A 57,671-nucleotide genomic window follows, 5' to 3' on the forward strand; every position below is an offset into this window, starting at 1 on the left:
ACTTTTCTAAGCGCTGGATTACCCTCGCACCTATCGCCACGGTCGTGGGTTTAGCATTCAAGATGCATGATCCTGAAGGTTTGCTTGGCAATCCTGATAAGACCGATTACGGTATCACTTGTGCGCTTGTGCCTGCCAGCCATGAAGGCGTTATCATAGGACCACGCCATAATCCAATTGGCTCGCCATTTATGAATGGTACAGTCGATGGTAAAGACGTCTTTATTCCACTAGACTACATCATCGGCGGCGTCGAAAATGCGGGTCGTGGTTGGCGTATGCTGATGGAGTGCTTGGGCGTTGGTCGCGGCATCTCTTTACCAGCTTTATCAACCTCAGCCAGTGAAATGACGTATCTGTCTGTCGGTGCTTTTGCCAAAGTACGCGAACAGTTTAAAATCTCTGTTGGCAAGTTTGAAGGCGTCCAAGACGCTACCAGCCGCATGGCAAGTAACACTTATATGCTAGAGGCATTTCGTCACCTCGTCACCTGCGGTCTGAACCAAGGCGGCACACCATCAGTGATGACGGCAATGGCAAAATACTATGCGACTGAAACCATGCGCAGTGTGGTTAACGACGGTATGGATGTGGTTGGTGGTCGCGCGGTACAGATGGGTCCACGTAACTTTTTGGCCACCCCTTATCAGGCAATTCCAGTATCTATCACGGTTGAAGGCGCAAATATCTTGACGCGCTCACTCATGATATTTGGTCAAGGCGCAATGCGTTGCCATCCTTATCTCTTTGATGAGCTGCAATTGTTGCAAAGCGAAGATAAAGAAGGCGCACTCAAACAGTTCGACACACTGTTTTTTAAACATTTGGGTTATACCTTTAATCGCGGCGCAAAGGCATTTGTCGCAGGTTATGTCGGTGGCAGTAATTATGCACCAAGCTTTGCGGACAGCTTTACTCGCCCCTACTACAAACACATCAACCGCCTGAGCGCAAGTTTTGCCTTAACGGCTGATATGGCGTTAGGGTTGCTCGCTGGTGACTTAAAACGCAAAGAGATGCTGTCTGGACGCTTAGCTGATATTCATAGCCATTTATTCATTAGTACTGCTATTTTGCAGTTTTATGAGCATGGTACTAAATCAGCGTCCGAACGCTTGCATGCTGAGGTTGCCTTACAAAATAGCTTATATACCATTCAAGAAGCTTTTGAAGCCTTTTTTGCAAACTTCCCTAATCGCATGGCGGCCAGTTTGGTCAGTTTTGTGACTTTTCCTAGCGGCTCTATCTTTACGCCGCCAAGCGATGAGCTCAAACGCAAGTTGGGCGATGCTTTTATGGATGACTTTGAAGCCAACCCGTTCCGTGATTATCTCAAAACCATGGTCTATTATAATACTGAAGCCGATGATGTCACTGGACGTATGGAACACGCTTATCAAACGCTACTGAGCATCGAGCCATTATGGCAGAGGTTTAAAAAGGCTGAACACAAGGACAGTTTTGAAGGGCTTACTTTTGAGGATCATGTGGTATATGCCAGCCAAAACGGCGATATTACCGAAGAAGAAGCTGAAGTGCTTATTCAGTACAACGCCATACGCTTTGACTCATTATTGACCGATGTATTCGATAAACATTTATTGCATGCTCAAGAGCGCACCAATCCACACAGCCTTGATAATGCCGTACAGCAATTAACGGACTATGCACAATTGAAAAATGACGCGCAAGCTAGAAATGGCATTGCGACAAACATGACAGCTGAAAATGATGTCGACTCTAATAATTTGGCTACGCCCGTCAGTACAGACAAACCAACTGGCGATGCCAACCCCAATCATGGTTATGAGAGTGACGGTGATGTAGAAATGGTCAAAGAGCAAGATACTATTGAGGAGGTACGTGCACAGACCAACTTTGATGAGTCTGAGCCTAAGATCGAAGCACTAGATCATCGCCACCGTGATGCAGAGTCACACTTAAGTGAACGTATGAGTAACAACCATCGTCTGAATCAACATAATGCTGACGACCTAGAGCCTTCTGAAATATCTGAAGATGCAGAAAATGTGAAGGATAATATAGATAAACCTGCCGCTACTGATTCTAAATGGCAGGATGGTCTACGCCGTGATGAAAGTGACAAAGTCTAAAGTCAAAAGCTTTGATAATTCTCGAACAAGCTTTGAAATAATAGGCTTTGAAATAACAAGACACAAAAGAATCAGGCTTAAAATATTTAAAAAACAATAGGTGTTAAGGCTGCTATAGTCGATTCAATTTAAAAGTAGTACAAGGCAACCGAGTGTAGATGTATATTTAATACTTCAAGCGAGGTTAACGCAGTAATACTTTTATAGTGGAATGACTATAAAAGCCTTGCACGATACATTCTGATCATTCACTTAGAAAAGACTGCCCCATTTGAGCAGTCTTTTTTTAGTTATGAATCGCCATTTTTAACCATTAAGGCGTGTTTGATGATTCAACCATGGCACTGACAGAGACTGTTTTTTAGGCAGTTCAACGTTAAAAATAGTCAGTTTAGTCATTCTAAGCCTCTACTTTTAACAATGAAATGGCAAAAAACAGCCCTATCGCCCTCTATTAATATTGGAAATAATACTAAATTCTCCCAGATCCATATAAAAAATATGTTATAAAACTAATTAAGGCATGAGCATTACCGTCATTTTATGCTTTGTCTAGAACAGTTTTGGCGATCAGCCGTATCTATTTTTGAATGTTCAACACGCCTTAATATTGGTCAATATGCCTTGTCATTTACCTACTTTACTCGCGAAAAATTCGGCGTAGATAACTTAACTATTGATTTATATTACCTTAGTCATAAAAAAACGTTGCAGTATCCTTAACAATTATTTTATATTGTGCCCCGAAAACGTGACACTAAGTGGAAGTTGAAAGAATTTAATAGACGTAGCAAGAGCGGTGATAATAATGGCAACAATCACATTGATGTGAGCAGCCTATCTATCCGTTACTGGGGCACGTACACAAAGGATATAAGTTATGTGGAAAAATATGGGACTGACGGGCAAGATTATTGTTGCCATGGTACTCGGTATCGTACTGGGTTTATTTATAAACTACTCAGGGCTGAATGCCGAAGGTGGTTTTGTTAGTACGTATACCCCACTCTCAACTTGAAATAAGCAAATCAAACTGAAGAGGCGGATTACCAAGTTTTTTGTTGAGTACAAAGCACAGATTGTGTGAAAGAATCTTACGAATCAATCGATGAGACAAATGCCATAAATCTCTTGCTCGTACCCTTTGTATATTAAATCGTTCTGATAGCTGACCAATGACTGTTTCAACGATACGGCGGGCTTTCATCAGCCGTCTTACCACAGGTTTGGGCCTATCCTCTTTCATGTTAGCTCTGAGTGGCGTTTGTAAATCCACGCCTTGAGCGTCGTAGTACGATGTCAGACTAGGGCTGATATACCCTTTATCAGCGCCAAGTAGCCCATGAATATGAGTGGTGATTTCTGGGGCAACGGCTCTTTCATCAACATTGGCAGGAGCAAAGGTAAAGCCTTTAATCATGCCCGATAAGTTAACAAGCAAATGTCCTTCAAAGCCATAGTACCTCTCTTGCTTAGCCGCACAGTAGCTAAAAGCCGCTAAGTCTTGATAGTTTTTATGCCGATAAGCGCGTCCATAATGACAGACGGGTATCGGAAAACCATCCATAAAATGGATGTTGTCACGGCCCTCGAGTTCACTGACTTTATCTTGTATCTGCTGTTTGACTTGCCACAGATTGGCGCAGTGCTTTGAAGTTAGGGTATGAGCCGATGGCTGGAAACCAGTCTTGCCAATGCTGGGTAAAGTATTGCCAAATTTGTTTGTCTTGATCTAGGTGTAAAAATTCACCGACCATCTCCATGCAAATGATCTCAGGATCACTCAACTTTGGTGCGTAACCTGCACTTCGCAAGGGTTTGGTGACGACTATTTTGTAATATTGCTCTACCATTAAATAGATATTGATGATAAATTCGTCTATGGGCATCTCATGACTCCATTGTATTCTTGGTCGAAAACAATAGATTAGTGAGGTGCTCTTCTTTTTTCAATCACTTTCGAAGTTGAGAGTGGGGTTACGTATATTACGAACGGTTTCCTCGCTATCGTTGGCAAGCTATTTGTTAACTCGTTAAAAATGTTGGTAGTCCCCTTAGTACTGATTTCACTGATTTGCGGCGTTTGCGGCATTGGTGACATTCGTTTGCTTGGTCGTATTGGTACCAAAACGTTCATTATTTATATGATCACCACCGCACTCGCTATCGCAACAGCAATTGGGCTTGGCGTGCTATTTGGTATCGGTAAAGGCATGAATATCGAAACCGAAGCGGCATTTGAAGCAGCTTCAGCGCCGCCGCTGCTTGATGTGTTCTCTAATATTATCCCATCAAACCCCATCAGCGCGATGGCAAATGGTGATATGTTATCGATTATTTTCTTTGCTATTTTGATCGGTGTTAGTATCTTGATGGTGGGTAAACCTGCCAAAGGCTTAGTGCAGAGCTTAGAATTAATCAATGAAGTCATCTTAAAAATGGTGACCATCATTATGAATCTTGCACCTTATGGTGTATTTGCGCTATTGACCAAAGCAATGGCAGAGCTGGGTTTAGACTTGATTTGGTCACTGCTCGGTTATGTGGCGGTATTGGTCGGCTCATTGGCATTCCATTTCTTTGTCACTATGATGATTGTACTCAAAGTCTCTTCAGGCTTATCCATCAAAACCTTTTTGGCAAAAATGCGTGAAGTTCAGATTTTTGCTTTTAGTACCTCAAGCTCGAACGCGACGATTCCTATTACCTTGCGTACGGTCACCAAGCGCATGGGCGTTAATAACTCAGTCGCCTCATTTACGGTGCCTTTTGGTGCGACCATCAACATGGATGGTACCGCCATTATGCAAGGTACTGCGACCATTTTCATTGCCAATATTTATGGTATTGACTTGGGCGTGACTGAGTATCTAACTGTCATTCTAATGTCCGTTTTGGCTTCCGTCGGTACCGCTGGTGTACCGGGTGTTGGTCTGATTATGCTATCAATGGTATTTGCCCAAGTCGGTCTACCTATCGAAGGCATCGGTCTTATCTTAGGTGTGGATCGTATCCTTGATATGTTACGTACCGCAGTGAACGTCGGTGGCGATGCCGCTGACGGCTATTGTGGCAAAATCAGAAGGTAAAATGGATTTGGCTATTTATAACGATCCTAACGCTGGTGCAAAAGACGTGTTTGATGGTCACATTGATGAAGACAATGAGCGTGAATTCTCTGAAGTCTTTAGTGATGGGATCATGGGCAGTGAATACGATGATATCGATCGTCGTCGCTAGGCACTTATATTGAATAAATTTTGATGATTTATTCACGATCCATAAAAAACCTCAGTCATATTGGCTGAGGTTTTTTTCTTTGCTAAATACATTTAGGGCGTGTTGAACAACAATCAACCAAAAACGTATTTGGTTACCATCGCCAAGCATACCATTACAATCATCGGACGAATCAGCTTACTACCGCCCTTGACCACCATATGAGAGCCAAAATACGCGCCTATCGTTTGTCCCACCATCATGGCAAGCCCTACTTTCCACAACACATTACCGCCCAAAATAAAGAATATTAACGAACCAATATTGGTCGATAAATTCAATACCTTTGCCGCGCCTGTTGCTTCGATGATTTGCCGACCGCGCAACGCCACGTTGCCGAGCGCAAAAAACATCCCTGTGCCTGGTCCAATATAACCATCATAAAAACCAATTAGCGGTGCAACCACTTTTTGCCATTTACCTTCTGAGATACGCGGCGCAGCTTCTACTTCGCCAAGTCGAGGCGCAAACAAGGTATAAATCCCGATAGCCGCAATCAAAAACGGAATCAGTGTCTCAAGCAGATCTGGCGGCGACATCTGTACAGCGATAGTGCCAAGAACAGAACCGATAAAAGCGCCAACAATAGCTACTTTGATACGTTGCGGTTTGACCACCCCTTTTCTAATCATCATAATAGAGGCTGCTAGCGCACCTGAAGCGGCTTGTAGCTTATTGGTACCGAGCGTTAGCACTGGTGGGATATTGGCGAGTAACATGGCGGGGATGGTCAATAAACCGCCACCACCAGCGATAGCATCAATAAAGCCTGCCAACGCTGCCACAGCGGTAAGCATTAATATAACCTCTAACGAAAGCGATAAGTCCATGACGCTGACCTGTAAATTTTATGATGGAAAATGAGGAAGTCCTAAAAACTGGCTTTAAGAACAGGAAATAAAATATTAGTAGCAATGTTGCTATCAACTTTGCTATTCATTAGCTGATAGTACTGCTGATATGTATTAAAGCTGTGACAGAACATCACAAAATGCCAATCATTATAAAGATAAAACGCTAAAAAAAGCCAAAAACGTAAAAAAGTCTGCTAGATTTGTCTAACGGCTTAATAAGCATCTAAAATAAGCAGCGATTGATTAAAAGTATGTAACGACTTATAAGGCTTTTGTCTGCTCTATCGACTTTATAATATCGCTATTATTAATGTGACAGGCGGCACTTATAACTTTTGGTTGACGTATTTTGTTGTCTATATCAATAAGAGTATGAGAAACTGTTGCTGTCTATTATGTCTTTATGAGTCGTGTCATAGATATTTGAGGTTATTGGATTAATTTGTAATTCGTGTTTAGCAAATGAGGATGATATGGCAATACGCAGGATTAAAGCATTTTTTGAATTTGAGGCAGCGGGCGGTATCGTCCTAGCATTGGCTGCCATTGCTGCAATGATTATTGCCAACTCTCCTCTCAATGTGTGGTACGAGGGCTTTATTCACGCACCCGTTGCCATTCAAATCGGTGAGTTCGCTATCGCTAAAGACGCTCATCACTGGATCAATGACGGTTTAATGGCGATTTTCTTTTTTTTAGTGGGACTTGAGCTAAAGCGTGAAGTGTTGATCGGTGAGCTGTCTAATGTTAAGCAAATCATCTTGCCAGCTGGTGCGGCGCTCGGTGGCATGATTATGCCAGCGATTGTCTATCTACTTTTTAACTATAACGAGCCTGAGTTTTGGAAAGGATGGGCGATTCCAGCCGCGACTGATATTGCTTTTGCCCTAGGTATTTTGAGCTTATTAGGCAACCGCGTCCCCAACTCTTTAAAAGTATTTTTAGTATCGATTGCTATTTTTGATGATATTGGCGCCATTTTAATCATCGCTTTATTTTATACCAGTGATTTGTCATTAGAGTCATTGGCAGTGGCAGGTCTATGTCTACCTTTCTTATACCTTCTTAATCGTCGCAACGTCACCAGCATCACGCCTTATCTGCTGATCGGTGTGATCATGTGGATTGCGGTACTCAAATCCGGCATCCATGCCACCTTGGCTGGCGTGGTCTTAGCACTATTTATTCCTATGTTTGACCGTACTGATCCTGAGCACTCACCACTAGAAGAGCTAGAGCACGATTTACATAACACCGTTGCCTTCGGTATCTTGCCATTATTCGCATTTGCCAACTCAGGCATATCCCTCAAAGGTGCAGGCTTCGCTGAGCTGTTCCATTCAGTACCGCTTGGTATTGCGGCCGGTCTATTCATCGGTAAGCAACTGGGCGTGATGATCATGTGCTGGTTAATCTTTAAGCTTGGTATCTCAACCATGCCAAGAGGCATGAACTATAAGCAGATTTACGGTGCAGCCTTACTCTGTGGTGTTGGTTTTACCATGAGTCTGTTCATCGGCGGTCTGGCATTTGCTGGTGAAACAGCCTTATTTGATGAGCGCTTAGGTATTATTATGGGCTCAATCGTCTCTGGTATCGCAGGTTATCTCATGCTCAAAGTCAGCTTAAAAGACAATGTAAGCGGCACCTCAGTCGATCTGACTCGCCCTCATTAATAAGAAAATAAGTCATTTAAAGGCGATTTAGCTTATCAGTGGCTTATTATTTTATAGTTCACGTACTTTGACATCCGAGCATGGCGCATTAAAAGTATTTTGCATTAAATATATCAGCACTTGCATCTATAGCCATAGAAGAGATAATCATGCGACAGTTTGTACTGCGGCCTTCGTTAAGCTTAGCGCTCCTTGGTAGCATTGTTTTACTATCAAGCTGTGCCACGCTCTCTAAGCAGGAGTGCATCGTTGGTGACTGGCAGGCTATTGGCTACAACGATGGCGTGGCAGGTTACCAATCAGACCGCCTCGCTTCACATGCCAAAGCCTGTGCCAAGGCCAGTGTTGCCCCCAACTATCTGGCATGGGAGCGCGGTCGCCAGCTGGGGCTTAAGCAATACTGCACGACCAGTAATGCTTACAATGTCGGTCGGCGCGGACGTCAGCTCAATAATGTCTGCCCCTTAACCTTGGCGAATACACTGCAAACTGCTAATCAAAAAGGCTTAGACTATTACGCCTTAGACAGTCAGTTAGACAAAGACAAGCGCCTCATAGAAACCTACCAAGAAGAATTTGATAAGCTAGAAAGTGGGGCGATGTTAAACTTTGCTAATGAAAAAGAAGCACGCGCGCGCTTACTGTCATTAGCCGACGAGCTGCGTAAAGCCAAACGCCGTATGAACACCACGCAAAGACAATTAGAAGCTCTAAACCAGTCAAATAGCTATTAATACTATTGGCCTTGTGAAATGATCTAATAGGAAAATATTTGGTAAGAAAGCATTTGGTAAAGAGGCATTTAATAAATATGGATTCAATCAACATAACTGATAAACAGACGGCTGCTACTTTGAATCACCAACAACCCTCAATAAAACCTTATCAGCGTCACGGACGGACGACCGCGATTGATGACCATAGTGACTTGCAAGTCTTAAAGCGCATCAAGCGTTATTTATTGCCAAAAGACTTCGTTATCTCGCAAGATTTATTAAATGAAATAGTCGCAGGCTACGATATTGGCGATTCACTGGCAGATACGTTGGCCGCTGACGGCATTCGTTTTGCAAAGCCCCTACAGCAATTTATTATCAGCGACAGTAGCAATAACTTCGACGCTGATCTCGCAAACAACTCTGCATTTAACGCCTTGGCTGAGCAATTTAGCTACCATCCCACTTGGTTCGATCCCAAGCTTGCCCAAATCGGTGCAGTTGCCTATCGACGCTATCCGCTGATGCTGATTTGGCTACTACGTAATGTCGCCCTGATGGCAGGCTACAGCATTCCTGCCCTCTCCCTGCCGCTCATTCAGACAGGCGCATTGATGCACGATGCCCTGCCCCGCCTGATGCGTACTTACGCTTATATCCTAGCCGTCTCTGAACATCCACAACTAAACCCTACCTCTTATAATAACCGCCAACCGCTTAGGCAAGTATTGGCGATTGGCTCAGAAGGTTGGCGGCAATCAATCAAGGTGCGGCAAATTCATACCCTAGTACGGCAAAACTTGCTCAAAGGTAAAGGCAATGCTGCTAAAGGCGTCATACCAAATGCCGACCAACATCACAACCCAGATGGCAGCTGGAATACTGATTATTGGGGTCTTCCTATCAATCAAACCGATATGATTGCTACTCATTTGCAGTTTTCATTGTTGATTATGCGTGGGTTACGGCTGCTTGGCGCACGCATTAGCACTGAAGAAGCGGCAGGTATTCTGCATCTATGGAATCTTGCCAGTTATTGGATGGGGGTTGACTTAGATCGCCTGCCAAAAGATGAAACCGCCTGCTGGGAATGGCTTTATACCTATTTATCAATTCAGCAACTTGATTTTAAAATGGGGCAACCATTAGCCAAAGCCTTGCATGATTTGCCGCGTCAGCTGATGGGCGAAGACAATCGACGGGGGCGTTTCGTTGAGATGGTCAATGCTAGCGTGACTCGTACTTTGGTCGGCGATGATATCGGCGATGGGCTGGATTTGCCAAAATCAAAAATCCGCTTTGGTGTCTTATCATCGGTGCCGATTCTCTTTGCCCTTGATACGGCACGCCAACACAATCAAAGTGTGGCTGAAAAATTAGAAGCCTTCCGCGCCAAACGCCAAGATAATATGAACTGGTGGCTTAAAAAAAACGACGATTATTATAAGTAAGCAATTATAAATAAAGCATAGTAGCTAAAATAAAACGAATAACGTTTAGACGTTAGCCGTTAGCCGCCTTACGGATTAATTACGCGTATTTTGGATACGATAATACCACTCAAGCTGCCGATCAAAGCCTGTTTCTAGCAGACTGGCAATGACTCGTCCTGTCAGACCCCAAACCGTTTCACCATCCACTTGCCAGCTAGGCGTGAGAATAGTCGCGATCTTATCTTGCATTGCATATTCTACCGCATACTCGACAGTAGGCTGAGTCAGCAAGGTTTCAAAATCTGCCCAAAAAATGCGCGAGATTTCGCCAAGCTCAGGTACTAATAATAAATCGGGCGCAATCAGCGCCACAATAGGACGCACACTCATACCACTTTTAGAGGTTTGAATGGGCAATTGACCAATTAGCTGGACTTTATTAGGTGGTAGTGCCGTCTCTTCACAGGCTTCACGCAAAGCGGTGACGACATTATTACCGTCGCCTGCGTCATGTTTACCACCAACGCAAGAGACCTCGCCAGCATGGCTGTTCATGTGCGCAGCGCGGCGTGTCAGTAGCAGCTTTGGATGGCGTTCATGGGTAATGGCAACCAATACCGAGGCATCGGCAATGGGTGTTTGATACAAGCTATCTAGAATGCGAGTGCTACGAGAAGTGCTAGCATCATACAGCGCAGGACTGGTAACGGCATTTAAGGTCTCATGCTGCACCCGTTCCGCCAGCGTTCTAATAGTGGGATAACGAATAAAGTCCGGCACAGCGACTGAAAACTCATCAAAACGTAGCGACTGCGGGGGAAGTAACATGATTATTGCCCTATATTTTTATTAGAATTAAGCATCGGATGGTGGAGCTTATCTCTCGCAATGTGTACAAAGCTTGCGCCAGTGTTATTGCTACGCATATCGCATCTACATGCTGGCCTCCATTCATTCATCGTCATGCTTGGCGACGTAAAGTGGCATTTTTTAATACCCCCTACTCTGATAGATGCGCTCGCTTTGCTGGTTGCCCTTCCTTAGAACAACACCAGTCGCGGCAGCCATTACTCTCGTTATAGGTAAAGCTATCATTCAATAGTTAGCGTGAGTCTAGCCTAGCGCAATCTTATCGTGACTGCATATACTTTATGTGACTGTCCTGCTCTGCCTGCTGATACATTCATTAATAGCAACCGTAGCCGTAAGCAGTTGCGCAAACCTGTGTGCTTGTTATTATCACTGCCAGTGTGATGAGAATTTGTGTTATCTTAGGATTAACAGCTATGATCACATAACATCTGATAAGCTAAAGTCATACTATTTTATAAAATAAGAATCATAATTCTTCAAAGAACGACAATCCTTTTTATCATTTCTATTTATCATATATATTTATCATTAAATAAGGCAGTTGATATGCGCTATTGTTTACAATGCGGTCATGAAGCGGAACGCAAAATACCAGCCACGGATAATATCCCACGCTTGGTATGCCCCAATTGCCACTATATTCACTATGAAAATCCAAAAGTGATTTGTGGCTCACTCGTTGTGCATAAGCATCGGGTACTGCTATGTCGCCGCGCAATTGAGCCACAGTATGGCTTATGGACATTGCCAGCTGGCTTTATGGAAAATGGCGAAACCATGGCAGAAGGGGCCGCTCGTGAAAGCTTTGAAGAAGCAGAAGCGGTTGTCATCAATCCGCATTTATATTGCTTATATGATATTCCTGATATCGGGCAAATCTATAGCATCTATATCACTGAGCTAAAAGACGGTGCTTATGGCATCGGCTCTGAAAGTCTTGATTGTGCGTTATTTACTGAAGAAGATATTCCATGGGACAAACTTGCCTTTGAAGCGGTACGTCGCACTTTAAAAAGTTACTTTGCTGACCGCAAGCAATACGATAACCATGAAAATTTCCCTATTCACCAGGATATCATCGGTAAAGACCAAGCGATCAAGCGCTACTAGCCCTAAGCATATAAAAAATAACCTTATAAAAAATTGACTGCTTTACAAAAGTGGTTGGTAAAAACCATTGATAAGTCTTATGCTAAGTTTTGAATATAGCCACTTATCAATGGTTTTTTATTGTCTGAAGTTAATCGTTTAAGCCGACTTGCGAGAATATTATGCTGACTTTATTGCAACGCTCTTTACCTCTATTACCGCTGACCATCGCCATGACCCTAACCAGTATAAGTATCACCAGCCATGCGGAAGATGCACGGTTAACCGCCAAACAATCCGACCCACAAACGCTTGGCTGGATGCAAGGTTTTCCGCCGCCTGCCGATAAACTGATTACTCAACCTTCCTCTAATTTTTTTAGTTTTCCCAAGCTGCGTTGGACGGTCTGTCATATCCGTGAATTGATGCCCACCACTGACGTCAGTCGCGGTATCGGCGCGCCTTCCAAGCTGAGCTATGCGCTAGATAAAAATATCGATGCCATCACCTTTATGCCTACTAACAGTAAGCGCCCGATGACTTGGAAGCAATCACTGGATGCCAATTATACTGACGGCATTATGGTCATGCATCATGGCAAGGTAGTATACGAGCGCCAAAACGGCTGCCTCAATGAGCTGGGCAATCATGCGGCGATGTCGATGACCAAATCAATGACTGGGCTGTTAGCAGAAATCCTCGTGACCGAAGGTAAGCTTGACGATAAAGCTTTGGTGGCGTCTATCATTCCAGAGCTCAAAAACAGTGGCTTTGGTGATGCAACCGTACGCCAAGTCATGGACATGACCACAGCGCTCGATTATAGCGAAGACTATGCTGATCCTAATGCCGATATCTGGAAGTATTCAGAAGCGGCAAGCCCACTACCAAAGCCAAAAGATTATAAAGGACCCAATGGTTACTTTGAGTACCTGCAAACAGTTAAGAAGAACGGCGAACATGGGGAAGCATTCAACTATCGAACCATTAATAGCGACGCGCTAGGTTGGATTATTTCGCGTACGACTGGTAAAGCGGTGAATGAATTACTCTCGGAACGCATCTGGCAAAAAATCGGTGCTGAACAAAGCGCCTATATGACGGTCGATGCTAAAGGTACGCCGTTTGCTGGCGGCGGTCTTAGTGCAGGTTTGCATGATATGGCACGCATTGGTAGCTTGATGCTCAATAAAGGCGAGATTAATGGTGAGCGCTTATTCCCAGCTGCGGTCGTTGATAATATCGAAGCGGGTGGCGATAAAGAAGCTTTTGCGAATGCCGATTATAAGCAGCTGACTAACGGCAGCTACACAAGCATGTGGTGGTTATTTAATAACCCCACGCCCATCTATGCGGCACGCGGCGTCCACGGTCAAACTGTCTATGTGGATCCAGCAGCTGATATGGTCATCGTGCGTTTTGCGTCATACCCAGATGCCAGTAACGGCAAAATAGATCCGACTTCTTTACCTGCCTATAAAGCAGTCGCCAATTACTTAATCAAAAAGTAAGCCTTTAAAAAACCAGTCTCTAAGAAATAGCGCTTTAAAAGACTCACCCAAAATAAAAACCGCCGCTTTCAATATAAATACTGAAAGCGACGGTTTTTTTATAATAATTAAATCAGCAGACTTGAAGAAGATTAACTTTTAATTTTACAAACGTTAAAGCCTAACTCTTGCATTACCGCTTCCTTATCATAAGGCGCGAGTACTGCCCGTACGTGCTTTTGACCCTGCAGATACTGCTTGGCAACGCGCTGTAAGTCAGCCACGGTCACAGCCAATATTGACGCGCGCATTTTACGCTGCCACTCGACGCCGCGATGATGCAAATCTGCAAAGCAGGCTTTAACCGCCTCCCCTGCTGGAGAGCCTGGCTTATCCATTCCTGAGATAATACCTAAGATGGCCTCTTCTAACTGCTCGTCTGTTTGCGGCTCATTCAATAGCCATTCGATACTAGCATCAAAATGCCCAAAGGTCTCAGCACACTGCGGATCACGGTAGCTAAAGAACTTAAAGGCACAGGCATTGGCATCGTAGCCCGCACCGCCGCCATAAGCACCGCCGCGCTCACGAATAGCGCTATGCAGATAACCATTGCGTAGATAAGGCGCTAATACCATCAAGGCTGCTGTATCAGGATGATCAGCCGCTGGTACGGTATAAGCGCTGGCATTATGATAGACGTTGGTTGGCACTAGCCACGCTAAGTCTTCAACATCGAGCGCCACATCACTTTCTAGCGCTTCGACCGCGTCTTTCTCACCATTTAACGCCGTATCAAGTTGCAATTCAGCAAACTCGCTTGGGATATTGTCTTCAATACTCGCATCAGCATTTTTTAACTGCGCTGCAATCTTTGGCGCTTGACTGTCTTTCCAGCTATCAACGATTAAATTGCTTAAGCGTTCAGTTTGCTCCGCTTCACAGATGATGACGGCATGCTTAGGTAAACTGATTAAACGTTGATGTAAATCCATCAAACTGGTTGCCAATTTATCCCACTGTGCATCATCGGTACTGGCATGGGTTAAGAAGTCTTTTAGCGCGTTCAATGCTGGCAGACCACTGCGCACGTACTCTAATTGCGCTTGACGACTCATACCACGGCTGGCGGTTTGCATGGCATAGGAATGCCCTGAACCAGCAAGGTTTGATTGCCAGCCTGCTTGACGCTGCTGCAAGATTTCTTTGATACGATCATGCTCACTAAAGATACTGTGTTCCATGACTTCTTTGAGCAAATCAATTGCTTCAGGTTTACGATTCAGCGCGCGCGTTGCCACGACGAAATAGCTGCTAATCGCTTGGCTGTCATCGACATTGGTACGTTGGCTGATACGCGCCGTCACCCCTGATGAATGCGCCGCTTGCTTGGCCTGCATTTCATGGGCACTTAGAGAATCTGTACCTAGCTCTGACAATAAGCTTAAATAGATAGGCAACAGCGGATGATTAATGACTTCATTAACGGGTAGCTCGCTTGTATCCTCATTACCAATCGCATCAGTCAACGGTACAATTATTTGATAATAATATAAGCCGTTAGTGCCCGCTTCATATTCAAATAGCGTACTTTCTTTGCCGCTCAAATTAATCTGCTTTTGCAACCCTTGCTTAAAGCTAATATCGGTCGGTACGTCTTCTAAACCCACTTTTGGTAATAAGCTTAAATCATCAGGCGCGGCTTGGCGCGCTGCCAAATCTAACGCTTGTTGTTTTAAGATAGCTTTATCATCAGCGGTCAAATCCATTTCGATGGTATCAAGACGAGTCTGCTTAGCTGCTGCCAAACGGGCGGTTTTTTCACTATCAGGCGTCAGAGTGACACGGACACGGTGCTGATTATCAAGCAAATGCTGCTTGATTAAATTCGGTAACCATTGCGCATCTTTTACTTGCTCACGTAGCCACTGCAAATGCTCATCAACTTCCCAGACATCGATAGGATTACCATCATGAATGGCAGTGCTAAAGCCTTCTAGCATTAAGTTTAGACCATAGGGCATGCTATCGCCGCCGATATGGCGCTGATCAATCTCGATTTGATGCAGAATCGTCTCAATCGTTTCATCATCAATCGGTTGGCTCGCGACCTCTTTAAGCAAATCAATAATGCCCTGTTCTACCGCTTCGGCGTGTTCAGGGTTAGAACCGCGTAGACCGGTATAAAAGACCATTTCATAATGACTGTCATCCAGCCCTAGTAGCGGACTTGGCGCTTTGCCGAGTGGATGGCTGTCCAAATAAGCACGCAGCGGCGAACCAGCATGCTCAACTAATACGCCTTCTAATAGACGCAACGCCAAACGCTGCTTTGGATCGGTAATCGACGGTAATAACCACGCCACCACATGATGCGTTTGGTCAGGACCTGCTTCGTCAGCCGTATAAGTATCAACCGCACTAATCGGTGCAGACAAACGCTGCTCTGGACGTGAGACGTGTTTTTTACCTGCTTCAAACTGAATCAAGGCATCTTCATGGATTTTGGCTTGGGTTTCAGCGACTGGAATATTACCAAAGCTCATAATCACGCTGTTTGACGGATGATAATGGCTCTGATGAAATTCAACCAGCTCAGTATGGGTCAAGTCAGGAATATCGGCAGGATCTCCGCCCGAATTATAGTGATACGTCGTCGTTGGGAATAAATGATGGGCGACCGTATGATACAACTGGTCAATCTCGCCACTCATTGCGCCTTTCATTTCATTAAAAACGATACCCTTAAATTGCGGCTTGTCATTTTCGTCTAACTCAACACGAATACCTTCTTGGGCAAAATCCAGCGGATGAATATTCGGAAAAAATGAGGCATCCAGATAAACGGCTAGCAAATTAAAGTAGTCGTTTTTATTTTGCGTCGCATACGGATACGCCGTCCAATCGGCAGCGGTCATCGCATTCATAAACGTGTTTAATGAGCGTTTAATCATTGAGAAAAACGGGTCACGAACAGGGAACTTCTCAGAGCCACATAAAGCCACGTGCTCTAAAATATGGGCCTCACCTTTTGAATCCATTGGCTGAGTGCGAAAACCAACCAAAAAGGCATTTTCGTCACTCGGATGTGCCAAATGGTAATGCATCGCGCCTGTTTTGACGTGTTGGCTTATCAATACGTCCATCGACAATGCATCGATATGGCGGTGCTCAATCAGCTCAAAGGCAGGATGCAAAGTTAGATCAGTAGTAGATAATGTGTCGGTCATAATTTTCCTTATGGATTGCTCTAATTTTATTTAGAATAATATGCGATTAATGACTAAATATAGCCAGTGGCGATAAAATAGAATCAGAGTAAACAATAGATAAATAGTGTATTTAGTACTTATCGTAGGGTGTTTTTTATATGATATTTATATAAAAATATTGTGCGTATTATTGTGATTAACTTATGAGTAATATTCAAATTTAATGGCATGTACCCGTGCATCATTTTAAATGACAGCAATGCACCGGTATAAATTAAAAAGAATTTGCCTAACGGAATTAGATGGGGTTCGCACCTTCATAAGTCAAGATACTGTAGTAATAAAGATGACCAATATGGCAGAATGTCGGATTTTCACAAAGCGAACTCAAAGCTTACTTAACAGCGGCCATCAGTAGTGCTATAGTTAAAATCATCTGTCACAAGGAGCCGCTCATGAGTTACGAACATATTTTATTGGTCACCGACTTAATGTCCGATGCTGATGTGGTCGCCCAAAAGGCCAAACGTATCGTCGAGAATCGTCCTAATGCCAAGTTATCGGTATTACATATCGTCAAAGATACCATGGTTGGCTTTGGCTATGAATTGGTGCCAGCCTCCAGCTTATATGACGAAATTGACGATGAACGCTGTCAAGAAGCGCGTGCCAAACTGGCACAGTTTTTGGAGCGTAATGATCTACATGCGGTGAATTCTGAAGTGACCACTGCCATCTCTAATAGCGAAGGTATCGTCAACTATTGTCACAAGCATGATGTTGATTTACTAGTCATCGGTCGTCATGAACGCCATGGTATCGCCGCTTGGCTCAGTGGCGCGACGGCAGATAATATCTTGCCTAACGTCCCATGCGATAGCTTGGTCGTAAGACTGGATAAACCCGTTAATAAGTAGTTTAAGAAAAGACTTAATGTCGTATCTAAATTATTTAAACCTATCAAAAATAGCGCATTGTATAACTTTGCGCTTTTTTATTATTCATTGAAATAGTAGACATTCTCGCTAATACCTCTATATTTCTAATACCTCTATATTTATCACTAAAATTAATCTTCTGTCAAAATATCAATAAAGCTTTGCCAAATCGGGCTTTGATGGCGGGCTTTATGCCACACTAGCCACCAAGTTCGTGACAAATCGATGCCCGCGACTTTCACCTGTACCAGCGCTCCTGCTGTCAGCTCTGCCTGAATGACATGCTGTGATAAACAGCCAAGACCAATATCTGCACTCACCATATGCTTAATAGCTTCCGACTGCTGAATCGCCATCACAATTTCCGCATCAGGCAAATGCTTGAGCAGCTGCTCGTCGATAATTTGCCGTGTACCTGACCCTGCCTCTCGTACCAATAGCGGCAGCTTTGCCAGTTGTGCAATGCTAAGCTCGTAGCAATTATCCGCATCGTTATACGCTGCCATGTCTGTCAACCATTTGCTATCGCGCTTGGTAAATATCATCAAGGTATCTGTCCGCCACGCACGCTGCTCAATCACCTTCATGTCTGTCGGGCGCGGCATACCCTCTACGAGCGCAATATCAATATTTAACTGCTCAACTTCGCTGACCACTTCTTGAGTATTGGCGATATACATATCGATATGGGCATCGGGTAGCGTCGCATATAGCTTGGCAAGCAGCGGCGGCAGTACATAATTGCCGATTGTGGTACTGGCACCGATATGAATCTGCCCTGCTTGATGCTTATGATAATGCTCTAGAGTTAAGGCCTGCCCCAAGATAGCTTGCGCTTGTATATAAATAGGATGGGCGTTGGGGTGCTGATTGAGCCTACGTCCGACCCGCTCAAACAGTGGCATTTGCAGCCTTGCTTCTAATTCTGTCAGCGCACTACTGACGGCCGACTGTGATAAATGCAGCGCTTCACTGGCACGGCTGGTACTACCGGTTTGATAAATACTGACAAACACTGATAATTGCTTGAGGGTAATCTTTGGTAATACCTGCATGGCTTTTTTCATAATGTCTCTGACACCCCATCTTATTGATACAATCTAAAAACCACCTGTTACTTTAAAAGCCCTTTATTATCTAAAAACCCATCTTTTTAGCCCGAAGACTTTTATTAACCTAAAAAATCGATAGTTTTTATCTAATTAATCTGTTTTTATTATAGATTGGTCTGTCTTATAATGTCTATTCATAAGCTTATGCTTATTTCGATTATAGATAATACATAATAGGACAGTCAGTCATGTACGCCTTGACCCAATCAGTAAATAACTATTTCCCGCGCAGCCGCCATTTAGCAGGGCTTATTGTCGTGCTGATTGGTAGCTTATTTTGTTTGTGGCTCAATACTAGTGTCAACACATGGACAAATGGACGTATCGTTGGCTTGTCTTCTCTCACTTTAGCCATTCTCCTTGGTATGGTATTGGGCAATACGGTCTATCCTAACCTTGCTGAGCGCTTAAGTGTCGGCGTGGCATTTGCCAAAGGTCAAATATTGCGCCTCGCCATCATGTTTTATGGCTTTAAGCTGACCCTAACGCAAGTATCAAGTGTCGGACTGTCTGCGGTGATGAGTGATGCGTTGGTATTGACATCGACCTTTTTACTCACCTATTGGATAGGTACCCGATGGTTAAAAGTCGATAAACAAACGACGCTATTGATTGGGTCAGGCGCAAGCATTTGCGGTGCCGCCGCGGTTATTGCCGCCGAGCCTGTGGTCAAAGCGGAAGCACACAAAGTCACTATTGCCGTGGCGACAGTGGTGGTGTTTGGTACGGTTGCGATGCTGCTCTATCCGTTTTTATACCATCTTGGTTGGTTGCAACCTTGGCTAAATGCTCAGCAGTACGGGATTTATACGGGTTCCACCATTCATGAAGTGGCGCAAGTCGTCGTCGCTGGTAACGCAGTCAGTCCCAAAGTGGGTGACACAGCGGTTGTCACCAAGATGATACGCGTCATGATGCTTGCCCCTTTTTTACTTATTTTATCGTTTGCCTTAACCAAAGGTAGCAGCGACAATGGCAAAAAACCATCGTTTATAAATCGCGTCCAACAAGTCAAAGTGCCTTGGTTTGCCTTTATATTTATTGCCATCGTTTTACTACACACTTGGGTGCCGATGACCGCAAGCTTTGAGCGTAGTATGGTGATACTAGACGATGTTCTGCTCACCATGGCAATGTTTGCGCTTGGTCTAACCACGCATTTGGGCGCTATTAAACAAGCTGGCGTTAAACCCCTTATCTTGGGGGCGATTATGTTCGCTTGGCTGCTCATTGGCGGTGGATTGATTAATATTGGCATAAGCTTACTTGGCTAGAATAAACTACCAAACATCCTTGCCGTTCGTTATCATTCTTGCCATGAGTTATATAGATTAAAAAAGCCGATGACTATGCTAGTTATCGGCTTTCTTGGTTTATCGTCTGATTTAAAAGCTACTCAACATAAAGCGCACGTTACGTTATAGATATTAAACTTTTAATTGCAAATAGCTTATCTTAAATCGTAGACGAAAAAAAACGAACCCGAAGGTTCGCTTTTTTTTCATCTTGCTCTAAGTGTCTATAAAGACAAATTAGATAGCAACGATGTTATGGGCTTGTGGGCCTTTTTGACCTTGAGTTACAGTGAACTCAACTTCTTGGCCTTCAGCTAAAGTTTTGAAGCCTGAACCAGTGATTTCGCTGTAATGAGCAAAAACGTCTGCGCCAGTTTCTGGAGCGATAAAACCAAAGCCTTTAGCTTCGTTGAACCACTTAACTGTACCTTTTTGAACGTCTGACATAATATAATCCTACTTTTAAATTTATTAATGGCCTAGTGACCGATAACGCTTGCAAATAGCTACTGAACGATAAATATTAAAACGAAGGATTATAACTAATACTACGAGGTAATGATTTGGTGCAGAACTGCTCTTAAGCTTGGACGTATTATAGGGGGAACATCCTGATTTCGCAAGTCTTATCTTAGCTTTCATGTAACTAAAGCCCATTTCTTACGATTTTTGACCTGAAAATCAACGCATTTTAGGCATTTGGCAAACGGAATAAATAGACCGCTACCCCAGTACAGACCACGGCTACCAGCCATGCCATCCATATCATATCGGCGGGGATATTAAAAAATAACATCGTTGTTGAAATAGTCATCATTATTGTCGCTAACCACTTAGCATAGAGTGGCACCGCATGATTATTTTCCCAATCGCGGACAAATTTCCCAAAGTATTTATGATTGATCAGCCAAAAATGAAAGCGCCGCGAACTACGTGCCCAGCAACCTGCCGCCAGTAATATAAAAGGCGCAGTCGGCATGACTGGCAGTAACACGCCGATAATCCCTAATACAAAAAATAGCCAACCCAGTATGACAAACGTCCAACGCACCGTTGGGCTGTTATGCTGATTGGTTTTGGGTCGATAATAAAAAGCTTTTTTGTGTTGGCTCATAAAAATACTGTCATTGAATGATATGTAGAGGCTAATATTTAATAAAGATTAGACAGCTAGATTGTTAAACCAGATAATCATTTATAGAACTGCCTACCTATATAGGTAGCTAAGCATGCAATATCACTTAAAACGGTACAAGGCTATTTTTACGAGGTTTTTGCTATCAATAGGTATGTTTGGTTAGTGGTTGGGTAAGTGAGCTCACAACCTTTGACTGATTTTTTAGCAATAAAAAACCGCTCATAGCTAGACTATAAACGGTTCTATCGTTGAAGATACTATCCTAATTTACTTCGCTATCAATCCTATCTCGCGTGCCTCTTTTAGCCAGCTTGGGAACTCTTCTAGCATATTTTCATACAAGGCTTCTTCGCTGATATCGTCCAAGTCATCTAATTCAAAAAAGTCGCAATTATCAATCACGCGCCCTGTCATATCATCTAGTTTTTTCAAGATGCCATAACCACGACCACCTAAGCCCACGAACTGCCAGAATATCGGTAGTTTCGCCGCTTCCGTCATGACTCTGGTGATACCGCGATTATCATTCACCCCGCCATCACTGATAAATAGCACGTATACAGGCACATCTAAGCCATCTTTTTGATAAAAGTCCGTCACGGCTTTCATAACTTCTGCTTCGTTATTCACACGCGGGCCAAGTGCCCATTTCCGCCAGCCACCGTGAGCGTTGTCAATAAAGCCTTCATAGTTACTCAACCCAATCTCACCCAAATAATGCGGATCTCGGGCAAACGCCCAGCAGTCTAGCGCTTGGTCGTCATCAAAGCTCACTGCTAATGGCAATAGACGATTGACCACTTCTTGCACACGGCCTTGTTTATATTGTCGATTCATTGAGCCTGAAGCATCTAACACCAATGCCACTTTTGCCGTTAATTGCTGCAATTGGCGTTTCTCAAGCGATATCGTGGCTTTTTTGGCCAGATTGACCAGTTTTGGGGCTTTGTCTAGCATGACCTTCTCTAACGACGGTTTTGCTTGAACTGGCGTTGCAGTGACATCTGCTGCTGTCGAGCTGCCCTCTTCTACATCGCCACCGAAATGCTGTACGATGGCGGCAAGTCCACCATTGAAGCCTTGCGCGACGTTGGATACCCGCCACACACCACCCTTACGATAAAGCTGCATCAGCATACTGGCTTGCTGCTGGGCAAAGTCTGCTGCTTGATATTCTGCTTGCGCCTTTTGCGATTGTTGCCAAATGCCAATCTCTAACGATTGAATTTGATTGAGCGGCGTGTCGGCTGATAACACAAAAAATAAGCTGTCTATATTCGTAGCCAGTTTGGATAGATTAACTTCAAACTCGGCTTGGATGCCTTTATTTGTCGTTGGCTGCGACTCGTAATAAGTGAGCTTAATTTGCCCACAAGGTGAGGTTGGCTGATTATAAAACACCATGTAATCATCGTTGATCAGTTTGCCCGCTGCGTCTAAGACAAAGCAGCTGATGTCCATCTCTATCGGGCTTTGGCGAGTGAATTTAAGCGTGATGGGTGCGGTATCGTCAATAGCGAGGTTGCTTAAAGGCGAGCGTTGTCCGACGGTGAGATGGTTCATGGTGTTCCTCTTATTCATACAAAAGCTCTTCAGAAGCCTAAATTTTATCGTTATTTTTAATAGTCAGCTTGCTCAGCTCCTAAAGCTCTCAAACCCTGACTAATATACTCTTTGGTAGCAGAAGGCATTTTATCTTTGATAATTCTTCTCAACTCTTCATCTGATTCGTTTTTCACATGTTTTAGATGGAGAGTCCATATATCTCGAGTGGTTCTCTTTCCATATGCTTCTCTCCCTAGATACATGATAGAAACTAACTCTAATAGCTCTTTGCGATTCAACTCTTCTAGAAAGCTAAAATCTGCAGATAAATGATCTATAGCAAATTTAAACAAACTCCCTGAGCCTATAACTCCCCATTCGTTATCGTCACTCTTCTCATCAGCAGGCCATTTCTCTAATAATAATAGTATCCTTGGTACATCTAATGAATTCAAATATATATAAAATTCTGGGTCATTTTCCCAACTACTATCATTTTCTAGAAACTGTGGCGGTTCAGGTTTAATATTTACTTCTGAATAAGGTTTTGGATAGTAACTTTGAAACCTTTTGAATCCCATTTTCGAATGTCTAGCATCATAGGCGGGTCCATATGAATTATATAAAGAGGGTCTAGAGACGAAAAGAAAACTGCCTTCGTATACCCTAGTAACACTTTTAGTATCATTAGGAATATATCTACCTTTCCAAATATCATCTTTATGCAACTCAGCAGAGGTTAAGTCACCGTTTGCAAACTCTGCGTAGTTCACTATTTCGTTATCTTTCTCATATAATCCTGAGTCAATAGGCTTTGCAATTGGTTGCGTTTCGAGAAAAAAATAACTTTCTGATGGTTTGTACTGATAATTAATGTAATGTAATGCTTTTGGTAGGCAATCATAATAAGAACTACCACTCATTAACAACCTAACTTCTCCGTTCTCTTTAACCTCAGCTCTAGTTAAATCTAATCCACCTATTCTAGGTAAGAAGCAATGATTAGCCGTTTCATCGTTCCGAACAATTTTATTTAATATAGTAACAATAGCATCTATATCGCTGAACTCTAAGTAATGAGCATTGTATGGGTTTATTTCCTTTTGAAGATTTATCCATTTTGAAGATATAAGAACCGCAAAGTCTTTAGTCGCTTCAATCCACTTTATTAGTTTTTCTTCAAACTCTTCAATACTCGGTCTTAGCTTAGGGTCATATTCTGTAGCTTGCTCAAGTAAGTCGTGCAAACTCCTCAGCTCTAACTTTTCACCTTCTAGAGCTATCTCCAACATACTTTTAGCTGCAATAGCATACTGCCCATCAAACCCATTTTCATCCCTATTTAGTAGCATCCATAGCGTCACACCTAAGGAATAGACATCTGCTGGCCTAAAATCAGCATCAATATCTTCAACATATCTTAACTCAGGAGCAATGGTTGCAAAATTACCAAGTTTACTTCCAACTTTAGTAATACGCCTATCTTCAGAGCATAAAGAGGTTACTAAACCAAAATCAGCTAAAACGAGGTTTCCATCTAGGTTTAATATGTTGTCAGGCTTAATATCTCTATGAGCCATACCTTCATTATGGATATACTTTACAGCAGAAACAATATTTCGATATTCATCACATATTTCCGTCGCACTTCTATCGCTTAGCAGGCTAGAAGCAGAGCTACAAATAGGCATTGTGAACCAGCGAGTAGTTCCAGATGTACTATAGTCATAAATACGAACAATTGACTTATGATCAAAACTTGACTGTATAGTGACCTCTCTATCAAATCTTGTTTTTTTAGTAGAACTTGCACATTTAACAAACTTAATAGCTATTTTTTCAGATTTTGAGTCTTCTTTTGAAGCTGACCAAACTACGCCGTTACCCCCTTCTCCTATTTTCTCTTCTAAAATCCAGTCGATATCATTTATCTTCATTACATTGCCAGTTTCTACATCTTCAAAATTCATTATTGAGGCTCTTATATAATTAGATATCCATTAGTACATTTAGAATTCATCGTTTATGTTACCTATTTTTCAATACTTCTACTGATTAGAACAAAGTATCTAGATCATCTGGAACAGCTTTATTTCTATCCTCTTTATAGTTCTCAATATCTGTATCAATCCTTTCCTTCCAAGACCTGCCTCGCTTAATATCTTCTACTTTTTATTCCAACCAAGAACATAATATGTGTTCCAACTTTCCTCAGCAACTTGTGTTTTGACCACATTCAATAGCACCCACTCGCACTCAAGATATTCGTTAGCTTCCACACTATCGCTTGTCTCATGCAGTCTTATAAATTTTTTGTAGTATGACTCATCCATAGTAAAGCTCCTTTTGAATTACATCTGACTAATAGTACAACTATACAGATAATCGTAGACTTATTTTTAGAAAAATAAAAAACCACCATACAATGGTGGTTTATCTATTATGCTTGCTTTTTGCGCGAGGGACGAGCGCCGAGCTAAACTGTTAAAGAATACCGCCTCATGCATCGCATATTTGCCCCTTATTAAAGGACTCCGATGCTGAGGCTATGCTTTTTAAGCTTTTTCTGCTCACAACGCTTTCAACTGCTCCATCTGCGCTGTCATCGCCGTCAACTGCCCTTCTAGCTCAGCCAGTTTCGCTTTCTCAGCATCGACCACTTCCGCAGGTGCTTTACTGACAAAGCCTTCATTGCCTAGCTTACGGGCGATACCTTCGGATTGACCTTTCAACTTATCATATGACTTACCCAAACGTGCCAGCTCAGCCGTTGGGTCGATTAGACCTTTCATCGGTACGAGTACGCGCAGCTGACCAACCATGCTTGATGATGATAATGGCACTTCATCACCTTCTTTAACGATCTCTAAGCTCTCGACTTTGGCAAGCGCTTTGAACTGGTTCTTGATACGTGACAGACGCGCTTCTTCGTCGCTAGAGACGTTTTGTAGTAGCACTGGCAGACGTACCGCATTGCCCAGTTTCATCTCACCACGGATATTACGGACGCTCGCGATGAGCTCTTGTAGCCACGCCATATCCGCCTCAACCTGCTCACTGATTTGTGCCTCATCCGTTTTTGGATAGTCAGCGACCACGATGCTGTCAGTGTTTTTACGACCCAATAGCGGCGCCACTGTCTGCCAGATTTGCTCGGTTAGATACGGCATGATTGGATGGCTAAAGCGTAGCGCCGTCTCTAGCACATGCAGCAACACATAGCGGATTTGCGCTTTGCGCTCGTCCGACACCGAGTCATCATTTAGGCTGGCTTTGGCAAGCTCCACGTACCAATCACAGTACTCGTTCCAGATAAATTCATAGATATCTTGGCTGACCATATCGAGACGATACTGAGCGAAATGCTGATGGATATCGGCAACGGTAGAGTTCAGACGACTCATGATCCATTTTTCTGGTAATTCCCATACGTCAGGGTTTGCCGCTTGGTCGATAGGCTTGGCATTGCCTTCGCTATCGACGCAGTTCATGAGTACAAAACGGCTGGCGTTCCAGATTTTATTACAGAAGTTACGATAGCCTTCGACACGCTTTAGATCAAAGTTGATATCGCGACCCGTACTGGCAAGGGATGTAAAGGTAAAGCGCAGTGCGTCTGTACCAAAGGCTGGGATACCTTCTGGGAACTCTTTACGCGTTTGCTTCTCAATCTTCGCCGCGTCTTTTGGATTCATCATATTGCTGGTGCGTTTTTCTACCAGCGCTTCTAGATCGATACCATCGATTAGGTCAATCGGATCTAAGACGTTACCTTTTGATTTAGACATTTTTTGACCATTGCCATCACGGACCAGACCATGCACATAGACGGTCTTAAACGGTACTTGCGGCGTGCCGTCTTCGTTTTTCACAAAGTGCATGGTCATCATGATCATGCGGGCTACCCAAAAGAAGATAATATCAAAACCTGTCACCAACACGCTGGTTGGATGGAAAGTATCCATCACGCGTGGATCAGCGTTGACGTCTGCCCAGTCAAGCGTACTAAACGTCCATAGACCCGAGCTGAACCAAGTATCAAGTACGTCATCATCTTGGCGCAAGATCACATCATTGCTGAGACTGTATTTACTACGCACTTCTGCTTCGTCACGGGCGACATAGACTTCACCAGTCGCATCGTCATACCATGCAGGGATACGATGTCCCCACCACAACTGACGACTGATGCACCAGTCTTGCAGATCGGTCATCCACGACATATACATGTTTTTGTACTGCGCAGGGACGAACTCAATGCTGCCGTCTTCTACCGCGTCAATCGCAGGCTTAGCAAGCTCTTTAACAGCGACATACCACTGATCGGTCAACCACGGCTCAACGATCGTACCGCCACGCTCAGCACGCGGAGCTTTTAGTGCATAGTCTTCGATGTCTTCTAGCCAGCCCTGCTCGCCTGCTTGCGCCACGAGGAACTTACGAGCGGCAAAACGCTCAAGTCCAGCATACTCGCTAGGTGTGGTTTCTAATTCTGGCTCACGCGTTTGCAAGTCAGGATAAACTTCCATCGCTGGCAAAATATTGGCGCGCTCATCGAGGATGTTAATCAATGGCAAGCTATGACGACGACCCAATTCATAATCGTTAAAATCATGCGCTGGGGTGATTTTTACGCAGCCTGTGCCAAAGTCTTTTTCGACATAATCATCAGCGACGATAGGCACGACGCGACCCGTGATTGGTAAAGTAATGGTTTTGCCGACTAAGTGTGCATAACGCTCATCGCTAGGGTTGACTGCGACAGCGGTATCACCAAGCAATGTCTCAGGACGTGTAGTAGCAACGACCAGATAGTTTTTACCCTCTTGAGTCGTTAGGTCTTTATCGGTGAAATGATAGCGGAAATGCCATAAGCTACCTTTTTCGTCATGGTTTTCAACTTCTAAATCAGACAGTGCGGTTTGGAACTTTGGATCCCAGTTAACCAAACGCTTACCACGATAGATAAGGCCATCATCGAAAAGACGAACGAACACTTCTTTTACCGCGTTAGACAGACCATCATCCATGGTAAAGCGCTCACGCGACCAATCAACCGAGCTACCCAAACGGCGAATCTGGCTGGTGATATTGCCGCCTGACTCTTCTTTCCATTCCCAGACTTTATCGATGAAATCTGCGCGCGTCATATCACGGCGCTTGATACCTTGCGCTTCCAGACGACGTTCAACGACCATCTGGGTTGCGATACCCGCATGATCTGTACCTGGTTGCCACAGTGTATTGTCGCCATCCATACGGTGATAACGGGTGAGCGCATCCATAATAGCGTTGTTAAAACCATGACCCATGTGTAGCGAGCCCGTGACGTTTGGCGGTGGCAGCGCTATAGAAAACGACTCGTCTTTATCAAAAGTCGGCTGAAAATAGCCGCTTTCTTCCCAGCCTTGATACATACCTGCTTCAACTTCCGCAGGATTATAGGCGCTCTCTAATTGGCTTAAGGCCGCTTGAATAGATGTAGTGAGGTTTTGGTTACTCATAATGGCATTATCTTTTATTGATTGAATGTGATTAAAGCGAATATAAAAATTAGGAAAATCATGAATAGAGTGATTTTAACGCAGATAGGCAGATTTTGTTAGATGCTAAGGCAATTTATCAGACTTGCAGAGTGGCATTGCCCCATTAATAAGCGCAAAAGCCCATAAAGGCCCTCAATCGAATGAGAATCCCACAAAATAAGTGCTAGTGATGTTATAAAATATGGGTCATGCTATGAGATATATTTTATAACATCACTAGCATATAAATGGCGTCTTTATCCTAAAATCATGATCTTATAAACAGCGAGCCGACCGTGTCCAAAGATACCGAGCACACCTATCACAATAGCAGCCACTCTCAAGCTGATGAATCTGACGCTAATGAAAGAGACGATAAGCGCTTGATTGATGATAGCGTTTATCAACCATCTGTTACTGAAGATAAAGACGTTAGCAAGACTGCGATTCCAGATGATACCGAGGCGACAGAAAGCTTAGAAGACGAAGATTTCTCTGAAGATATGAGCGAAGCAGATAAGGAAACCATCAAGAAAGTCGCCAATGATGACAACTTGAGTCAAGCAAAAAGCTATGCCAGTATCCTAGTCGAGCAAGTCATGGATGCCAAAGAAACCTTTGAGCGTTCGCTTGGCTCGCTATTTACCAGTGCCTTTACCGCTGGGCTTGAGATTGGCATTAGCTTCTTTATGATTCTGTCGGCTTTTGCGCTTTTGAGAGACGTACTACCAAGCCATTACGCCCTAGTGCTCGCGTCCCTCCTTTATCCGATTGGCTTTATCATCGTGGTCATTGGTCAATCGCTATTGTTTACTGAGCAGACCTCGCTGTTAAGTCTACCTGTGCTTAACAAGATTGAACCGTTGCATAAATTGCTACGCCTTTGGAGCATTGTCATCGCTGGCAACATCGTTGGCGGCTGTCTGTTTGCCGCATTGATGATAGGTTTGGGTTTAAATATGCAGTTGTTTAGCGTGAGCGACATCGACACTTATGCCGAACACATTTTAGGATTTAGGTGGTGGGTCATATTTGGTAGCGCCATCTTAGCAGGTTGGATGATGGGCGTCACCGCTTGGCTTGTGACCTCAGCACGCGACACCCTTAGCCGTATCGTGCTGGTTACGCTCATCACGGGTAGTATTGGGTTTTTGGGTTTGCATCACAGTATCGTGGGCAATATCGAGGTATTTTCAGCATTACTGTATGGCAATACTGTCAGCTTGTGGCGCTACTTGGTATTTTTAGTCGTGGTATTGGTGGGCAATACCGTCGGCGGCGTGGTGTTTGTGGCGGTACTCAAAAACCGTACCTTCTTATTTCAAATTGAAAAAGTGAAAGAACAAACGGCTAGTGAACAAGCGGAATCTAAAACCAGTATAAATACCCGCCGACCTTGATTGGTATTGGTTAATGCTAAATGCTATAAATAGATAATTCATCTATTCCCCATAACAAGGTTCAATATTTAAACCTGTTATGGGATTTCAGCATCTACAGCATACGCGCTGCCAACACGCTATTTTCTATTTCAGCTTTTCTTAGCTTATCGTGTTGAGCGCTAAATATGCGCACCAAAATTCCCGCGCTTAAAAACATCACCAAGGTATAAATGGCTGGCATCATCGACATGTCGTAGTTAGATAATAGTGTCAATGCCATAAATATCGACAAGGTACTGTTTTGTAGACCGACTTCTAGCGTCACCGAGGTTCTTTGCGCCCAGTTGAGACCGAACCATTTACTACTATAATAACCGAGCGCCATGGTTGAGAGATTTAATAATACCGATACGGGACCCGTAGCGATAAAGGCGTCGACAATGATATCGCGTTGCACATAGCCCAAAAATAGCACTAAAAACGTTAAAAATATCACCCCAAATCGAGACACATAAACTTGTGAGCGATCGGCAACGGTTGGTGCATAGCGTTTAATCAGCATACCGACACTAATAGGCACTATCGTCAGCACCACCAAAGTCAGCATCGTTTTTACTACTGGTAACTCAAACTCACTACCGCTGCCCATAAAATAAATCAATGAAAAGCTCAGCACAATGGGAATGGTAAAGACGGTAATCACGCTCGCAATCGCGGTCATCGTCACCGACAGCGCCACATCGCCTTTGGCTAAATAGGTAAATAAGTTTGAGGTAGTGCCACCCGGACACAGTACGAGGAGCATAACCCCGACGGCATACTCTGGGCGTAATGGCATGATATTGGCTAACGCAAAGCCAATGATAGGTAACAGTATCAACTGATTGGTCAAGCCAATGCCGACTGCTTTTGGATATTTTAAAACCCGTTTAAAATCGTTGGTGACGAGGGTCAGACCCATGCCCATCATGATTAAAAACAGACAAATAGGAATGATAACTGAATTGACTAACGTGACTATGGCAAGACCTTCCATAACTACATCCTTGTAGATAAGAGCTGTTTATAGGTTCATTTTATAGATGAATTTCATAGACCGAGTATGCTGATTAAATGACGCCTGATTAGCAATCCTTGCTAAAGCGTACCCTCATAATCAATAGCCGTTAAACACCGACAATCAATTAAAAAACAGCAAAAAATAAGACACGATAAAAGCAAGTATATAGGGGTAAAGTCGCCCTGATTTGCTTTATTCAACGACTCATCAGTCAAATATGGTGTTTGGGTTTACAGAACGATGAAATATCATTGAACAGCAACCTTCAATCACCACCACCTGAATCACCGCTACTTGAGTCGCTGCTGCCTGAATCACTACCATCGCTATCGTCAAGATTATCCTGATCCCAAGAAGAATCCAAAGAAACTGGCGAATTGTCGCTACTTCCGAACCAACTGGCAACTTTTATGACGATATAAAGGATTATAAATCCAGCGATAATCTGTAGAAGAAGCATGGTTTATTCTTTATAAATAACAGGTGAGGTAAGTAAGAAACGGTATAGATGAGGGACAATCAAAACGAATGACCAGCATTCAATCGTAGATATTGATTACATTAATTCTGAGTGATTCATTGCGCTTTAGAGTTACTCACGGCTGTTCACTGCAGTGCCATAAGCGATGGCTTCAACCATGCTGCCCAATTGATTGATATTGCTAACTTCTAGACGTAAGCCGTAGATATGCTTATAACCTTTGGCTTGTGCTTCGGTACGCATACGTACGAGAGCCTCGCGGCGGGCACGGTCAAGTAAGGTCTCGTAAGTGGTCAAGTTTTTGCCAAAAATGCTCAATACCCGAGCGATAATCATTTTGAAATAATCTTGGGCAATAACCACGCTACCAAGCACCAGCTCGCCCTCAGTATGGGCAACAAGTTTTGGCACATAAAAGCGCTCGCTTGAGACCATAATATGGCTTAATTCTTGCTCTGCAATGCTTAACTGCGCGAGATGTTGGCGCTCATGACGCGACCCAAAGAACCAACCAGCAGCGAATAGTAAAATAAACGGTGCGTAATTGATAAGCATTTGGGTAAGGGAATTATTCATGGCACGTCTCTTGTCATAAACTTATCATAAACTTATCATAAAAAAGCATCGATGCTTTAAGATTTGGTTAGCTAACCAAAAGGGTTGAAACGTGGCAAGTCATCGGTCGCTGTCGGTGCAGAATTTTGTAGATTTGGCTGTTGACCAGACTGATGATGAGAGTCGCTTGGTGGGGTTTGATAGACTTGCTGCGGCATCGGTATGGCTTTGACAGCGGTGCCATATACAAACAATTCAGAAGCTCCCTGCGCGATGCTAGAGGTCGAAAAACGCAACCCCACAACCGCATCTGCACCCAAAGCTTCTGCTTTGACAATCATCCGATCGATCGCCTCTTGCCGTGACTCTTCTAACAGCTCAGTATAAGCCGTTAACTCACCACCAACGATATTCTTAAGTCCAGCAAACAAGTCTTTGCCGACGTGTTTTGAGCGTACTGTACTGCCGTACACCACATCCAAACGCTCGGTGATTTGGTAGTTGGGCAAATGCTCAAGATTGGAGAGTTGCACAGTCATAATACGACCTTATCGGTGACGTTATATAGACAGCGTCAACTTGGATATAGACCAAACCACGCTGTCCCTATATTGATAAAAAAGGCTAATCGTTGGTATGGAACAACAAAAATAACTCGGTCAAATTGCCTTCGATGCTATTGGCCATTTGTGCCAGCTTGTCTTCATCTTTACGCATCTCTGCAAGCTCTGGATCTTCATCATCGATACCGCTTAGCAAAATCATTGGTAAGGTCAAGACAGCCACATCTTCAGCCGTCTCTTCATCTTCAAACCAATCACTGGCTTCATCGCCATACATCGCATCGACAAAGCCAATGGACCAAGCAACGATATCTGATTCATCTGAAAAATCAACGGCCACTTCTTCATCACCCGCATCTTCACCAAACGGTAGCTCAATAGGCGTCTCGTTTTTTAGCTCAGCGATAATAGAATCGCGCCAGCGCTGGATACCGTCGATGACGTTTTCTGGAATTTCACTAACATGGCCTTCAAACAGTGCATCCAGCCAATTCGGTAATGGACGCCCAATGACTGTCGCTGTCAAAAAACCATGCGCGGCGACACTATCAAGCACAAATGGGCTCTCTTGATTGTCCAAATAGTCTAATAATTCATCGAAGCTTAGTTGGTTACTCATGATGTAATTGTCCTTGAAAGATAGAGTGCGGCTGTCGCCATAAACGATCGGTTAAGTGCAGAATAGTGGATAATTTGAAGGTAAAAATGGTTTCGGCAAAGCACCCAAACCATCTTTATAAAATAAGAATCATTGCATAGAGCGGGTGGCGAGCAACCGTCAAAAAATAACGATCGCGATATCATTAGCATTACACTGTCAGCTAATATGCCGTTATTAAAAAGCTTTAGTCGGCTTAAATGACTGAGCACTTTCACATTAGGCTATGACTTAAGTTTAAAAACTAAAGATCGTCATCTTCCCAGTCATCGCCATCTTCATCGAAATTGTCTATATCGTCTAGATCATCCTTTAGCTCTTTGGCCAAACGCTTTTCTTCTAGCAAATTATCGATCAGTCGACGCTTCTCAAGACTACTTAAGCGCGTACGCACGCTCGTCTCGGCCTCTTCCACCATCTTTGCATCATCATCGTCGACAAAATCATCATCAAAATCGTCGTCAATATCAGCGTCACTCATGACAAACTCCTATCATTTTTAGCAAGGGTATTAAGAATACATTAATATATATATGCCTTATAAAGTCTCTACTTCACGTTGTCAATGCTTTTTATTATTACTGCCCTATTTTTAGGCTATATAAACATAACGACAGAGACAATATCTCAGACAATTGTATAGTAATAAGCGAATATAAGCAGCATTAAATAGCCGACTCATCTGCGCTTTCAATCATCAATACCGCATTGCGCACATCCGCTAAGCGTTGGATCATCGAATCATTACCACCATCGAACACCGCACATTCACGCTCATAAACCGTGGTTGGGCGCATGATACTCTGCACCTGCACATGGTGACTGATTTGCTTGAGACCTGCATTGGGTAACAAAATCAGCATTTGCTCTTTTTTACCGATGCTGTGTAATAATTGCGTCATTGCTTGCGCCTGTGCATCATCGCTGACACCTGCTTTAGCAGGTAGTGCAAAGCGACTCAGCTCAATGTGCTTGTCATGGATGATTTTGTTAAGCATCAAATACAGCTTGCCAAGCATAACACCTGCTAACGCCACTTTGGCATGGCTATTGTCCGCCTTTAACAACACGCTAGCACCCGTGTCATCGAAACGCGGCTCGTTCATCGCGCTGACACCCAACAACAATGGCTGCTTAAGTAACTCGGTCACCGCTTGGTTTAATAGCTGCGTACATAATGCCAAATAAGGTAAACGCTGAGCTGGTGCCAGACGCTCAAGCATATTGAACTCGTCATGGAATACAATCTGCACTCTCACACTGTCAAATGAGCGAGTGGCAGACAACCGAGAGGCGCTACCAGATTTAGGAGCGCGGCTTATCTCATCTTGGGTAGCACCATCTGCTGCGTCATGCTCTGTCCGCTCTTCAGTCGTACTATCGATAAGCTGACTATTAGAGCCAGTGGTATCAGTCGCTGCTTGATTTTGTTGCGTTCTTAAATACTGGTTTACTTCACTATGTACATCCAATTTGTGTGCATTGGTTGGCTGACTGTCCGTTGCACTCTCTACAGAATGCTCCGATGTTTCTCTATCCGTATCCGTGGCACGGCGTTCAAACTCCCGATCATAACTGCGCTGATCGATTTGCATATACTGCTCACGATGCAAATCTTGAATATCGCGGCTAAGCGCGTTAATTTGCTCTTTGGTTGGACGGGCAAGGTAACCATAAACCAGCCAAAGCAACAAATGCAGCAGCATCGTACCGATAACGAACGGCCATTGCATAGCGATAATCTCGCCTTTGCTAATATCTTTTAATGTCAACGACACACTGCCAATCACCGAATCGCCATTGGTGGCAATCTGACGAATGGTATCACCTTGCTGCATGGGCGCATTGCCAACAGGCACCAAGATGTCGTCGTTATTGTCTTTAATCAATATGCGCGTCACGTCTTGCTCGCTGGTATAGCGATTGGCAATGACACTTAAGCTGACACGGTCTTTATTTTCTAAAGACAACCTTGCTTCATCAATCAGCTGGGCGACCATCTGCTCGCCTTTTAACGCACGACTTTTGCTCAGCTGTTGATCGGTACTAATGACCAATAACAACGTCTGCAAACAAAAACTAACCAGAAGAATAATGGCAAACAACCCTTGCCGCGGCGCTAAATACGTCATGATATGGTAAACTTTTTTGGATAAGAGAAATTAAAAAAACAAGGCTATCCCTCATTTTTTGGCGAATTTAAAAAAACTATAATAGTACGCATCTTAATAAGTATGTATTGAATTTAATTACCATAACCCGACACCTCTGTTGTTGCCTAAAATAGCATTTACAACAAGATTTGGTTACTTAAAAACTGCTGTCTCAAATACGAATACTCAGGATAATCTACGGCACATTTGGTAAGCGGCGACTGAGAGCATTGTTGTGAATATCATCATGAATACAGACCGCTTATCTTATCTACTATATCACCATAATAAGTCTTATAGCGTTAGTAGATTTATAAATTTATCATAATAATCACATTCAATTTCAAATGATTTTTCAACGATTGCTGCCATCTTTAATCGACGGTGATACTTTGCGCGTCATCTATAGGCGCTGCCGAGTAAAGCTGCTATTATTCCCAATCTTATATGAGCATACAAGGGACCATTGAGCCATGCCACACAATACATCTTACTCGTTACCAAAAGACAGCAAAGCATGGCAACAAGCCGTTGACTCTATTGCGTCACTGTTACCAGATAACACGAACTTACAAGATTTTGATGCGCTACAGTCCCTGCCAGTTTTTGCTCTTATTGTTGTGCTACCGACCAAAGTATCGACGCTTGATATCCACCAGTATGTGCAATCATGGGTCGATGAACAGCCAAGCTGGCATTTGGTCACCGTCGCTGAAGATACTGATGCCAGTTTTGTCAATATTACCGTTTCTGATACAGAGCCAACGGCAGCAAACGCACAGCGCTTGCCTTTTACTCAAGCACAAGTATTCCGCTATTTGTTGGTTCCAGTCACTGATACGCTCATGCATCCTGGCAAAAAGACCGCAGCAGCTCACATCATTGATGATCAGCTGACCACGCGCTTGCGTCATGACTTGACCGAAGCTTATAACGATAGTCATCAAGCGAGCAGTGCTGAACGCTTGGATATTGTCGATTGCCATATTTTATCAGTCGGTCATATGCTACGTACCCACAAGCTTGCCTGCTTTGATATGGATTCCACCTTAATCGAGCAAGAAGTCATCGTTGAGTTGGCAAAAACAGCGGGCATCGGCGAAGAAGTCGAAGCCATTACGGAAGCGGCAATGCGCGGTGAAATGGATTTTGATGAGTCTTTTGCCCAGCGGGTGGCGTTACTAAAAGGCATCTCAACCGATGTGCTGGATGATATCTGCAGCCGCCTAACGCTATCAATGGGCGCTCGCACTACCATCAGTGCACTAAAGGCTTTGGGCTACCATACCGTACTGGTATCAGGCGGCTTTACCTACTTTGCGCGTTATATCGCTGAGCAATTGGGCATTGACGAAGTTCACGCCAACGCCCTAGATATCGACGAAGGGGAAGTCACTGGTCACGTACAGTTGCCCATCGTTAATGGTGCCAAAAAAGCGGCTATCGTTGAGCATACTGCGGAGCGCTTAGGCATCGAGATGTCACAAGTGGTCTGTATCGGTGACGGTGCCAATGATTTACCGATGATGGCCATTGCAGACCTAGGCGTCGCCTATCACGCCAAGCCCATTGTCCAAGCACGTGCTGATGCCGCCATCAATGTCACAGGGCTTGAAGGCATATTTTATGCCCTTGGTTATCCAGCACTTGCGCCTGCTGAGTAACGACTACACTCGCAACACCATACCATGGAGCTAGGTTAGTGTTTTTAACATTAATCTGGCTTTTATGTCTTATTACATTGCTACATTGCTACATTGCTACATTCAATTTTCGCATCACTGTATTAGCATACTTAGCGGCATCGCATTAACTTTCACTGTGTTTTTAAATAAAAAAGGATTGTCCATGACGGCATCACCATCACCGCGGCAAAATGAGCCGTCAGCGCCACAACCACTGGATAAGAGCAGCACTGCTGCATCCTCCGATAGCCCGAAGCAACTATTTGGGGTTTATATCAGAGGAATGGCCATGGGGGCAGCGGATATCGTACCGGGTGTCTCTGGCGGCACCATTGCGCTGATTGCCGGTATTTATGAGCGCTTAATTAACGCCCTGAGTAGCATCGGCCCCAATCTCTGGCAGATATTTCGACAGGAAGGCGGAATCAAAGGTTTGGTTGCAGTGTGGCGACAAGTTGATGCCACTTTTTTGTTATTTTTGTTATTGGGAATCGCCACCAGTTTTGCTACTTTAGCCGGTATTATCAAACACCTATTAGATAATCAACCGTTATTTATTTGGTCGTTCTTTTTTGGACTGGTTGTCGCAACGGTATTTATATTATTGAGTGAGATTCAGCGTTGGAATATAGGGCGGGTAGCACTATTCGTGACTGGTCTTGTTGCCGCTGTGGTCATTAGCAGCTTACCATTACTCACGACCACACCAAGCTTGCCTTATTTGTTTTTTGCTGGCGCAGTCGCTATTTGTGCCATGATACTGCCCGGTATATCTGGGTCTTTTATCTTATTACTATTAGGTGCTTATGACGCAGTATTAGAAGCCGTACATAGCCTTAACTTTACGATAATCTTCACAGTCATTGCGGGCATGGCGACGGGATTGTTATTATTTACTCGCGCACTTAAATGGCTATTGTCTCGCTACTATCAGGCAACTTTGGCCTTGCTCACAGGTTTTATCGCAGGCTCGCTTGTGAAAGTATGGCCATGGAAAGTAGATGCGTTAGGCGCGCTTAATAGTGACGCGATAAACAACGTGATGCCATGGCAATATCCTACTGGTCCACATTGGCTAACCACTGTAGGACTGATGCTGCTAGGCGCGATTTTAGTCTCACTATTGTCTTGGTGGGGCACTCGTAGCAATCGCGCTTAACCCTACCTTAAACCTGCATCAGTCTCTTTTTAAAACCCAAAAACCTACTATACACTCTTAATAATAAGCGCCCATCCTTGCGGCGCTTGTGCTTAAACCTTGCCATACAAAACCATCAAAATGTGCTAAAAAACCAAACGTCAACGGTTGTCGCAAAGTCACTTGTCCCCTCTTTAGCTTTGTTCCCCAAACTTTCATAATGACCCTATTGGAATTCACCTTATGAATAGCGAGATGAATGATGTTACTGACTATATTTTCGGTTATTGGTATAGAAACGTGGAGCACGGCGGCACTGCTTGGTTATAGCTTGCTGGCAGGCTTAATTTTAGCGCTTGCCTTATCCTCACAGCGCTGGCTGCTCTGGTATCTATTTGGTGGTATGGCATATTGGCTAGCAGTTGAGGCGATTCAAAGCATTGTGGCGGGTCGTCCCATGCTATCAGAGCTGTCAGAATGGCACAGCTATATCATCGCCATGGGTATCAGTTGGTTGCCTTTAGCGGGCTGGGTGCTGTATCGGGCACTACGTTACGAGGATGTTAGTCGATCGGTTCAGCTGCAACGTCAATTGCAAGCGGCACGTTATATCGAGCACACGCCTGTTTATGATGACGACTACCAACCGCGCTTCCACTGATAGAGTCGCGTCTATATCAATGAGCGACGCTGTCAGGTTGGTTTATTCTCTACTTACGGTACTTTCACTTGCCTTGTATATAACCTGTATTACATTATCTTTATCCGACTGTATCTCGTCCAAAAATTACGATTAACCTGCCGTCAAATTCGCTCAATCTAGCATAGGTAGTGTGAGCATTCATTTTCGTGGCTATTCTGTTTTCTACTGTCATTTTTATAAATATTAACAACTTGTTTTAATCAAGATGACGTCATTGGATGTTACAAGATACTTAACGCTCTCTACGTAACTCCTAAAGAATAGCAACCTCTCTATCGTTTATAATCTAGTTATATATTTGTCACAAAAATTGTTATAAAGTACGCATTATTTTGCGTCTCATTCTTTAGGAGTTCGATTATGTTTACTGTTCCTGTATTAGATATTAAATCTGATCCGTTAGATGTGCTATTGGCCGTGATTGGCTATCGTTTGTCCATGCTTGCTGATAGTGATAACGAAGATGTGAAAGCACTATTCGCTGATCGCAATGTGACGATTGAGCTTGCCAGCACTGAAGCGGATATCGCCCGTTATTTTGTCTTTGATAATGGTAGCTTCAGCCAATACAGTGGTCATGCTAAAAAAGCAGACCTCACCATCAATTTCAAGGATTCGATGACAGGTGTTAAGCTTTTGACCAAAGGCAATCTTCCTGCCTTTATGACTGCTGTACAAGAAGGTAACCTCAGCATCGAAGGCGATTACAGCCTAATGATGTGGTTCAATAAACTTGCTAAGCATATCGTGCCAGCTATTCCAGAAGAATGTAAACCTTATATCCAAAAAGCCAAGCCTTATGCTTATAAAGCACAAAAACTTGCCAACCATTGGATTGGGGTTGCTAAGCACAAACTTGGCAAATAATGACATAAATAGATCGACGTAAATGAAGAAAACAGATCACGATTATTTAGCGCTCAGTTACTTTACTCTTTCGCAGTGTTCTGATTTTCTAAAAAGGTTGCGGTATACTATATCGCAGCCTTTTTTATTATCTAAAATTTCATGGCTTTACACACAACTCTTTTAACCACTATTCTCTTCAAAATGATTGTTTCAAAAACTATTATAAAAGGAATTATATGATGGCAGGATTACTTAACATCTCAGAGCCTAATGCCAGTAGCCCCACTGACACGTTCAATAATAAAAATAACAGCCACAGCGGCTTGAACAATGACTTTTTAAACAACTTAACAACGGATGCCACCACAGCCAGCCAACAAATGACCCGTAAGCATAGCCGCGAAGAAATCGCCGAACTGTTTGATTTGCCTTTGATGGATTTGTTGTTGCAAGCACAGACGATACACCGCCAAAATTTCAAAGCGAATGAAGTACAGATCAGCACCTTACTCTCTATCAAAACAGGTAACTGCCCTGAAGATTGCGGTTACTGTTCTCAATCAGGTCATCATCGCGATACCACCAAATTACAAGCCGAAAAACGCATAGAAGTCGATAAAGTCATTGCCGCTGCCAAACGTGCCAAAAACAGTGGCTCGTCACGCTTTTGTATGGGTGCAGCATGGAAACATCCAAGTGCCAAAGACATGCCCTATGTGGTTGAGCTGATCAAAGAAGTCAAGGCCTTGGGACTTGAAACCTGTATGACCCTTGGTATGCTAGATACCAATCAAGCGACGCAACTGGCGGATGCTGGACTCGATTATTACAATCATAACCTAGATACCTCGCGTCGTTATTATGAGCAAGTCGTCAGCACACGGAGCTATGACGAGCGCTTAGATACGATAGACAACGTGCGTAACTCAGGCATCAACGTTTGTAGTGGCAATATCGTCGGTATGGGTGAAAGCCGTGATGACCGTATCGATTGGGTACATGAGCTGCTAAAAATGCCCAAAGCGCCAGAGTCAATTCCGGTCAACTTGCTTGTGCCCATTAAAGGCACACCAATTGGTGATAAAGTCTTGGCAGAAGGTCAACTGTCAGTGATTGAATGGATTCGTACTATTGCCGTAGCACGTATTTGCTGCCCGACCAGCTATGTGCGTTTGTCTGCTGGCCGCGAAAGCCTATCCGACTCTGAGCAAGCCTTGGCATTTATGGCAGGTGCCAACTCATTTTTTTATGGCGATAAACTGCTAACTACTGGCAATGCAAGCCAATCAGGCGATGACAGACTCATGCGTGAGCTTGGTCTAACAAAGCAATTTGCCGCGCCAAGAGCGCCCAAAGTATTGCCTGTGATGGATGCGATGAGCGGTCATCAATCGCAAGTGGTGATGGCAGAGTAGCGTTTTTTATCGCTACCATTATTGGATAATCTGCGCTAAGCTTGCCGACATTATTGATGATAAAATATTAAATCGTAAGAGAGAATGTGATGGCAGATTATTTTAATTGGATTAAAGCGGCACATATTATATCGATGGTCTGCTGGTTTGCTGCGATATTTTATTTGCCACGCTTGTTTGTCTATCATGCGATGAGTGACGACAGCATCAGCCACGAGCGCTTTGCTATTATGGAGCGCAAGCTCTATCGCGGTATCATGACGCCATCGATGATAGCCACATGGGTCTTCGGTCTATGGATGTTGGGGCTAGGCTGGGAGGTGTATAAAACCCAAGGCTGGTTACACGTCAAGCTATTATTAGTGGTGCTACTCTCTGGTTATCATGGTGCTTGTGGCTTTTATCGTAAAAAGCTAATAGATAATCCGCATTATAAGACGCATAAATTTTGGCGCTGGTTTAACGAAGTACCAGTGTTTGCTTTGGTCATTATCGTCATCTTGGTAGTAGTAAAGCCCTTCTAAAATTCAGTAAATATGCCCATAACTGATTTTTAAATCTGAATAGCTCTAAACTAAAAGCGTCCGTTACTTATTAAAGTAACGGACGCTTTTTTTTAGGACATCATAAATATGAAAGCTTAAACACTAGGGCGCATGATTTGATAGACATTACTCAAATCATAAACACGGTAACGCGCAGGTTCGCGGCGATTTTCGCCCGCATAGCTGAGGATCAGCGCTTGCTTTGCACGCTCATCAACCCAGCCGACGAACAGTCCACTATGCTCGACGCCATTATAGCCATGATTGATATAATAGAGCCAATCCCCAACTTCAATCTCGCCACTATTGGCATACGGACCTTGACCATAAGTACCTTTATGAATGGTATCGCGTGTCACCCCGGCGCGTTTAAACACGGCATTGAGATAGTCCCAGCAGCCACCTTGAATGATCGCGCGCTCGTTCAGCGCCATCTTGCGGGCGGTGCTAACCACTTCACGGGCAGCCAAACTACTCTGCATCTCCGCACTGTTCAGTAACGGTAAATACTCGCTATCGACATTATCATAATTACCCGATAAAAAAGCGGGCATCACTGCTGGTGCTTGACGCGCTACTTCAGGATAACGATAGGATGTCTGAATCACTGGTGGAGTACTGGCAGAATTTGAGCGATAAGTTCCTGCACGTTGAATGGTAGAACGCGTGCTGACTTTCGCGGAGGGCACGGAAGAGTATGAAGGTGAAGCATAATCAGACTGGACGGACTTTTGGGCAATGAGTGCGCTCATACTATCAGCATGGGCCTGACCCACTAGGCCAACGGTAAACAATAAAAGACTGCACGACGCGGTAACCGACGACGACATAGACAATGACACAGGCAAACGCGACATGACCAACTCCTTGTCAATAAAATATAAATGACAACATAAACCATAATAATAGGATGTTCTAATCTTACTTATAAACCATTTAGACATGACGCTGCAAGCATTATTCGGCTCAAATAGCCGATAAAAGGTATAAAAATGCCGACTAATAGTTAGATAAGAAGAGCACGTAGAAAAACGATGGAGAGCTGGCGCTAAATAAAAAGGAAATAAAATAAGCAGTTTTAGATTAAATACTGCGTAGATAAAAAATTGCTGAAATAAAATATTACTGAGAGAAAGTCACTTAGGTTTTTATAACCCAATCCAGTAGATAATTGGCTAAGAAATAAGCTAATCGTTACTCATTTTGATATTCACATGGCGCTTGCCCAATGCTTGACCTTGCAAAATAGCTTTGGCGGCGGTTGCCTCTTGGATACTATCAAAGCCACTAATACGGTATTTGCATATATCATCACAATCAATAATCTGTAATTGCTCACCAATAAGCATGACTTTATCACCGTCGGTCAACTGAATATGCTGACGCTTACCTTGATTGTCATGCACCAGCTCACCAGCACGCAGCCACAAGATGCCGCTACTGATAACGCCAGCCATGGCTTTTTTCTGTTGTTGGCGTTTTCGATTAAAGATAAAGCTACCAATAATCAGTAGCGCCAATGCCCCTATAGCCAGGCGCTCAGGCAGCAGACTCATTGCCAAAGCAACCGCCACTGCCCCAACCAATAATGCTGAACCAAACCAAAACATGCCATCATCAGTCGTTTTTGGCTGATCTTGTAGCGTGATTTTGGCACCATCGTCGGTCAGCTTGAGCATGCATGACTACCTGTTACAGAGTAATAAGAAAGTAAAAGTTTAATGAAAATACGATGAGCAAGTAATCATCAATAGGACTACCAACCCAAGGCTGTTTTTTGCATGGCAATCAGCTCAGCGATGCCTTTTTCGGCAAGAATTAGCATATCGTCGGCTTGAGCGCGGGTAAATGGCTTTTCTTCCGCTGTTCCTTGTAGCTCAATAAATTCGCCTTTTTGGGTCATAACCACATTCAAATCGGTATCACAGCTGGCATCTTCTTCGTAGTTTAAATCTAGATACGCTTTGCCGTCTTTCATACCAACAGAGACCGCAGCGACCAAACCAATCAGTGGATCTGCCTTGAGTTTTTTGCTTTTTTGGATACTCTCTAATGCATCGATAAGCGCAATAGCAGCCCCAGTCACACTAGCAGTACGAGTACCGCCATCGGCTTGCAAAACATCACAATCAAGATAAATGGTATTTTCACCCAGCTTACTCAAGTCAATCATCGCTCGTAAGCTACGACCAATCAAACGCTGGATTTCTTGGGTACGACCTGATTGTTTACCGCGTGCCGCTTCACGTTGGTTACGGGTATTGGTCGCGCGTGGCAACATACCATATTCAGCAGTGATCCAGCCTTTGCCTTTACCTTTGAGCCAACGCGGTACGCCAGACTCGACGCTAGCGGTACACAATACTTTGGTATCACCAAAGCTGACTAACACTGACCCTTCGGCATGCTTAGTATAATGGCGCTCAAAGCTGATCGAGCGAAGTTGGTCAAGCTCACGATTGTCAATACGCATAAAAATCCCTAGTACAATGTTTTAAAGGCGGTGTCATAAAATGAGGTGTCTGTCATTATGTGGCTAACCATCATTTATCTAGCAAACTATTAATAAGCTAAAATAAATAATGATTGGATGCCATAGCAGACGTAAATATTGAGATATCCTAACGTGGCAGCGGCGCAATAGCAAGATTCGTTCGAGCTATTGCGCCGCTACTTTAGCCAGTCATTGGCTTAACAAAGAAATAGCACCAACTTTATTCTAACCCTTCCATCTTACGCAATTCTTTACGCAGGATTTTACCCACGTTTGATTTTGGTAATTCATCGACGAACTGTATGTGACGCGGACGCTTGTAACCAGTCAGTTGCTTTTTGCCAAAATCAAGCAACTCTTGCTCGGTCACATCGCCTTTTTTGACCACAAACAACTTGGGCTCTTCACCGCGGTCATCGTTTGGAATACCGATAGCGCCGCATTCTACCACAGCTGGATGCTCGCTCATGGCTTCTTCAATTTCGTTAGGATAAACGTTAAAACCAGAGACCAAAATCATGTCTTTTTTGCGGTCAACGATTTTGATAAAGCCTTTTTCGTCCATGATACCGATATCGCCAGTTTTCAGAAAGCCATTGGCAGTAAACGTTTCAGCTGTTTCCTCTGGACGATTTTGATAACCTATCATCACCTGCGGGCCTTTGACACAAATTTCGCCGCGATCACCCAATGCGACTTCACTTTCATCATCATCGATTAGGATTATATCGGTGCTAGAGGCAGGAATACCAATTTTACCCGTGAATTCAGCAATGGTCATCGGGTTAAAAGCAGCCACTGGTGAGGTTTCTGACAAACCATAACCTTCAACGATAGGCAGACCAGTGATTTTATGCCACTCTTTTGCCACGCTTGGCAAGACAGACATACCGCCACCGATAGACGCTTTTAGGTTAGAGAAATCTAAGTCTGCAAAGCCGTCTTTGTGTACTAGACCGTTAAACAAAGTATTCACCGCAGGGATAAAGGCGGGTTTGTATTTGGCCATCTCTTTAATCAGACCATCAAGATCACGAGGATTTGGGATAAGCAAGCCTGCATAACCTCGGTACATGCCATACATGCCGCAGACCATAAATGAGAATACATGATATAGCGGCAGTGCCGTCAGGATGACATCATTGGCATCAACATCATCATCAAATGCACTGTCCATCAATGCACTAATCTGTAGCATATTGGCAACTAAGTTACCGTGCGACAGCATTGCACCTTTGGCAACCCCTGTCGTACCGCCCGTATATTGCAATAATGCCACGTCGCTTAAATTCAAATCAGGGCGCTTATATTTGCTGGCTGATACTGCACTTAAAGCGTGCTTAAAACTCACGCTGTTTGGCAGGCTATAAGCCGGAATCATTTTTTTGACATGGCGCGCAACGAGGTTAACGACGGCTCCTTTCACTGTTCCTAGCATATCACCAATCTTACAAACGATGACATGCTCAACCTGACCTTTGTCTTCTGCCTCTTGATAGGTGTTCGCAAAGTTCTCTACGATAAACAGGGCTTTGGTGCCACTATCATGCAGCTGATGCGATAACTCTCGGCTGGTATATAAAGGGTTGACGTTGACCAACACCATACCTGCACGGATGATCCCCAAAGCAACCACTGGATATTGCAGAAGGTTGGGCATCATCACCCCAACTTTATCACCTGTTACCAATCCTAATGATTGCAAGTAACTGGCAATTTGGCGACTGTATAAATCCAATTCCTTAAAGCTAATCGATGCACCCATACAAATATAGGCCGTTTTTTTCCCATAACGGCTAAAGTTACGCTCAAACACATCAAGTAAAGAGGTATTGTCATCAGGCATATCGATAGTCGCATCAATGCCATAACGCTCATAAGTTTTCAACCATGGGCTGTCACTATCTATCGTCGGCATAGTAGGAAATACGCTGTCTTTATTCATTGCAGCGTTATCGTTTGTGGTCTCTTTATTGATACTGTCGGTCATAATTTTCCCTAAATGTTACCGTTAAAAACGTAGAATAATCTAATGAAAACACCATTATTTTTTGTGATTGATCAATGACAGCAGAAGCTTGTGAATAAAAAACGTGGTAACAAAAAAGGTTTGTCATTCACAAGCTTTGTCAATCAAAGCGCAACGTTAAGTCCTTAATAAATAGCACAATAACTCGGCATTGACGAATTAAAAACCCCTTTATCCCTGATAGTTTTATCAGAGATATAGCGCAAAACTAACGTCATCTCGTCGATAAATAGACAAATATGTCGGTAAGCACTATAGCAGTTTTGCTAAAAATTCTCTATCTCTACCTGACTGGGTCATAGCGACAAAAAAAGCAATAAATACAAAAAATGATAAGGCAGCATACCAGCAACCTTACCATTTTTGGATCACGACACCCAGTATCACAACCAACACTATCACGACAACTTAGCATCCTGATAGTTTCTTTCAGATTTAGTTCGTAGCGTTAGTTTGTAGCGTTAATTTTTATCATTAGTATCGTAGTGACTTATCATGATGACTTTACGAGTGCCTAACAAACAGTAGCAGACACTCATAAAAATACTCTGGCACTGAAGGCTAACTGATTAACCGTGGTTCTTTTCTTCCAGCACGCGCAAATCTTTGTGCAAAATCTTACCGACATTTGATTTTGGTAATTCATCGATGAACTCAACATAACGAGGACGCTTATAACCAGTTAAATTCTCTTTGCTATAAGCAAGCACTTCTTCTTTAGTCAAACTGTCATCACTACGCACAACATAAATCTTTGGCACTTCGCCGCTCTTTTCATCTTCGATACCGATGACACCGCACTCCAAAATCTTTGGATGACCTGACATCACATCTTCGACTTCGTTTGGATAGACGTTAAAGCCAGATACCAAAATCATATTCTTTTTACGATCAACGATTTTAAAATAGCCTTCTTCATCCATCACGCCGATATCACCCGTACGGAAATAACCGTCAGACGTCATGACTTCAGCAGTAGCATCATCACGTTTCCAGTAGCCTTTCATCACTTGTGGACCACGAACACAAATCTCGCCGCGCTCACCCAGTGCGACCTCATTGCCTTCTTCATCCAAGATAGCCATGTCTGTTGCTGGCATCGGTAGACCAATATTGCCTGAGAATTCGCCCGTACCTTCTGGGTTTGCTGACGCCACAGGAGACGTCTCTGACAGACCATAGCCTTGTACGATTACATTACCAGTAATTTTTTGCCATTTGTCAGCGGTGTCTTTTAATACTGCCATGCCACCGCCCATCGACATCTCAAGCTTGCTATGATCTAAAGCTTTGAATGGATCGCTATTTGCTAAAGCATTAAACAGCGTATTGACCGCTGGGAAAAACGCTGGTGGATAATCTTTATAAGCTTTGATTAAGCTTGCACCATCACGTGGGTTTGGCACCAGTAGCCCGATACAACCGCGATATAAGCCAAACATGCCGCAAACGGTAAATGAGAAGATATGATATAGCGGCAAGGCGGTCATGATAACTGGCTGCTCATCCATACCTTCAAACTTATCAAAAGCATCGCCAAGATAGGTATCACATTGAATCAGGTTGGCGACTAAATTACCATGCGTGAGCATTGCACCTTTAGCAACACCTGTGGTACCGCCGGTATATTGCAAAACGGCAATATCATCAAGGCAGATGTTATCTGGACGTTTGTAATTTTTGGCTGAGAAGCGATTCAGTGCTGTTTTAAAGTTGGTGCTGGTTTTAAGGTTATAGTCAGGTACAAGCTTCTTCACGTGACGCACGACCATATTGACGATAAAGCCTTTTAATGGACTCATCAAATCACCCATCGACGTCACGACGACATGATCAACCAAGTCCTTACCAATGTCTTCATACGTTTTAGCGAAGTTCTCTAAAATAAATAGCGCTTTGGTATCAGAGTCGGTTAGCTGATGCTCAAGCTCTTTTGAGGTGTAAAGCGGGTTAACGTTAACCAAGGTCATGCCAGCACGCAGCACACCCAATACGGCAACTGGTAGCTGCAAAATATTTGGCATCATGACGCCGACTTTATCGCCTTTTTTTAACCCAAGTGATTGCAAGTAGGCAGCAATTTGTTTGCTATAACGATCTAAATCTTCGTAGGAGAGTTTTGCATCCATACAGACAAACGCTGTCTTGCCAGCGTGCTTCGTAAAATTCTGCTCAAATATATCGATTAAAGAAGTATTAGCGGCTGGCATATCAATGTCGTATTGAATACCAAGCTTTTCGTAAGTTTTGACCCATACTTTATCGTTACGACGAATTAGGTTACTGTGATTTTCCATAATCTTTTCTCTCCTAGTAATAGTACGCTACCGTCAACCCATGCGAATCACAGTGTGATAAAAATATAACAACTCAGAGCACAGGCTTGTCATCGTAATGGCAAGCTTGGCTGTGAGGCAATCATATGGTGATGAGCAAACAATATAGCGGTAAATAGCCCTCTGTTCATTAACATACACACTTTATACAGACTACTCAATATAAAAGATTGCTACTTGAGTTCGCAAACTGTCTTGACGGTCAATAATATTATATTTATCAAAACCTTAATATCGATAATCGATAATCTTTCAGCGATTTATTAGCGAACATTTATTCATTAATACTCTTTATAGTGTTTTATCGTTAACTATTTTCACCTTTACTATCAAGGGCAGTAGCAAGCTCTGTTGAGGTCACAAAGTTACACTGTGTACTCTCTTTATCATTATCCAGCACGTCACGACCTGTCGTCTATTCTGACTTATGCCTTTTTAATTTTGCCAATATCCTTTACGATAGCGCTATCCTATTTGTACGCTTGCACCAATTATTTATACCTATTAAAACTGATAAGTGAACCCTATTTTATGTCCGATGTTATTGATCATACGATTGACCCTATTATTCCCAATGAACCGATGGATACTCGCTCAGTCGCAGAGTTCACTGAGCAGGCCTATCTCAACTATGCGATGTACGTCATCATGGATCGGGCGCTGCCAAATATCGCTGACGGCCTAAAACCTGTCCAGCGCCGCATTGTTTACGCCATGAGCGAGCTGGGGCTAAAATCAACGGCGAAGGCGAAAAAATCTGCGCGTACCGTCGGTGACGTCTTAGGTAAATACCATCCGCATGGTGACAGCGCTTGTTATGAGGCCATGGTACTGATGGCGCAGCCGTTCAGCTATCGCTATCCGCTCATCACAGGTCAAGGTAACTGGGGTAGCCCAGATGATCCAAAATCCTTTGCGGCGATGCGTTATACCGAAGCCAAAATGTCGGCTTATGCCAATACCTTGCTTGCAGAACTCGGACAAGGCACGGTCAATTGGCAAGATAACTTTGATGGCACGATGCAAGAGCCAACCACCCTACCTGCCCGCCTACCGAATATTTTATTGAACGGCACAACAGGTATTGCAGTCGGCATGGCAACCGATATCCCACCACACAATTTGAACGAAGTAGTACGTGCAGCCATTCGGTTACTAAAAAATCCTGAGCTATCGGTTAAGCAGCTTACCCAATCGATACCAGCACCTGATTTGCCAACGCCAGCTGAAATCATCACCAGCAAAAAAGATTTGCAAGCGATGTATGAGACTGGACGCGGTAGCTATAAAATGCGTGCGACGTTCCATGTTGACCCTAAAGAAAAGAATCTCGTCATCATTGACGCGCTGCCTTACCAAGTCTCAGGCAACAAGATCCAAGAGCAAATCGCTAAGCTAATGACCGATAAGAAATTGCCTTGGATTACTGATATCCATGATGAGTCAGACCATGAAAATGCTTGTCGTATCGTGCTTGAGCTAAAATCAACACGGGTCGATGTGGCTCGTGTCATGAGTCATTTGTTTGCCAGTACAGACCTTGAAAGCAATTATCGCGTCAATATGAATATGATTGGCCTAAATGGTAAACCGCAGGTCAAAAACCTAAAAGAAATCCTTGATGAATGGCTAATCTGTCGCCGTTCAGTGGTCACCCGTCGCTTACAATATCGCCTCGATAAAATCGACAAGCGCTTACATATCCTCGCAGGTTTGCTGATTGCTTATCTTAATATTGATGAAGTCATTCGCATCATTCGCGAAGAGGACGATCCAAAATTATCGTTAATGCAAGATTATGACCTCACTGAGATTCAAGCCAATGCTATTTTGGATATTCGTCTGCGTCAGCTCGCTAAACTAGAAGAGATTGAGCTACGCCGCGAGCAAGATGAACTGGCTGCCGAACGCGCGATCATTCAAGAGTATCTGGACAATCCAGACAGTCTGACCAATCTTATGATTGACGAGCTGACAGCCGATATGAAAGAACATGGCAATGAGCGCGTATCACCACTGGCAGAGCGCGAAGAAGCGCAAGCATTAAAAGAATCTGACCTTGTACCGAGCGAACCGATCACTGCCATCCTATCAAAGGCAGGTTGGATTCGTGCTGCCAAAGGTCATGACGTCGATGCCGCTGGCATGAGCTATCGCTCAGGTGACAGCTATCAAGCGCACGTCCGTGGCAAATCCAATGAGAAAATCTACGTGCTCGATAGCACTGGACGCAGCTATAGTATTGATGCGCATAGCCTTGCTTCGGCTCGTGGTCAAGGCGATCCTCTGACCAGTGTGTTAAAGCCACCAGCAGGTGCTAGCTTTGAGCAGCTATTAACCGGTGCTGACAATCAGCGCATCATCCTCGCTAGCTCCGCAGGTTATGGCTTTATCAACACCATCGGTAATCTTGATAGCAATCAAAAAGCAGGTAAAAACATCATTAACCTAGCGGCTGATAGTCGCTTGCTCCCTGTCGCCCGTATCGATGCGCCAGTAGATACGACTGCCAATGCTGACGGTGACAATACCAATGCAAAGGTAGCGCCTGACCATATCGCTGTCGTAACCAATGCGGGGTATTTATTGATATTTGCCCTCGATGATTTGCCTGAACAGGCACGCGGTAAAGGCAATAAACTTATCAAGTTAAAAGACGGCGAAGAAGTGCTTACTATCACTCCACTCAGTCAGCAAGACAGCCTAATTATTACTGCTGGCAAACGCCATGTGACGCTAAAACCAAATGACTTGGCTAACTATATGGGTGTTCGTGGTAATCGTGGTGGTCAGTTGCCAAGAGGCTTTCAAAATGTGACGAGTGTTGAGGTTGGGTAGTTGGGTTTAATTATTTTAAATCTCTGATACTTCATTATAACGAGGGATATTAGTCGATAATTGTATGCAATCGTACTTATCAAATTTATACTAGTTGAGAAATTTAATGTTTCGACTAAATTTTCTTTAGTATGTAAGTTACTTAAACGTATCCAAATATTATGGATATTAGAACTACTCATTTAAATTAGAGAGGTAAAGCAATATGGCTAGATGTACAGCACCAACAAGAGGACATCGTAGTGCAAGTGCTGCAGCTGACTGCCCTGCATGTAGTGGACGTTATGGTAATTACGGTAGCAGAAGCTATAGTCCTTCTTACGCGACTTCATCTTACTCTTCAGCTAGAACTAGCGGAAGTAGCGGTGGGTCAAACCGCAGTGTAAAACCACGTTGGTCTAAGTCAAGTTCATCCTTAACGTATACGTCTGCTCAAATTCAATCACTTAATCCAATCCGAGAGGTCATTGAGACTAGAGCAGCTCAACAACCTGATCTTCGTGATGTCTTTTTGTGTCATGCTTGGGGTGATCGTAAAGAGGCAGCAAAAGAGTTATACGATTTACTTGAAGCTGCAGGTGTAAAAGTTTGGTTTAGCGAGAAAGACCTTGGACTTGGTGTGCCTATGATGCGTGCAATTGATAAAGGTTTGGCGAACTCTCGGATAGGACTCGTATTGGTAACCCCCGCAATGCTAGAACGTTTACCAAAAGAAAGTGTCGCCGACAAAGAGCTTTCAACATTATTGGCAGGTAACCAACTTATTCCTATCATACATAATACATCTTATGAGGCATTACGAAATGTCAGTCCTATGCTAGCTTCAAGAACTGGTTTAGATACTGCTGAAGATTCAATGAAAGTTGTCGCAGAGAAAATTGCAGAATTAGTAGATGTTTGAATTAGTAGGTATATGCACTCTAATACGTTAATTCATCTGAAAGGAATTGGCTTGTGCATGTAAGCTTTATTGAATAATGTTATACTGAGCTATGCTGAAGAAACCGTAGAGATAAACTTGGTAAACTAAGCGTATTAATCGGAGTTTACCATGACCAAGAAAATAAGAACCTACAGTAACGAATTTAAAGCCGAAGCTGTTAAAAAGATCACAGACAACAACGGCAATATTTCAGCAACTGCAAAGCAGCTTGGCATCGCCATGCAAACCTTATCGAATTGGAACAACAAAGCTAATCAAGGCAAGCTTGTAGGCACTGAGCAGTATGATCCACAGCTTATAGCTGTTCTAGAAGATAACAAGCGCCTCAAACGACAGCTTAAAGTTGCCGAAGAGGAGCGAGAGATATTAAAAAAGGCGACGGCGTACTTCGCCAAGCACAGCTAGTCAGGTACGCCTTTATTAAAGACAATCAGCAGATATTTAGCATCACCACTATGTGCTATGTGTTAAGCGTCAAACCATCAAGTTATTACGACTGGAGTAGTCGCGATATCAGCGAGCAGCAGATACACCGCAACCATTGTGAGCTACTAGTTAAAGCCGCTCACAGTGAAAGTAAAGAACGTTATGGTTATGAGCGTTTGCATGCAACGCTCACCGAGCAAGGCCATGACATTAGCCTATACATGGTTAGAAGCATTAAAGAGGAACATGGCATCAAATGCCGTCGCCACAAGCGCTTTAAAATTACGACAGACTCTAATCACAATAAGCTGGTCTATCCAAACGTACTGGATCAGAAGTTTCATGCCAGTCGCCCTAACCAAGCGTGGGTCAGTGACATCACCTATATCTGGACAAATGAGGGCTGGCTGTACTTGGCAGGCGTTAAAGACTTATACACCAAAGAGCTGGTCGGCTATGCCATTAACAAACGTATGACCGCTGATCTAGTATGCCGTGCACTCAATATGGCAATCAAAAATAAACGTCCAAGCCAAGGATTGATTGTGCACTCTGACAGAGGCAGCCAGTATTGCAGTCATGCCTATCACAAAATCATCAATCAGCATCATTTTAAAGGCTCAATGAGTGGTAAAGGTAATTGCTTTGACAACGCTCCGATAGAAAGCTTCTGGGGCACATTAAAGAATGAGCTGGTGTATCACCAAGACTATAAAACAAGGTTTGTAGCGATCAGCGATATCATTGGCTATATTGAGTTGTATTATAATCAGACTAGGATTCAAAAGGGCTTGGGCTATAAAACGCCAAGACAGGTGTGGTTTGACTTTTATTGTCAGGCTGCGTAATTAAAATCTCCCAAGTTTAACTGTACGGATTTGACGGCAGGGGTCAATACGGCTAATAGACAGACGTGCGTAACTCCGAATTTAAATTATTGAGGATTAAGAAATGTCAATTGGATCAGTAACAGCAAAAGAGCTAGCAAGAATGGGAGCGAACTTAGAAATCAGAGATGGGCTGGGTTCAACTACTATAAAAGAGATTGTAAGAATAGCTAAAGAAAAAGGTAGTAAAGTCTCTGTGAGTTCTCGTTGCATTGGTTCTGTAACTGCAAAAGAATTAATTTTAATTGGTGGTAACTCAGTCACTATCATTATTGAGGATTAATTTATTAAGTAAGCGTAAGCTGGGCTAAAAGCCTAGCCTAGCCTAGCCTAGCCTACGGTATGATTTATTTATCAAAAATAAGAAATCAACACCCCCTAACCCTGCCGTAACCCCAAAATCGGAATGACCAAGTCTTCCTCATCGGTCAAATGTTGCGAGCGCGCGTAGGGTGCGTTCCAAGCACCGATGAGATTAGTAACATTAAAAAATCTTACACTGGACGCAGCCTACGACTTTAATTATTAGTGACTATATGAAAGCTTTAGCAATAATTGTATCTTTTTTATTTTTATTCTGCGCACTTGCAGGAATTTTGGTGATTCCCACTTTTGAAGAACTATATAAAAGTTTTGGTGTTGATATACCAGTATTTGCTAAGCTAGTGTTAAATACTCATAAATACTGGCTAGGGTTAGCTTTGATCCCAATACCCTTGGTTTATTTATTGGAACCGTCAAAAAAATGGCAAGCTACCACTCAATATTTTCTCTTAGCTTTGGCTATTCTTCTTATTCCTTTGACCATTATTGCTCTTTATTTGCCTATATATGAATTGGGTAGCGTAGCTGGTTAAATGATAGCAACAAACGTAGGCTGTGCTTTTAGTGCATAGGGTTGGTAGCATAGGCTAAAAAATTAGCCTACGAATACTAATCTACAAAGGTAACTATTCTATTCATTAATAGCATTACGCCTATCTCATTTTGCTACTAAATCTCTTAAACTTTAAAATTTTGCATTCGCAAAAGCTGCATATAAAAGTCCAGCGCCTACAGCTTGGATAGGAAAAGTGACTATGTCTACTGCCATGGTCACTGGCAATAGAACAACGCCAAGCTTATTAGCATGATCACTAACTTCCCATTTTTGATTCAATTGAATCGTTAAAGGTTGTTTTAGCTTATGGTTTATCTGATCAATATTCTGTACTGCAGAAGCTACTGTCAGCTCAATGCGCACTATACGCTGACAAATCATATTTTGTTGCTCGGCAATAATTGCTGTCTGACACTCAAAACCGAAATTTTCCAACTGTAACTGCTCATTGCGCTTTATTTCATTTATTGGCTTTGCATACAACAAGCCAATAAATGTTGGTATATCTTTAATCTTACTTGTTTTATTACCATCTATATTAATAACTAACTGGTTTGAATTGGCTTGAGTTTTTGCTGAACATTGTAAGTTGAGTATGAGGGTAGAGTATCGATATATAGTGAGCCTAAATCTACTTGAGCGAAAATTCTTCTAAATATATCAGAAGATGTGTGAGAGTCGACCGCAGGTTGCACTAAAAGACTATAGTTTTTACCTGCTAGAATCATAGCATCCTCGTATCCTTTTATTGGCTTATTAGGATATCCAACGGCAATAACGTTCTCAGATAAGACATTTTTTACATGCTCTTCCACATGGTCAGTTTTGGTGTAGCTTACAAGACTCGCAGTAGCGCAACCATTTAATACGATTGATGATCCTAAAAGCGTTACAAGCAATAGAGACAGTTTTTTCATAAATACAATCCGTTTAAGTTATTCAAATAGCGAACGCCTCAGATGATAATACACAACATATGTAGAATTACAACGCTCAACCTTTACGATCTATAAATATAAGATATTGAAAACAACTAAAAAGCCGCCTACACACTGTATAGACGGCTTTTTTACGCTAGTTATAATAGAGAACTTATCTAAAAATTGCTGGATTTGGTATCTTTAAAAACTGCTGTCAAAAAACTTTTAATCTGAGCACTTGTCATTAGATAGGGATTATAGTCAGAACCTGCTGAGAAGCTTTTGAGGGCATACTCTTCATCTTCAGCGCTTGATGTTAGATGTTTCACTAAAAACCCATTCCATTGACGCGACTCTATTTCCTCTATATTAACAATATTGGGAAAAATCGTTGAATGCTCGTCAAGTATTTTTTCTAAGGCAATATTGATAGCGGGCCTTGTCCCTTGAAAACTTTGAACGAAATAACCTTCACTAATGACTAAAGCTGAAGCTATATTATTTTCTTCAAAATACCTTCGCCAATACTCAAGCGCGCGAGTCAGCTCGATTCCCGAATCTAGGTCGACATTTTTGGCGATATATATCATGTTGATAAGAATATGCTCGCCATTTATTTTTTTGCTTTCTGGAGTATGGCTTGTCGCTATAGTCATGAGAAACCTTATTTATAAAAACCTGATCTAATTTAAGATAAAGTATAATCAATAAAATTTTTTTTCTTAGTGGTTTTTTGTCATCTAGCATCATTGTATTTCTAGAAATAAGCATTGAAATTTTAATGAGTTAGGATGCTGACATTTCTCGGAGTACAATTGTACTATAAAACTTGGCACAATGACTGCGATATCATTAGTCTAATAGTTAACAAGCCTAATCTATATCTTCCTATAGCACGGTCTCAACCCTAACATACGACTGACCCACACTTACTCATGGCTCAGACGTTGCAAACATCACTTACTCTTACTAAAAAGCCGTCTATACACACGGCATAGACGGCTTTTTTACGCTCATTAAAACGACCAAGGCATCAATACCGACCCATCTCAACCGTTGTCTCAGCAAGCACACTATCGCCTTGCCATGCCTGCACATCTACCGTATACAGATGGTTTTTGCCACCTGAACAAGGCGGTTTATACGCCCCTCCCGCTTCCCCTGCACGGCTACGATATTCCGCGACCATCTCAATCCCGACAGGCACTTCATAAGTATGCCCAAACACACGTGGAATCTCAGCACTCGTAGCACCTTCTGGTAGGTTAAACTCTACAATGCCATGTCCACCATGTTGCATACGTTTATTACTCACATCGCTGTAAACGAAAACCAAGCTCTCCGCGCCCATCGGTATGTTTGAGACCGTCATGCTCGGCGTGGCTGGATTTTTGCCATCATAGTTTAGACACTGCTGCCCTTCAGGTATTTTTTTGCCTTTCCAAGCAGCATCGTTAAACTTAACATCCATTGCAAAGGCATTGGCAGATAGTGCCAATGTTGCCAGTGCCGTCAAAGCGGTGACTGATTTTAAGGTAAAAATTTTCATACTAGCTCCTTTAGATAGCGGATACACTGATAAAAACCGTTCATCATTTTGTTAACTGATATTGATCGTTAATCTTAACCTTATAATAAATAGCCACTATTAAGTTAATTATATCGTTTAGGGTTTTTGTTAACCTTTCGAATAAGCGCAAATCAATCGCACCGCCAGCAAAGCGAATACCGCAGCAGTAGCCAAATTTGCATCATCGCAGGTTACTTTATAGGTATTTATCTCTTTGGGTGTGTTGTAGTAGTATCTAAATCATTGGTATTGAAACGACTAAAAAACAATAGGATCATCATGTTTATCGAAGACAAAATCGCCAAAGAAAGTATGACTATCAACACTCCGACACCCAAAATCATCTTTTTTGACATCGATGATACCTTGAGCCGCAATGGCATCATTGCCGAACACAATAAAGCGACCCTTGAGCAGCTTGCAGGTACTGATATTAAGCTGGTGATTTCAACGGGACGCTCCAAAGCCATATTGCCAGCAGATATTTTAGCCTTGCTCGAAGCTGATGTCTTAGATGCGATTATTTGTATGAATGGACAGTATAGTTTTGATAAAAAGGGTCGAATTAGCCACTATCCGTTGTCCGCTGAGCAAACGGATACAATCGTGCGTCTGTGCCAGCAGAGCGAGTTGATTCATAAGTTTGACTCTGCCACCCATATCGCTTGGTCAGGTGAAAATGAGCGCTTGCGCGAGTTTAATGCCATCACGCCAAACTCTATCGTTGACCCTGAATATCATAAAGGGAATACCGTCTATCAATGCTCAGTATTTTTTAACAATCAACAAGAGAAAATGCAGGACGTCGATTTTGCCCAGTACGAGTTAAAGCTCGTCCATTGGCATCATATCGGCGCAGATATCTTACCGAT

The 57,671-nt window shown here is 43.2% G+C and carries 50 protein-coding genes and 1 pseudogene (2 of these 51 running past the window's edge); 24 read left to right on the forward strand and 27 right to left on the reverse strand.

Translation table 11 applies throughout. From position 1 onward, the window contains the following. On the forward strand, window positions 1–2,114 hold the 3' portion of the coding sequence (locus JMW85_RS12910; RefSeq protein WP_201582039.1) for an acyl-CoA dehydrogenase. Its footprint begins 832 nt before the window's first position; 2,114 of the gene's 2,946 nt are visible here — the last part of the coding sequence; the start codon falls outside the window, past its left edge; its stop codon occupies window positions 2,112–2,114. An 880-nt stretch (window positions 2,115–2,994) separates the two neighbouring features. Beyond that, complete coding sequence (locus tag JMW85_RS12915) at window positions 2,995–3,132, forward strand: hypothetical protein (protein ID WP_201582040.1); 138 nt, start codon at window positions 2,995–2,997, stop codon at window positions 3,130–3,132. Here the strand turns inward: JMW85_RS12915 and JMW85_RS12920 are convergent. Beyond that, window positions 3,124–4,003: pseudogene (locus tag JMW85_RS12920) on the reverse strand (IS982 family transposase). The gene JMW85_RS12915 and the pseudogene JMW85_RS12920 overlap by 9 nt on opposite strands. 150 nt (window positions 4,004–4,153) lie before the next feature. Here JMW85_RS12920 and JMW85_RS12925 point away from each other — a divergent pair. Together JMW85_RS12925 and JMW85_RS14480 are read left to right on the forward strand one after the other, a co-directional pair. Next, entirely contained in the window at window positions 4,154–5,203 is a 1,050-nt protein-coding gene (locus tag JMW85_RS12925; RefSeq protein ID WP_265090757.1) for a dicarboxylate/amino acid:cation symporter, read from the forward strand. Further along, window positions 5,184–5,354, forward strand: coding sequence for a hypothetical protein (locus JMW85_RS14480; protein WP_265090758.1), 171 nt, complete (start codon window positions 5,184–5,186; stop codon window positions 5,352–5,354). Before JMW85_RS12925 ends, JMW85_RS14480 begins: the two co-directional genes overlap by 20 nt. 113 nt (window positions 5,355–5,467) lie before the next feature. On the opposite strand, the gene JMW85_RS12930 is transcribed toward JMW85_RS14480, so the two are convergent. Continuing rightward, a complete protein-coding gene (locus JMW85_RS12930; protein WP_201582041.1) occupies window positions 5,468–6,223 on the reverse strand; it encodes a TSUP family transporter in 756 nt (251 codons plus the stop codon). A 497-nt stretch (window positions 6,224–6,720) separates the two neighbouring features. On the opposite strand from JMW85_RS12930, the gene nhaA reads away from it, so the two are divergent. From nhaA to JMW85_RS12945, 3 genes are all read left to right on the forward strand, one after another. Further along, complete coding sequence (gene nhaA / locus JMW85_RS12935) at window positions 6,721–7,923, forward strand: Na+/H+ antiporter NhaA (protein ID WP_045444001.1); 1,203 nt, start codon at window positions 6,721–6,723, stop codon at window positions 7,921–7,923. 149 nt (window positions 7,924–8,072) lie between these two features. Further along, window positions 8,073–8,657, forward strand: coding sequence for a DUF2799 domain-containing protein (locus JMW85_RS12940; protein WP_201582042.1), 585 nt, complete (start codon window positions 8,073–8,075; stop codon window positions 8,655–8,657). Window positions 8,658–8,734: 77 nt separating this feature from the next. Continuing rightward, a complete protein-coding gene (locus JMW85_RS12945; protein WP_201582043.1) occupies window positions 8,735–10,090 on the forward strand; it encodes an oxygenase MpaB family protein in 1,356 nt (451 codons plus the stop codon). Between the two features lie 75 nt (window positions 10,091–10,165). Here the strand turns inward: JMW85_RS12945 and JMW85_RS12950 are convergent, their stop codons facing one another. Next, the gene (locus JMW85_RS12950; RefSeq protein ID WP_055124790.1) at window positions 10,166–10,900 is read right to left on the reverse strand and encodes an NUDIX hydrolase; all 735 of its coding nucleotides are present in this window, start codon (window positions 10,898–10,900) and stop codon (window positions 10,166–10,168) included. Window positions 10,901–11,491: 591 nt separating this feature from the next. Between JMW85_RS12950 and JMW85_RS12955 the strand changes: the two genes are divergently transcribed. Together JMW85_RS12955 and JMW85_RS12960 are read left to right on the forward strand one after the other, a co-directional pair. Next, the gene (locus tag JMW85_RS12955) at window positions 11,492–12,055 is read left to right on the forward strand and encodes an NUDIX hydrolase (RefSeq protein ID WP_045453478.1); all 564 of its coding nucleotides are present in this window, start codon (window positions 11,492–11,494) and stop codon (window positions 12,053–12,055) included. A gap of 161 nt (window positions 12,056–12,216) precedes the next feature. After that, window positions 12,217–13,545, forward strand: a complete 1,329-nt coding sequence (locus tag JMW85_RS12960; RefSeq protein WP_201582044.1) for a serine hydrolase domain-containing protein — start codon at window positions 12,217–12,219, stop codon at window positions 13,543–13,545. Window positions 13,546–13,676: 131 nt separating this feature from the next. On the opposite strand, the gene JMW85_RS12965 is transcribed toward JMW85_RS12960, so the two are convergent. Further along, entirely contained in the window at window positions 13,677–16,754 is a 3,078-nt protein-coding gene (locus JMW85_RS12965; RefSeq protein WP_201582045.1) for an insulinase family protein, read from the reverse strand. Window positions 16,755–17,191: 437 nt separating this feature from the next. Here JMW85_RS12965 and JMW85_RS12970 point away from each other — a divergent pair, with 437 nt between their 5' ends. Continuing rightward, a complete protein-coding gene (locus JMW85_RS12970; protein ID WP_045453475.1) occupies window positions 17,192–17,653 on the forward strand; it encodes a universal stress protein in 462 nt (153 codons plus the stop codon). 152 nt (window positions 17,654–17,805) lie between these two features. Here JMW85_RS12970 and JMW85_RS12975 read toward each other — a convergent pair whose 3' ends face one another. After that, window positions 17,806–18,741, reverse strand: coding sequence for a LysR substrate-binding domain-containing protein (locus tag JMW85_RS12975; protein ID WP_060491834.1), 936 nt, complete (start codon window positions 18,739–18,741; stop codon window positions 17,806–17,808). Window positions 18,742–18,974: 233 nt separating this feature from the next. On the opposite strand from JMW85_RS12975, the gene JMW85_RS12980 reads away from it, so the two are divergent. Then, window positions 18,975–20,060, forward strand: coding sequence for a YeiH family protein (locus JMW85_RS12980; protein ID WP_201582046.1), 1,086 nt, complete (start codon window positions 18,975–18,977; stop codon window positions 20,058–20,060). A 258-nt stretch (window positions 20,061–20,318) separates the two neighbouring features. Here JMW85_RS12980 and JMW85_RS12985 read toward each other — a convergent pair whose 3' ends face one another. The 6 genes from JMW85_RS12985 to JMW85_RS13010 form a co-directional block, all read right to left on the reverse strand. Continuing rightward, window positions 20,319–20,528, reverse strand: a complete 210-nt coding sequence (locus JMW85_RS12985; protein WP_045453470.1) for a cold-shock protein — start codon at window positions 20,526–20,528, stop codon at window positions 20,319–20,321. Between the two features lie 244 nt (window positions 20,529–20,772). Further along, on the reverse strand, window positions 20,773–21,195 hold the full coding sequence (locus JMW85_RS12990) for a YbaN family protein (protein WP_087813547.1): 423 nt from the start codon (window positions 21,193–21,195) through the stop codon (window positions 20,773–20,775). A 291-nt stretch (window positions 21,196–21,486) separates the two neighbouring features. After that, window positions 21,487–22,782, reverse strand: a complete 1,296-nt coding sequence (locus JMW85_RS12995; protein ID WP_201582047.1) for a VWA domain-containing protein — start codon at window positions 22,780–22,782, stop codon at window positions 21,487–21,489. 56 nt (window positions 22,783–22,838) lie between these two features. Then, complete coding sequence (locus JMW85_RS13000) at window positions 22,839–24,734, reverse strand: serine/threonine-protein kinase (RefSeq protein WP_201582048.1); 1,896 nt, start codon at window positions 24,732–24,734, stop codon at window positions 22,839–22,841. 195 nt (window positions 24,735–24,929) lie between these two features. Continuing rightward, complete coding sequence (locus JMW85_RS13005) at window positions 24,930–25,097, reverse strand: hypothetical protein (protein ID WP_201582049.1); 168 nt, start codon at window positions 25,095–25,097, stop codon at window positions 24,930–24,932. Between the two features lie 237 nt (window positions 25,098–25,334). Beyond that, the gene (locus tag JMW85_RS13010; RefSeq protein WP_201582050.1) at window positions 25,335–28,268 is read right to left on the reverse strand and encodes a valine--tRNA ligase; all 2,934 of its coding nucleotides are present in this window, start codon (window positions 28,266–28,268) and stop codon (window positions 25,335–25,337) included. Window positions 28,269–28,585: 317 nt separating this feature from the next. Between JMW85_RS13010 and JMW85_RS13015 the strand changes: the two genes are divergently transcribed. Further along, window positions 28,586–29,689 (forward strand): formate/nitrite transporter family protein, encoded by a 1,104-nt coding sequence (locus JMW85_RS13015; RefSeq protein WP_201582051.1) that lies wholly within the window; start codon window positions 28,586–28,588, stop codon window positions 29,687–29,689. A 94-nt stretch (window positions 29,690–29,783) separates the two neighbouring features. Here the strand turns inward: JMW85_RS13015 and JMW85_RS13020 are convergent, their stop codons facing one another. The 7 genes from JMW85_RS13020 to JMW85_RS13050 form a co-directional block, all read right to left on the reverse strand. Beyond that, the gene (locus JMW85_RS13020) at window positions 29,784–30,707 is read right to left on the reverse strand and encodes a bile acid:sodium symporter family protein (RefSeq protein WP_087814748.1); all 924 of its coding nucleotides are present in this window, start codon (window positions 30,705–30,707) and stop codon (window positions 29,784–29,786) included. Window positions 30,708–30,996: 289 nt separating this feature from the next. Beyond that, window positions 30,997–31,191 carry a hypothetical protein gene (locus tag JMW85_RS13025; protein WP_201582052.1) on the reverse strand — a complete coding sequence of 65 codons (195 nt, stop codon included), beginning with the start codon at window positions 31,189–31,191 and terminating at the stop codon, window positions 30,997–30,999. A 132-nt stretch (window positions 31,192–31,323) separates the two neighbouring features. Continuing rightward, complete coding sequence (locus tag JMW85_RS13030; RefSeq protein ID WP_201582053.1) at window positions 31,324–31,788, reverse strand: YbjQ family protein; 465 nt, start codon at window positions 31,786–31,788, stop codon at window positions 31,324–31,326. Window positions 31,789–31,859: 71 nt separating this feature from the next. Continuing rightward, complete coding sequence (locus tag JMW85_RS13035) at window positions 31,860–32,306, reverse strand: YbjQ family protein (RefSeq protein ID WP_201582054.1); 447 nt, start codon at window positions 32,304–32,306, stop codon at window positions 31,860–31,862. 85 nt (window positions 32,307–32,391) lie between these two features. After that, on the reverse strand, window positions 32,392–32,949 hold the full coding sequence (locus JMW85_RS13040) for a YecA/YgfB family protein (protein WP_055124803.1): 558 nt from the start codon (window positions 32,947–32,949) through the stop codon (window positions 32,392–32,394). Between the two features lie 283 nt (window positions 32,950–33,232). After that, a complete protein-coding gene (locus tag JMW85_RS13045; RefSeq protein WP_087814751.1) occupies window positions 33,233–33,469 on the reverse strand; it encodes a PA3496 family putative envelope integrity protein in 237 nt (78 codons plus the stop codon). Between the two features lie 184 nt (window positions 33,470–33,653). Continuing rightward, window positions 33,654–35,120: a hypothetical protein gene (locus JMW85_RS13050; RefSeq protein ID WP_201582055.1), complete on the reverse strand. Its 1,467-nt coding sequence runs from the start codon at window positions 35,118–35,120 to the stop codon at window positions 33,654–33,656. Between the two features lie 494 nt (window positions 35,121–35,614). On the opposite strand from JMW85_RS13050, the gene serB reads away from it, so the two are divergent. The 6 genes from serB (at window position 35,615) to hemJ (ending at window position 41,455) form a co-directional block, all read left to right on the forward strand. Then, window positions 35,615–36,805 (forward strand): phosphoserine phosphatase SerB, encoded by a 1,191-nt coding sequence (gene serB, locus JMW85_RS13055; protein WP_201582056.1) that lies wholly within the window; start codon window positions 35,615–35,617, stop codon window positions 36,803–36,805. A 184-nt stretch (window positions 36,806–36,989) separates the two neighbouring features. Beyond that, window positions 36,990–37,985, forward strand: a complete 996-nt coding sequence (locus JMW85_RS13060) for a DUF368 domain-containing protein (protein ID WP_201582057.1) — start codon at window positions 36,990–36,992, stop codon at window positions 37,983–37,985. Between the two features lie 238 nt (window positions 37,986–38,223). Then, window positions 38,224–38,625 carry an AciT family ciprofloxacin tolerance protein gene (aciT, locus tag JMW85_RS13065; protein WP_227681879.1) on the forward strand — a complete coding sequence of 134 codons (402 nt, stop codon included), beginning with the start codon at window positions 38,224–38,226 and terminating at the stop codon, window positions 38,623–38,625. A 402-nt stretch (window positions 38,626–39,027) separates the two neighbouring features. Next, window positions 39,028–39,534, forward strand: coding sequence for an SCP2 sterol-binding domain-containing protein (locus JMW85_RS13070; protein WP_045443962.1), 507 nt, complete (start codon window positions 39,028–39,030; stop codon window positions 39,532–39,534). Window positions 39,535–39,896: 362 nt separating this feature from the next. Next, on the forward strand, window positions 39,897–40,931 hold the full coding sequence (gene bioB / locus JMW85_RS13075; RefSeq protein ID WP_201582172.1) for a biotin synthase BioB: 1,035 nt from the start codon (window positions 39,897–39,899) through the stop codon (window positions 40,929–40,931). An 89-nt stretch (window positions 40,932–41,020) separates the two neighbouring features. After that, window positions 41,021–41,455 (forward strand): protoporphyrinogen oxidase HemJ, encoded by a 435-nt coding sequence (hemJ, locus tag JMW85_RS13080; RefSeq protein WP_060492310.1) that lies wholly within the window; start codon window positions 41,021–41,023, stop codon window positions 41,453–41,455. Between the two features lie 116 nt (window positions 41,456–41,571). Here hemJ and JMW85_RS13085 read toward each other — a convergent pair whose 3' ends face one another. The 5 genes from JMW85_RS13085 to JMW85_RS13105 form a co-directional block, all read right to left on the reverse strand. Continuing rightward, window positions 41,572–42,333 carry a hypothetical protein gene (locus JMW85_RS13085; protein WP_201582058.1) on the reverse strand — a complete coding sequence of 254 codons (762 nt, stop codon included), beginning with the start codon at window positions 42,331–42,333 and terminating at the stop codon, window positions 41,572–41,574. Between the two features lie 330 nt (window positions 42,334–42,663). Then, window positions 42,664–43,155 (reverse strand): hypothetical protein, encoded by a 492-nt coding sequence (locus JMW85_RS13090; protein WP_201582059.1) that lies wholly within the window; start codon window positions 43,153–43,155, stop codon window positions 42,664–42,666. A 77-nt stretch (window positions 43,156–43,232) separates the two neighbouring features. After that, on the reverse strand, window positions 43,233–43,949 hold the full coding sequence (rph, locus tag JMW85_RS13095) for a ribonuclease PH (protein WP_045443953.1): 717 nt from the start codon (window positions 43,947–43,949) through the stop codon (window positions 43,233–43,235). Window positions 43,950–44,190: 241 nt separating this feature from the next. Next, a complete protein-coding gene (locus JMW85_RS13100; protein ID WP_374220468.1) occupies window positions 44,191–45,915 on the reverse strand; it encodes an AMP-binding protein in 1,725 nt (574 codons plus the stop codon). A 653-nt stretch (window positions 45,916–46,568) separates the two neighbouring features. Next, window positions 46,569–48,296 carry an AMP-binding protein gene (locus JMW85_RS13105; protein ID WP_201582061.1) on the reverse strand — a complete coding sequence of 576 codons (1,728 nt, stop codon included), beginning with the start codon at window positions 48,294–48,296 and terminating at the stop codon, window positions 46,569–46,571. Window positions 48,297–48,866: 570 nt separating this feature from the next. Between JMW85_RS13105 and parC the strand changes: the two genes are divergently transcribed. From parC to JMW85_RS13130, 5 genes are all read left to right on the forward strand, one after another. Beyond that, window positions 48,867–51,173, forward strand: a complete 2,307-nt coding sequence (gene parC / locus JMW85_RS13110; RefSeq protein ID WP_201582062.1) for a DNA topoisomerase IV subunit A — start codon at window positions 48,867–48,869, stop codon at window positions 51,171–51,173. 205 nt (window positions 51,174–51,378) lie between these two features. After that, complete coding sequence (locus JMW85_RS13115) at window positions 51,379–52,074, forward strand: toll/interleukin-1 receptor domain-containing protein (RefSeq protein ID WP_201582063.1); 696 nt, start codon at window positions 51,379–51,381, stop codon at window positions 52,072–52,074. Between the two features lie 150 nt (window positions 52,075–52,224). Then, window positions 52,225–53,390 (forward strand): IS3 family transposase gene (locus tag JMW85_RS13120; RefSeq protein ID WP_201582064.1). Its coding sequence is split into 2 segments (ribosomal slippage): window positions 52,225–52,483 and window positions 52,483–53,390, totalling 1,167 coding nucleotides; the frame shifts between segments, so codons are not numbered across the junction. Between the two features lie 103 nt (window positions 53,391–53,493). Next, window positions 53,494–53,712 carry a hypothetical protein gene (locus tag JMW85_RS13125; protein WP_201582065.1) on the forward strand — a complete coding sequence of 73 codons (219 nt, stop codon included), beginning with the start codon at window positions 53,494–53,496 and terminating at the stop codon, window positions 53,710–53,712. A 253-nt stretch (window positions 53,713–53,965) separates the two neighbouring features. Then, on the forward strand, window positions 53,966–54,286 hold the full coding sequence (locus tag JMW85_RS13130) for a hypothetical protein (RefSeq protein ID WP_055124816.1): 321 nt from the start codon (window positions 53,966–53,968) through the stop codon (window positions 54,284–54,286). 152 nt (window positions 54,287–54,438) lie between these two features. Here JMW85_RS13130 and JMW85_RS13135 read toward each other — a convergent pair whose 3' ends face one another. The 4 genes from JMW85_RS13135 to JMW85_RS13150 all read right to left on the reverse strand — a co-directional run bounded on the left by JMW85_RS13135 (window position 54,439) and on the right by JMW85_RS13150 (window position 56,778). Beyond that, complete coding sequence (locus tag JMW85_RS13135) at window positions 54,439–54,744, reverse strand: hypothetical protein (protein ID WP_201582066.1); 306 nt, start codon at window positions 54,742–54,744, stop codon at window positions 54,439–54,441. A gap of 110 nt (window positions 54,745–54,854) precedes the next feature. Further along, a complete protein-coding gene (locus JMW85_RS13140) occupies window positions 54,855–55,226 on the reverse strand; it encodes a hypothetical protein (protein WP_201582067.1) in 372 nt (123 codons plus the stop codon). Window positions 55,227–55,405: 179 nt separating this feature from the next. Next, window positions 55,406–55,885, reverse strand: a complete 480-nt coding sequence (locus tag JMW85_RS13145; protein WP_201560974.1) for a BLUF domain-containing protein — start codon at window positions 55,883–55,885, stop codon at window positions 55,406–55,408. Window positions 55,886–56,262: 377 nt separating this feature from the next. Continuing rightward, the gene (locus JMW85_RS13150) at window positions 56,263–56,778 is read right to left on the reverse strand and encodes a hypothetical protein (protein WP_201582068.1); all 516 of its coding nucleotides are present in this window, start codon (window positions 56,776–56,778) and stop codon (window positions 56,263–56,265) included. Window positions 56,779–57,078: 300 nt separating this feature from the next. Between JMW85_RS13150 and JMW85_RS13155 the strand changes: the two genes are divergently transcribed. Then, on the forward strand, window positions 57,079–57,671 hold the 5' portion of the coding sequence (locus JMW85_RS13155; RefSeq protein ID WP_227681881.1) for a Cof-type HAD-IIB family hydrolase. The gene runs 238 nt beyond the window's last position; the window shows 593 of its 831 coding nt (coding positions 1–593); it begins with the start codon at window positions 57,079–57,081; the stop codon falls past the right edge of the window.

Source organism: Psychrobacter glacincola, assembly GCF_904846075.1.
Classification (GTDB): Bacteria; Pseudomonadota; Gammaproteobacteria; order Pseudomonadales; family Moraxellaceae; genus Psychrobacter; species Psychrobacter glacincola_C.

Bases quoted from the DNA above. Each gene is read 5' to 3' on its own strand.
- JMW85_RS12915 (WP_201582040.1), top strand. From the start codon at position 2,995: ATGTGGAAAAATATGGGACTGACGGGCAAGATTATTGTTGCCATGGTA.
- JMW85_RS12925 (WP_265090757.1), top strand. From the start codon at position 4,154: ATGTTGGTAGTCCCCTTAGTACTGATTTCACTGATTTGCGGCGTTTGC.
- JMW85_RS12930 (WP_201582041.1), bottom strand. From the start codon at position 6,223: ATGGACTTATCGCTTTCGTTAGAGGTTATATTAATGCTTACCGCTGTG.
- nhaA (WP_045444001.1), top strand. From the start codon at position 6,721: ATGGCAATACGCAGGATTAAAGCATTTTTTGAATTTGAGGCAGCGGGC.
- JMW85_RS12940 (WP_201582042.1), top strand. From the start codon at position 8,073: ATGCGACAGTTTGTACTGCGGCCTTCGTTAAGCTTAGCGCTCCTTGGT.
- JMW85_RS12945 (WP_201582043.1), top strand. From the start codon at position 8,735: ATGGATTCAATCAACATAACTGATAAACAGACGGCTGCTACTTTGAAT.
- JMW85_RS12950 (WP_055124790.1), bottom strand. From the start codon at position 10,900: ATGTTACTTCCCCCGCAGTCGCTACGTTTTGATGAGTTTTCAGTCGCT.
- JMW85_RS12955 (WP_045453478.1), top strand. From the start codon at position 11,492: ATGCGCTATTGTTTACAATGCGGTCATGAAGCGGAACGCAAAATACCA.
- JMW85_RS12960 (WP_201582044.1), top strand. From the start codon at position 12,217: ATGCTGACTTTATTGCAACGCTCTTTACCTCTATTACCGCTGACCATC.
- JMW85_RS12965 (WP_201582045.1), bottom strand. From the start codon at position 16,754: ATGACCGACACATTATCTACTACTGATCTAACTTTGCATCCTGCCTTT.
- JMW85_RS12970 (WP_045453475.1), top strand. From the start codon at position 17,192: ATGAGTTACGAACATATTTTATTGGTCACCGACTTAATGTCCGATGCT.
- JMW85_RS12975 (WP_060491834.1), bottom strand. From the start codon at position 18,741: ATGAAAAAAGCCATGCAGGTATTACCAAAGATTACCCTCAAGCAATTA.
- JMW85_RS12980 (WP_201582046.1), top strand. From the start codon at position 18,975: ATGTACGCCTTGACCCAATCAGTAAATAACTATTTCCCGCGCAGCCGC.
- JMW85_RS12985 (WP_045453470.1), bottom strand. From the start codon at position 20,528: ATGTCAGACGTTCAAAAAGGTACAGTTAAGTGGTTCAACGAAGCTAAA.
- JMW85_RS12990 (WP_087813547.1), bottom strand. From the start codon at position 21,195: ATGAGCCAACACAAAAAAGCTTTTTATTATCGACCCAAAACCAATCAG.
- JMW85_RS12995 (WP_201582047.1), bottom strand. From the start codon at position 22,782: ATGAACCATCTCACCGTCGGACAACGCTCGCCTTTAAGCAACCTCGCT.
- JMW85_RS13000 (WP_201582048.1), bottom strand. From the start codon at position 24,734: ATGAATTTTGAAGATGTAGAAACTGGCAATGTAATGAAGATAAATGAT.
- JMW85_RS13005 (WP_201582049.1), bottom strand. From the start codon at position 25,097: ATGGATGAGTCATACTACAAAAAATTTATAAGACTGCATGAGACAAGC.
- JMW85_RS13010 (WP_201582050.1), bottom strand. From the start codon at position 28,268: ATGAGTAACCAAAACCTCACTACATCTATTCAAGCGGCCTTAAGCCAA.
- JMW85_RS13020 (WP_087814748.1), bottom strand. From the start codon at position 30,707: ATGGAAGGTCTTGCCATAGTCACGTTAGTCAATTCAGTTATCATTCCT.
- JMW85_RS13025 (WP_201582052.1), bottom strand. From the start codon at position 31,191: ATGCTTCTTCTACAGATTATCGCTGGATTTATAATCCTTTATATCGTC.
- JMW85_RS13030 (WP_201582053.1), bottom strand. From the start codon at position 31,788: ATGAATAATTCCCTTACCCAAATGCTTATCAATTACGCACCGTTTATT.
- JMW85_RS13035 (WP_201582054.1), bottom strand. From the start codon at position 32,306: ATGACTGTGCAACTCTCCAATCTTGAGCATTTGCCCAACTACCAAATC.
- JMW85_RS13040 (WP_055124803.1), bottom strand. From the start codon at position 32,949: ATGAGTAACCAACTAAGCTTCGATGAATTATTAGACTATTTGGACAAT.
- JMW85_RS13045 (WP_087814751.1), bottom strand. From the start codon at position 33,469: ATGAGTGACGCTGATATTGACGACGATTTTGATGATGATTTTGTCGAC.
- JMW85_RS13050 (WP_201582055.1), bottom strand. From the start codon at position 35,120: ATGACGTATTTAGCGCCGCGGCAAGGGTTGTTTGCCATTATTCTTCTG.
- serB (WP_201582056.1), top strand. From the start codon at position 35,615: ATGCCACACAATACATCTTACTCGTTACCAAAAGACAGCAAAGCATGG.
- JMW85_RS13060 (WP_201582057.1), top strand. From the start codon at position 36,990: ATGACGGCATCACCATCACCGCGGCAAAATGAGCCGTCAGCGCCACAA.
- aciT (WP_227681879.1), top strand. From the start codon at position 38,224: ATGATGTTACTGACTATATTTTCGGTTATTGGTATAGAAACGTGGAGC.
- JMW85_RS13070 (WP_045443962.1), top strand. From the start codon at position 39,028: ATGTTTACTGTTCCTGTATTAGATATTAAATCTGATCCGTTAGATGTG.
- bioB (WP_201582172.1), top strand. From the start codon at position 39,897: ATGACCCGTAAGCATAGCCGCGAAGAAATCGCCGAACTGTTTGATTTG.
- hemJ (WP_060492310.1), top strand. From the start codon at position 41,021: ATGGCAGATTATTTTAATTGGATTAAAGCGGCACATATTATATCGATG.
- JMW85_RS13085 (WP_201582058.1), bottom strand. From the start codon at position 42,333: ATGTCGCGTTTGCCTGTGTCATTGTCTATGTCGTCGTCGGTTACCGCG.
- JMW85_RS13090 (WP_201582059.1), bottom strand. From the start codon at position 43,155: ATGCTCAAGCTGACCGACGATGGTGCCAAAATCACGCTACAAGATCAG.
- rph (WP_045443953.1), bottom strand. From the start codon at position 43,949: ATGCGTATTGACAATCGTGAGCTTGACCAACTTCGCTCGATCAGCTTT.
- JMW85_RS13100 (WP_374220468.1), bottom strand. From the start codon at position 45,915: ATGAATAAAGACAGCGTATTTCCTACTATGCCGACGATAGATAGTGAC.
- JMW85_RS13105 (WP_201582061.1), bottom strand. From the start codon at position 48,296: ATGGAAAATCACAGTAACCTAATTCGTCGTAACGATAAAGTATGGGTC.
- parC (WP_201582062.1), top strand. From the start codon at position 48,867: ATGTCCGATGTTATTGATCATACGATTGACCCTATTATTCCCAATGAA.
- JMW85_RS13115 (WP_201582063.1), top strand. From the start codon at position 51,379: ATGGCTAGATGTACAGCACCAACAAGAGGACATCGTAGTGCAAGTGCT.
- JMW85_RS13125 (WP_201582065.1), top strand. From the start codon at position 53,494: ATGTCAATTGGATCAGTAACAGCAAAAGAGCTAGCAAGAATGGGAGCG.
- JMW85_RS13130 (WP_055124816.1), top strand. From the start codon at position 53,966: ATGAAAGCTTTAGCAATAATTGTATCTTTTTTATTTTTATTCTGCGCA.
- JMW85_RS13140 (WP_201582067.1), bottom strand. From the start codon at position 55,226: ATGAAAAAACTGTCTCTATTGCTTGTAACGCTTTTAGGATCATCAATC.
- JMW85_RS13145 (WP_201560974.1), bottom strand. From the start codon at position 55,885: ATGACTATAGCGACAAGCCATACTCCAGAAAGCAAAAAAATAAATGGC.
- JMW85_RS13150 (WP_201582068.1), bottom strand. From the start codon at position 56,778: ATGAAAATTTTTACCTTAAAATCAGTCACCGCTTTGACGGCACTGGCA.